A 54,314-nucleotide genomic window follows, 5' to 3' on the forward strand; every position below is an offset into this window, starting at 1 on the left:
GCTCACTGATGGCCACAAGTTCGCTGCGCAGACGCAGGTGGGACGGCACCCGCCGGACCTGAGTGCTTCTTGCCCGGCAGCGTGCCGTCCCGGGCGTCAGGTGTACATCAGCGAGCCCGGCGTGGTGAGCTTCTCGCCGGTTTCCAGCCAGGTCTTGAGGCCGGAGAGGATCATGGGCCAGCCGCCGTAAAGCTGTTCGTTGGCACCCTCGCGCAGGTCGCTGTGGGTGACGGTCAGGCGGCAGGAATCGCCCACGGGTTCGATGTCCCAGGTGATCTTGGAGGTGCCTTCGGCCTTGACGTCCTCGCCCCAGAGCGCGCGCATGGTCTGGACGAGCCGGCGGGGCGGATCCACTTCCAGGTTCTCGCCTTCACCCAAGGGTGCGCCCGCTTTGACGTTGTTCATGGTGAAGCGCCCGCCCGGGCTCCAGTCCGATTCGATGGTGTTCCCGAACTGGTACTTGCTGCGGATGTCGCTGTCCGTGATGGCTTCCCAAAGCCGCTCCGGCGTGGTTTTGATGTAGATCTCGAAGATTTTTTCCATGGGACTTTCCAATCTGGATTTGAGGTCGCTGAGGCCAGCGGCCCATGGTTCTGCGTATTTGCTCACCCAGCGGTCGTGGACGAGCCGGATGGGTACCGGGTTCAGGTAGTGCAGCTTTTCACGCCCCCGACGGCGGGCCACCACCAGTCCGGCCTCCTCCAGGATCTTGAGGTGCTTGGCGATCCCGAACCGGGTCATGGTGAAATGGGCCTCGAGGGCACCCAGGGTCTGGCCGTCCTCACGGAAGAGCTCGTCCAGTAAGTCCCTCCGGGTTGCGTCCGCCAGCGCCTTGAACACCGCATCCATAGGACCAATAATAGGTGACCGTATGGTCACCTATCAAGGGTTTCAGTTCCTCGACGCCAGCGTCTGGTCCCGGTCCTGGAACACCTCTTCACCGGGCCCGGTGAAGGCGCGCGAACGCTGCACCGCTTCAATCGAGCCGGTGAAAAGCTGCGACTCGTGGGGGTCGGCCGGGCCACGGGAGCCGTCCCGGCCGGAGGTGCCCAGCCCCCGGAGGGGTTGCTGACGGCGGGAGGAGGCGCCGCCGTCGGCCGCTGCCTCGGTCCATCGCTGCTGTGGCAGTGCCTCCGGATGGCCGTGCTGCAGGAAGGTGACCATGGCTTCGCGGATGAGGCAGCGAAGGTCGAAAAGGGCGGCGCTGTCCGCGGCACTGACCAGGATGCGGACGCGGACGAATCCGCCGGTGGCGTCGGTAATCTGCAGGACGCCCACGCGCTCGTCCCAGAGGTCGGTGCCTGCCAGGACGCTGCGCAGTTCGGCGCGCATGTCCTCCACGGGGGCGCGCCAGTCGAGGTCGAACTCCACGGTGCCCATCACTTCGGACTGCCGGCGGGTCCAGTTCTCGAACGGCGTGGTGGTGAAGTAGGTGGAGGGCAGGATCAGGCGCCGGTCGTCCCAGATGTGGACCACCACGTAGGTGAGGGTGATTTCCTCGATCCGGCCCCACTCCTTTTGGACCACCACCACATCGTCCACCCGGATGGCGTCCGTGAAGGCAAGCTGCATGCCGGCGAACACGTTCACCAGGGAGGTCTGGGCGGCGAGGCCTGCCACGATGGAGATGACACCTGCGGACGCCAGCAGTCCGGCGCCGAGGGCCTGGATGGCCGGGAAAGTCAGCATCACCGAGCCGACGGCGAGCACCACCACCAATGCCACGCCGATCCGCCGGGCCAGGATCATCTGGGTGCGCAGCCGCCGGGCGCGACGATTGTCCGCCACGTCCACGCTGTACCGGCCCAGGACCACCGATTCAACGATCAGCAGCACCGCCACTCCCAGCCAGGCCAGCGAGCCGATGAGTGCTATCAGGAGCAAATGGTCGACGGCGGGCAGCCAGCTTCTGCTCTCCGCCGTCAGTCCCAGCGCACTGCGGACGCCGATGAGGCACAGTGCCAGCCGCAGCGGCTGGCGGGCCACACGGGACGTGGCCTGCAGCTCGGGGCGCTTGCGGTTGAGGCGCAGGACGAGCTTGCGCAGCAGCCAGGACAGGACCAGTCCTGCGGCCACGGCAAGCGTGACGGAAAGGAAGGGCATGGCGGGATTAAGTACGTCTTGCATCCCTTAACCTCTACCAAGTTCCGGCGAAGGGACTGAAATCGAGGGGTGTGTGCTCCTGCCCCGTTCGTCCCCTACGAGCGGGGGCTGGAGCAGCCGGACCCTCGGATTAGCCCGGGAGGTGGCCGATGTGGCCCCGCTGCCGGTGGGGCAACCGGGCGGGAACGTACGGCCTCTGCGCGGGGCTTGCCCAAACCCCTGGTTGCGGATTGGAAACGCTGGATGAGCAGGAGATTGATGCCGCGGCCGGACTGGAACGCCCGGCGCGTTCCACGCCCGAGCCCACGGGGCACTCCAACCCACAGCGGGCTCGCTAATACTGCGGATGTGGGATGCCAACTAAGATCGCGACTATGGAATCTTCGTTTCGACGCAAGGTGGCCGCATGACCGCGCCGTTGCGTGTGGCCCTGCCCGACCAGAAACTCCTCGACGCACTGGAGCCGATCGACGGGGTGGACTTTTTCCTGTGGGACCTGGCCGGGCCCGCCCCGAAGGGTCGGATCGACCTGCTGGTGCCGCCTTACATGGGCAAGCCGGCGGCGCTCGCCGCCTTGGACGGGGCGGACGTCGGGCTGGTCCAGAGCCAGTCAATCGGGTACGACGGCGTCTCGGACGTCCTGCCCGAGGGTTGCGTTTTCGCCAACGCGGCAGGCGTCCATGAGACTTCCACGGCGGAGCTCGCCCTGGGCATGATGATCGCCAGCCAGCGCGGCATGCCGGATTTTGCCCGGAACCAGGCCACTGGAACGTGGGACAACAGCCAGCGTCCCAGCCTGGCGGACCGGCGGGTGCTGCTGGTGGGATACGGGGGAGTGGGCAAGGCCATCGAGGCCAGGCTGCTGCCGTTCGAAACAGAAGTGACCCGGATGGCCAGCCGCGAGCGCGAGGAAGCGGGCGGGAAGGTCTTCGGGATCGACTCCCTGTATGAGCAGCTTCCGTTGCACGAAATCGTGGTGGTGAGCGTTCCACTCAGCGAGCAGACCCGGCAGCTGGTGGACGCCAAGTTCCTGGCGGCGATGCCGGACGGCGCGCTGCTGGTGAACGTGGCCCGCGGTCCGGTGGCGGACACCGATGCGCTCCTTGCGGAGACGTCCTCGGGGAGGCTCCGCGCCGCCCTGGATGTAACCGACCCCGAGCCGCTGCCCGCCGGCCACCCGCTGTGGACCGCGCCCGGCGTGCTGATCACTCCGCATGTGGGCGGGGCAAGCTCGGCGATGTTCCCGCGGATGGTGCGGCTGATCAAGCAGCAGATCGGGTTGCTCCTTGAGGGCAAGGAACCGGTGAACGTGGTGCTGGGCGGAGCGTCCACCTAGGTTCGCTATCCAGGACAAGCCGTTGCTCCCTATGCTTAGGCCATGTCCTCCTATGAAGTCCGCCGCAGCGCGGTCATTCCTGCCCCCGCCGAAGACGTCTTTCCGCTGGTCAACAGCTTCCATGAGTGGACCAAATGGTCGCCGTGGGAGACGGTGGATCCCGGCATGAGCCGGCGCTACTTCGGCAGCGAATCAGGCGTGGGAGCAGGCTACGAGTGGAGCGGCAACCGCAAAGCAGGCAGCGGAACCATGGAGATCGTTGAGTCCGTGCCAAACAGCGGGATCAAGGTCCGGCTCCAGTTCACCAAGCCGTTCAAGGCCCTGAACCCCACCACCTTTACGTTCACCCCCGCACCAGGCGGCACCGAAGTCACCTGGACCATGACAGGGGAAAACAAGGGCGCTGCCAAGCTGTTCGCGCTCTTTATGAACATGGACAAACTGGTGGGGTCTGACTTCGAACGTGGACTCAAGTCGCTGTCTGAGGCCGTGGCGGCCAAGAAGAGCTGACGCGGGACCGGCGGGCTACACGGCAGGCTCGCGCCGCCTGCGGAACACGGTCCTCAGGTTGTCGCGCAGGGTCAGCTGGCTCCGCCGGCTCACCACGACGACCGCGGACAGTGCCGTCACCAGGACCACGGCACCACCGGCCGCCACTGACCAGCGTGCCCCGAACTCCGAGCCGATCCACCCCATCAGCGGTGCGCCCACCGCAGTTCCGCCCTGGAGGATCGCCAGGTAAAGGGCGAGCACCCGTCCCCGGAACTGGGGCTCCACCGAGAGCTGGATGCTGGTGTTGCAGCTGTTCAGGAACGTGATGGACGCAAGACCGACAGGAATGAGGACGGCGGCATAGAGCCAGAACGACGGCGATACGCTGCCGAGCAGCGTGAAGGCACCAAGGCCCAACGCACCACCGAGGAGGTAGCGCAGCCGGGGACCTGCCCTGCGCGCCGCGAGCAGTGCTCCGGCCAAGGTGCCCACCGCCATGATGGAGCCGAGGAGCCCGAATTCGCCGGGTCCTACGCCGAACTCGGTGGTGGTCATCAGCGCATTGGTGATGGGGAAGTTCATCCCGAAGGCGCCCAGGATGCCCACCATAAAGAGGATCAGCACCAGATCCGGCCTTTGCCGCACATACCGCACGCCTTCCGCGACCTGATGTTTCCCGCGTGCTGCCTGCATTCGTGGGGCCAGCTCGGAGGTCCGGATCCGGAACAGCGAGATGATGACGGCAGCAAAGCTGGCCGCATTGAGCAGGAACACCGGTCCCGTTCCTACCCACGCGATGAGCACGCCCGCGATGGCCGGCCCGGTGAGCCTTGCGGTATTGAACGATGCGGAGTTCAGGGCGACGGCGTTGGAGATATTGTCCTGCCCCACGAGTTCGGAAACGAACGCCTGGCGCGACGGCGCGTCTATAGCCCCGGCAATTCCAAGGCCAAGAGCGGCCAGGTAGGCGTGCCAGAGCTGGGCCGTGCCTGTGACCACCAGGAGTCCAAGCACCAGGCCGGTCAGGCCCATGGCTACCTGGGTCCACAGCAGGATGACGCGCTTGCGGTAGCGGTCCGCCAGCACTCCGCCGTACGGGCCGAGCAGCAGCATGGGAAGAAACTGCAGTCCTGTGGTGATGCCCAGGGCCGCTCCGGAATGGTTGGTGAGCACTGTCAGCACAAGCCAGTCCTGTGCCACCCGCTGCATCCACGTCCCGATGTTGGACACTATGGCCCCGCCGGCCCAGATGCGGTAATTACGATTTTCCAAGGCCCGGAACATGGCGCTCATTTGCCGCTCATCTCCTGCATGATGTGGGCGGCGCGGCTTAGGGTGCGCCGGTCCTCTTCGCTGAGTCCGGCCACGCGCTGGGCGAGCCAGGCGGTGCGCTGGTTGCGGGCTTCGGCCAGGACGGCCCTGCCGGCGTCGGTGATGTCCACCCGGACCTGGCGGCCGTCGTCGGGGTTGGCGGCCCTGGACACAAACCCCTGGTCGGCCAGGGCGTTGACGATGCGGGTCATGGACGGGGCCTGGACGTGCTCCCGGTCGGCAAGTTCGCGCAGGGTGGCGGGGCCAGCGCCGTTGAGTTGGGCCAGGACGGTGTATTGGCCGGGCGTGATGACGTCGCCGGTAGCTTCGACGCGGAGCCTGCGGGATGTGCGCATAACGGCTGTGCGGAGTTCGATGGCGAGACCGTCGGGAGTGATCGACGGCCTGGTCTTGGTGTTCTCAGTGTTGGTTGTGGTCACTGTGGGTTTGCGCCTCCGATAATGCTTAGCAATGCTAATTAGTCCCGCTAATAAGTATGCTGCTGTAATCGGAGGAGGGCAAGTGGCCAGGAGGTTGATACGCGTCACCGGTTAGGCTGGGCATGGACTACGTTCTTCGACAGGCGACGCGCGGACGTGAGGGCGCACCGTTCTACCGGGGGCACGGCTTCCAGCCGGACGGCGAGCGCGGCCTGCTTCCGCCTGAGTGGGAGGGCTTGCCCGAAATGCGCATGGTCCGGGCCGGCCGGTAATCCGGCTGGCCGCGAAGCGCGGGCTCCTACTGTCCGGCCTTGATCTTCCGCCAGCCCCCGGCGCGATTCATGGCGATGATGGCCCGGAACATTTCGACGAGGGCTTCCTCGTTGATCGGCTCGTCCTCGTGGTAGGAAATCATTCGGCCGGTCTTGTTGCCGTGCCCGCCGGTGATGATGTTGTGCGGGTCCGGGGTGAGGCCGCCGTCATACAGGAACACGTTGACATGGTCCTTCGCAGCAAGCAGTGCGCAGACATTGCCCTGCAGGACGAAGTACGGCTGGACCGTGCGTTTGATGGTTTCCTGGACCTCGGGATCTGCGGAATGGACAAGGTCCCGCACCTGCAGGCAGATGGCCTTCTGCCATGCCGGGAGGGCGTCGATGTACTGATCCACGCGGGGATCCTTCTGGTAGCTCATCGGCGATGGTACCTCATTGAGCGGCTAGGCTAAGCGCATGGGTGCCGTTGACGATTCCCTCGCCGCCATGTCTGAATCCAACCGCAGCTGCCTGGAGCGCGTCATCGAGATCGCGAGGAGCCTCGCGCCGGACGCCGTCGAGGGAGTGAGTTATGGCATGCCCGCCCTGAGGCTGGACGGCAAGCCCCTCATCGGCGTGGTGGCAGCGGCCCAGCATCTGTCCATCTTCCCGTTCTCGCCAGCCGTGGTGGACGCTGTCACCAACCATCTGGACGGCTACTCGCTGTCCAAGGGGACTGTCCGGTTTACCCTGGACCATCCTGTTCCTGATGACGTGGTGGCTGAAATGGTCCGGCTGCGGATGGCGGAGATCCGAAAGTAGGCGTTGTTGAGGCTGCTCCAGGTCTCCTGCGGCACGCCCGGGCCAGCCCGGTCTGGAACCCGTTCACTCGCCTGTGAGACCATCCGGTATGGGTGAAAACAGCGAACCGGTTGAGGACGCCGCGCCTTCCACCGGCGTGAATGACCATGCTTGGGAACGGGAGCACCGTCATCCCACAGCTGAGCAGGCAAGATCCGTTGGCTACAGGCGGAGGGACGCCGAGGCCAAACTGGAGCAGCACCTGCGCGAGGCCCGCGATAAGTCTGAAGCGGAAAGCGACGAGCAGCAGGAGCAGGACTAGCGAAGAAGTAGCATTCCCTATTTCCGTAGCCGCGAATCGGTTCCATAATTGCCACATAAGCTTCGGGGATCCTCCCGCCGATGACGGCTGGCGTGGCGTTGAAGAGTCCCAGGTGGCCGCTCAGGGCAGGCGGAATTGACGGCCACGCGGCACGGACGCAGATGTTCCGGACCGCAACAGGGGGAGAGCATCGCCATTAATGCGAAACACTGCACTAAAGGAAATCATTATGCTCAAGAATTTAGCAGTTATGGCCGTCCTTCCTGCACAGGACATCACCAGGGCGAAGGAGTTCTACAGCGACAAACTCGGACTCGAACCGGCGGAGTCCATTGAGAATGACAGCCTGGTGTACCGCTGCGGCAACGGAACATCCTTCCTGCTGTATCAGACCGGCAACGCTGGAACCGCCAAGAATACCCAGATGGGCTGGGAGACGGACAACATCGAACGCGAGATGGAGGATCTGAAGGCCCGGGGCGTCAAGTTCGAAGAATACGATATGCCGGGCTTGAAGACTGAAAATGGAATTGCGTCTGATTCATGGGGAAAGGGCGCCTGGTTCCTGGACAGCGAGGGCAACATTCTGAACCTTTCGCAAAGGGCATAGCTGGTGCACAAGCCCGCGCGTGCATTGTGCACGTGCGGGCTTCCTCTTGCGCCGGGCGGCAACATCTTTGAGTGCCCAATCTGCCGATCATTGTTACGGGCATATTCTGCTGTGCTACTCCGGCAGCTTCACAATTTTTGACAATCTTCCCCCATGAAAAAGGCCCGGCAATGAGCCGGGCCTTTTGCCCGTGGCGCCAGCCGCTGCCTGCTACGGCAGCTGCGCGGATGCCAGAAACGCAGGTGCCGCCCCGAAGGTATCCGCGGCTTTTCTTAAAATCGACGGTTTCAACACTCCTCACTTCGCGCTCATTTCACCCATCAGCCCGAGCTGCGACAAGAACTCCACCTGGTCAAAGTAGAAGTGGTGGGACGTGATCTCGCCGTTCTCCACAGTGGCCACGTCGCAGCTATGGACCCTGAGCACCTTGCCTGTTGGCTGAAGCGTTTCACCGGTGGGCATGCGCAGCAGCCCGGTGTTGGTTCCGATGACGATGCCCTCATCGATCGCCACGTTCCCCGACTCATACCGCCCGGTCTGGTCATACCGGACGTCCGGCATTGCTTCCCAAAGGTCGAAGAGGTATCTGGTGATCGCGTCCCGCCCGCGGATTTCCCCCTGGTCAGGGGTGAACGCCACGGCGTCGGCGGCGTAGCTGCGTGCCAGTGTCTCTCTGTCCTTCGATTCCATGGCCTTGTTCAAACGATCCATGACTTCGCGTGCCTGTCCCATTGTGGACCTCCAATTTTTGGGCGGCCTCACGGAAGCGGGAGGCCGCTTCGAGGGTTTGGCTTCGGCTGCTTGCCCAGCCAATTTATATTCCACGCCCGCCCCGGATGGGTGTCAACGGGCCGGTTAACCCCTTAAAACGGCAGTGCGATCAACGCAATAAGCGCCGGCACTGTGGCGCCCAGGGTGCCCGGGATGCTGTCACCTTTCCTGGGGTAGTGGCCCTGCATGTCCGCCAGGAACATGGCAGGAGCGGTAAGCACCATGTTCAGGCAGCAGTAGACCACCAGGGTGTAGCCCACAACTACGGAGCCCAGATTCACGGCTACCACCCCGGCGAGGACTCCCAGGCCGATCACCAGGTTACGGAACCCGGTGGGAATGGCCCACATCATCACGGCCGGAACATTCTGCGGCGGTGTGCTGAGAAACTTCTGCGCCCCCGGCCGGTTCATCAGGAAGCTCTCCAGCGGGAACACCGCGATGTAGATGATGGCGGCAAGGACCGCGAAGATCTGGGATACGGCGTTCATGGAGGAAGAGTACGACGGCGGCGCGCGCCCTCCCCATCCCCCTCACAGGGGTTTGGGGGTGCCGAGGGAACCCCCTTTTTGGGGGATTGCGGAGCCGCCCGTCGGGCGGATACTGGAGCTATGTGGGAGGAGCGCGCTGAGCGTGCCCGGCGGGAGATCGCCGCGCTCGCCGTCAGCGGAATGAGCCCGGCTGACCTTCATGCGTCGGCGCTCGCCGTCGTGCAGCAGGCGGTGCCGTTCGAGCAAGGGTGCTGGGCCGCTGTGGACCCCGACTCGATGGTGATGACCTCCATTACGAACTGGAAGCCGTGGCCGGTGGCCGCGCGCGAGTACGAGGAATACTCAGCCCGTTTCGCCGAAACCGAGTACAGCGGCCAAGAACCGAATAACTTCGCCGAGCTGCTGCGACGTCCGCGTCCCATCGCCCGGATGTCCGACGCCCCGCACCGGGATGTGGTTCACAGCGTGCGGATCAATGACCTGTTGAAGCCCCAAGGCCTGGAGCACGAACTCCGGGCGGCCTTCCGCGTGGACGACGCATGCTGGGGAGTGGGAAGTATCTTCCGTGATGGTGGCCGGGACTTCAGCGACCGGGAAGTCGAATTCCTGAGTGCCGTAACGGCCACGCTGGCAGCAGCCACCAGGATCGCCGCCCGGGTCAGGCAGCAAACCCGGCCCGCCGCCGTCGGGCCCGTCATCGTGATCGCCGGCCGGCACGGTGAAATGCGGGCAGCAACCCCTGCCGCCGCGGCCTGGCTTGCCGAGGTGGAGGGCACCGCTCCCGGACGCTTCAGCATGGCGCTGTACTCCGTGGTGGCACAGGCTCACAGCGCTGCGTCCGGCGCCGCCAGGGCCAGGATGCGCGATGCCGGCAACAACTGGGTGGTTTTGCAGGCCAGCCGGCTCATCAGCGGCGATGATCCCGAACAGATGGTGGTCACGGTGGAACCGGCGACCACCCATGATCTCGCCACCCTCCTGATGGCTGCCTACGGCTTCAGTGCCCGCGAACGGGAAGTCTGCCGGGAGGTGCTGTCCGGGAATACAACGGCGGACATCGCCCGGCACCTGTTCATCTCCCCGCACACAGTCCACGACCACCTGAAGTCGCTGTTCGAGAAGGTTGGCGTGGGCAGCCGCGGGGAGCTGGTGGCGGCGCTTGTCGCCTGAGGCGAGGCGACGGGCTCAGGCGGTCTTGGGGGCGGTGGCTGGCATCCGCGGCCGGCTGATGGGCAGAGTCCTCCCGGGGCGGGCTCAGCCTTCCCCTGCCGGGCGCCCGACGGGAGTGACGCGGATCCGTGCGATGCGCAGCCGGTCCATGGCCGTCACCATGAGAACGTGGCCGTCCACCTCCACCTGGTCGCCTGTCTGCGGGAGCCGGCCCAGCCGGTCGATAACGTAGCCGGCGACTGTTTCGTAGTGTCCGTCGGGCAGTCTGATGCCGGACGCCGAAGCGAACTCCTGGAGGATCAGTCCGCCGTCGACGTCCACGGAACCGTTGGCTCTGGTGACGTGGTCCTCGGGGTCCGTGCCGGCGTCGTACTCGTCATAAATCTCACCGACGAGTTCCTCCACCAGGTCCTCCAGCGTGACGATGCCGTCAGTGCCGCCGTATTCGTCCACCACCAGCGCGATGTGCTGGCCCAGCCTGCGCATGCGGGACAGGGAAGGAAGCACTCTGTTGGTTCCCGGCAGCGGGAGGATTTCGCGGACGATGTCCCGCACTAGCCCCTCGTCGTAGTCCCCGTCCCGGGGCATGAGGTCACGGATGTGGATGAAGCCCAGGACGTCGTCGGGCGTCCTGTCCATCACCGGATAGCGCGAGAAGGGGCCGTCCCGGAGCAGGCTGCGGGCAGCGGAGACGGTGAGGTTTCCGCTGATAAAGGTGACGTCGGTGCGGGGCCGCATCACCTCCTGCAGCGAGCGGTCACCGGCGCCGAAAACGTCGGAGAGGATGCTGCGGCTGTGTTCCTCCAGCGCCTCGCTCTCGGCCACCATGTCCCACAGTTCCTCCGAGGTGACGCCTTCCTGCTTGGCGTTCGGGTTGCCGCCGAAAAGTCTGACCACGGCGTCCGTGGACACGGACAGCAGCCAGACGGCCGGGCGCATGATCTCGGACAGGACGTGCAGGGGAGGGCCCAGGATTTTGGTGAAGCCGACGGCGCTCTGCATGGCGAGCCTCTTGGGCACGAGTTCGCCCAGCACCAGGGAAAGGTAGGCCACCAGCAGGGTCATGCCGATGAAGGAGGCGGGCTCGGCTGCGGCGCCGAATCCGATGCCCCGCAGGAGGGGTTCGACGTCGGGCGCGATAGTGGAGGCGCCATAGGCCGCCGAGAAGAAACCGGACAGGGTCACGCCGATCTGGACCGTGGAGAGGAACCTGTTGGGGTTCCCGGCCAGGGCTGCAATCCGGGCGCCGCGCTTTCCAGCCTTCTCCATCCGGCGGACCTGGCTTTCGCGGAGGGACACCAGCGCCATTTCGGTGCCGGAGAAGACTCCGCCCAGCAGCACAAAGAAGAGGACCAACAGAAAATTGACCAGGGTGTCGGCGTCCATGATCAGACACTACCGAATGGCTGCCGTTCTTTTGTCCCGCGCCTCCTGCCAAGCCGTAGTCCTCACCCATACGCCGCCGTCGCCGCTCCGAAGACCCTGTGAACGAGGCGCAGGCCGTGGGAGGACCTAACCGAATGAACCAGAAAAGCCGGAAGGCACTCATCAGCATCCCCATCGCCGTGGTGGCGGGCGTGCTCATTGCTCTTGCCGGCAGCCAAGCCGGCGCCACCGTTGGCGGTTTACCGGTGTTCGCGCTGGGCGTGGCTGCCGCGTTTGTGATCCAGTGGCTGATGTTCATCCCGTCGTACAGGGCGCAGACGGAAAAGTCTTACGACCTCACCGGCGCCCTGACGTTCATCACCATCACGGTATTCCTGGTGCTGGCGAGCCCGGGCGTGGATGCGCGCGGCTTGCTGCTGGCGGCCATGGTGGTGCTGTGGGCCGTCCGGCTGGGCGGTTTCCTGTTCCAGCGGGTGATGAAACACGGCAAGGACGACCGCTTCGATGAGCTCAAGCCGGATTTCACCCGCTTCCTGAACACGTGGACCCTCCAAGGTCTGTGGGTGGTTCTCACGGCGGCGCTGGCCTGGGTGGCCATCACCTCTGATCAAAAGGTGGGCCTGGACGCGTTCTTCTGGGCGGGCCTGCTGGTGTGGGCGGCGGGCATCACGGTGGAGACCGTGGCGGACCTCCAGAAGACCCGCTTCAAGGCCGACCCCGCCAACAAGGGCCGCTTCATCAATACCGGCCTGTGGTCCAAGTCCCGGCACCCGAACTACTTCGGCGAGATCACGCTCTGGGTGGGCGTCGCCGTCATCGCCCTGCCCGTGCTGCAGGGCTGGCAGTGGGCCGCCCTGGTTTCGCCGGTCTTCGTTGCCATGCTGCTGATCAAGGGCAGCGGTGTCCCGCCGCTGGAGGCGAAGGCGGACAGGAAGTGGGGCGGCCAGCCCGACTACGAGGCCTACAAAAAGGACACCCCGGTCCTGGTTCCCAAGCTGACGTAGCGGGCCGGGTAGCAGGGCGTACGACGGCGGCACCCGGGTTGGGTGCCGCCGCTGCGGTTTGGTGGGTACCGTGTCCTCATGCAGAAGATATCGATTGATGCCCTGGCCCGCCAGCAGCTCGAGGCGGCCGTTTCCGGATCCAGCGGACGTGCTTCGGACACGGTGTTCGGCGGCCACGAAAAGAAGCTGCGGCAGACGGTGATGGCCTTCCGCGCCGGCACCCAGCTCAGCGAACACCTGAACCCCGGCGAGGCCACGGTATTCGTCATCAGGGGGTCGGTGTGGCTGAAGTCCGGCGGTGAGTCGTGGCAGGGAAAGGCCGGGGACCTCCTGATCGTCCCGGACGGGATGCACAGCCTGGAGGCGGAGGAGGACTAGGCGGTGCTGTTCACCGCGGTGAAACTGGACCGCTAGAAAGGGAGAGCGCTCCGATTGGGGCAAGGGGACCACGCCGTAGTGCCCCCACCGTTCGGTAGGGGCACTACTGATGCGTGCTGACTTTCGCCGTCTCCGTCCCTAGCCGATCAGGGTGGTGATGAGCCGGATGGAGGAGGCCACGATGGCGATGAGTCCGATGGCGCCGAAGAGGTTGTGCCACCACTTGTTGCGGAGGTCGCCCATAACAGAGGACCTGTTGGCCATGATGACAATCAGGACGCCCAGCAACGGCGCGATGAGGACTGTCAGGGACTGCGCGATGACGATTAGGCCCACAGGCGAGGCCTGGAAGGAGAGAGTGATGATCAGGCCGAAGGCCAGGATGATGCCGGTGAATATGCGGGCCGTGGGGGATCCTGCCTTCGCTCCGCGGCCGAGGGCATCGGAAAGCATGGTGCCGCCTGCGGTCGCGTTGGCGATCATTGAGGAGAATGCCGCGCCTGAGAGGCCCAGGGCGAACACCATCGCGCCGATGGGGCCTGCCAGGGGTGTGAAGACGGAGGCCAGGGCGTTGATGGTGCCTGCCTCGGCGCCGGTTTTGCCGAGTACGGCGGCGGCCACCATGATGACCAGGGCGGTCATGATGCCGGGGGCCACAATGCCCGGGATGGTGTCCACGAGCGTGATGTCCCGGTAGTCATCGCGGGTACGGCGGTGTTCCTTCACGCCATAGGAGGTGTAGAAGGCAGCGTTGATGGAGAAGTTGGTGCCCACCAAGGCAACGATGAGGATTTCACTTCCCGGCGGCAGGCTGGGGACGACGCCGGCCAGGGACCGGTACCAGTCAGGCTGGGCTACCACCGTGCTGGCGATGAAAGCCAGGCCCATGAGGACGACGATCACCAGGAGGGCTTTTTCGACAATTCCGTAGACGTTACGGAACGCCAGGACAAAGCCGACGGCGATCGTGCAAACAACCGTCCAGAGGACGGGCGATCCACCGAAAATCAGGGAGAGCCCCAAGCCGGATCCCACGGCGTTGCCCACGGAGAACATCAGCGTGATGCCGAAAACGCCGAAGCCTGCCAGTACGCCGACCCATTTGCCGAGGTGGTCCTTGATCGAGGTGATCAGCGAGGTGGGGGTGGCAATGCCGAGGCGGACGCTCATGTCGGTGAAGAAGATCATGAGGACGGTTGATACCGCGATGACCCAGACCAGGCTGTAGTCGAAGCGGCTGCCCGCCTGCACGGCGGTTGTGAGGTTTCCGGGGCCGAACTGCCAGGCTCCCACCACGAAGGCAGGGCCCATGAGGGCCAGGTATCCCAGGAAAGTGCGGTGTTTCCTGGTGGTGCCGTGGGCCTGGTTTCCTTGCTGGGTTGCCATCTGTTCTTCCCTGGTTACGGGGTGGGTGATGGTCTTATTGTGCTCGCGCATCGGCGAGTCCTCCTTATGCAGCGACATTGCTGGGGGTCGTCCTTGACCGGGGTGGAGAGTCAGTGCTTGGAACGGGTGGCGGGCGGGGCCCGCCACCCGGAAGGATCCGTGGGAGCGGGGATCAGACAGTTGCGGTGACGTTGCCCAGGTTGGCCGACTTCAGGGCCAGGGCGATTTCCTGGTCGGCTCCTTCTGCCAAGGGCAGCAGCGGCGGGCGGACGGTGGCGTGCTCCAGGATGCCGCGCGCCACGAGGCCTTCCTTGAGGGCAACGGTGCCTTCCATGTGGGAACCGCGGTGGTACACGTTCTTGGTAACGGGCAAGAGCCGGTCGTGGATGGCCCGGGCCGCGGAGTAGTCCTTGGCTTTGCCGGCTGCGATCAGTTCCACCAGCGGTTCGGGGGCGAGTCCGCCGTAGCCCACCAGGGCACCGTCGACATCGAACATCGTGTGCAGCAGGTACTCGTCGTGGCAGGTGAGGATCTGCAGGTCCGGATAGGTGGCTCGGAGCACGGGGATCTCCGTGTCCCAGCGCTTCATGTTGCGGACGCCGTTCTTGGTGGCAAACACGCCTTCCATCCCGGCGATTTCCAGCTGGGTTTCGAGATCGTACGTTGCCTTGGTGGCATCGGGGTACTGGAACAGGATCAGCGGCAGGCCGGACGTTTCGTAGATTTCCTTGTAGCGCGTCTGGGGTGCGCCCTTCTGGTAGCCGAAGCGCAGCCAGCCGTGGGAGGGGTAGACCAGGCCGGCGGATGCGCCGGCTTCGACGGCCCGCTTGGCCTCAAGGGCTGCGACGGTGTTTCCTTCAGCGGTGATGCCGGCGATGATCGGGATTTCACCGTTGACGGCGTTCTTGAATTCGCGGATCACCAGGGCCTGTTCGTCCTGGGTCAGGAAGGTGCCTTCGCCTGCGTGGCCGAGGACGACGAGTCCCTTGACGCCTTCGACGCTGGCGAGCCAGCCGCCCAGCCGGTGGATGGCGTCGACGTCTACGCTGCCGTCGCGGTTGAACGGGGTGACGGGGGCGGGGACCAGCCCGCGGAGATCGATGGTCATTGCAGCTACCTCTTGTCTTCTTTGATGGTCGGCAGTCCCGGCGCGGTATCCTCGGTGTGAGAACGTTTGCGGGAACGTTTTCAGTATGGAACGTGTCCCACCTCACTGTCAAGGGAACGTTTGCAAGAAGGAGGAATAGAGTGTCTCTTACGCCCCTGCTGAAGAGGAGAACCGCCATGGACCCGGCCGCCCCCGTCACGATCGTCACGCTCAAGGACGTTGCCGCGGCCAGTGGCGTGAGCATCTCCACCGCGAGCCGGGCACTGGATGAGCGCACCACCTCCCGCTCCGCCGCAGCCGCCCATGTCCGGAAAGTAGCCGAGGACCTCGGCTACCGCCGCAATTCCTTCGCCTCAAGCCTCCGCCGCGGCGAAACACGCACCCTGGGCGTACTTGTTCCGCGGCTCAGCGACACCGTGATGGCGCTGATGTTTGAAGAACTCGAACGCGCCGCCTCGTCCCGGGGCTATTTCGCCATGGTGGCCACCAGCGGTGACGATCCCGACGACGAGAAGCGGGCGGCCGAAACCCTGCTGGACCGCAACGTGGACGGGCTGATCCTGGCAACCGCGCGCCTGGACGACGAACTTCCCCGCCTCCTGCGCCAGCGCAATGTGGCACACGCACTGGTGCTCCGCACCGACGGCGTCAGCCCCTCCGCCCTCGGCGACGACGAAGTGGGCGGCTACCTCGCCGTCCGGCACCTCATCGACCTGGGCCACCGCGAGATCGCCGTGGTTACCGGGCCGTCCTTCACCTCCACTGGCATCGCCCGCCTCGCCGGCGCCCGCAAGGCCTTGGACGAAGCAGGCATTGCCCCGCGTGAGCAGTGGCTGGTGGCGGCAGGCTACGGTATCGAAAATGGGTTCACTGCGGGCGAGGCACTGCTGGCTGATGACGAAAACCGGCCGACAGCAATTTTCGCAGCCAATGACAACATCGCCATGGGAATCATGGCGGCAGCACACCGGCAGAGCCTGAAAATCGGCTCCGACCTGGCACTCGTGGGCTACAACGACACGCCCCTGTCCTCCAGGCTTCCCACACCCTTGACCTCCGTCCACGTCCATTTGGACCAAATCGCCAGGACAGCCATCGACCTCATCATGGAGCCCGGCAAGGAACCCCGGGTCCGGAAGTCCATCCCCACCCTCATCCCGCGTGAATCGAGCGGGCCGCCGCGGCAAAACCGCTGAACTGAAGACAGGGCCCCGGGCTAGCATGGGTCCACACCGCACAGGAAGGGCACCTGATGAAATCGAATGAAGTCCTGCTGGACACGTTTGGCCGGATCCGGGAGACCGTGGAAGCTGTCCTGGATGGGGTGGATGACGAAACACTGGTCCGCCGCCCGGCCGGCACCGGGAATTCAATCGCTTGGCTGATCTGGCACCTCGGCCGGGTGGAGGACGCGCAGGTGGCCTCCGCCGCCGGCTTGGAACAGGTGTGGATTGACCAGGATTTTGTGGGGCGCTTCGGCCTGCACCTGTCCAAGCGCGACACCGGCTACGGCCACTCCAGCCAGCAGGTGGACGAGGTGAGGGCGAGCCCCGGCCTGTTGCTCGAGTACTACGACGCCGTCCACCGGCAGACTGTCGGGGTGCTGGAGACGCTCAGCGAAGGGGATCTGGACCGGGTGGTGGACACGGGCTGGGACCCGCCGGTGACGTTCGGTGTGCGGCTCGTCAGCACGGTGGCCGACTGCCTGCAGCACGTGGGTCAGGCGGCGTACGCCAAGGGCCTCAGGTCCTGACCCTGCCTCAGGCCGTCGTCCTGGGAACGCAGGAAAGAAGAAGTGCTGCCCGGGTCAGTGCGTGCTCTCGCGCTCGCCGAGGGGCCGCGGCCGCTTCCAGATGGACTCCCGGGGGCCCGGCGGGTACGCGGTTGTCTTTCCGGCGTACGCGATGACCAGTGCGGCGATGACCGGGAGCGCTGCGGCGGCCGGCACCAGCAGGGGACCCGCGAGCACCAGCGCGGCGGAGCCGTAGAGGGCGCCGATGGTGATGCCCAGCTGGATGGTGAGGACAGTGAGCCCGTTCGCCGCGTCCTTGTTCTCGCGGCCCGCCCGGAGGATGGCGGACTGGTTGTAGATGCCGATCGCCCCCAGTCCCGCACCCCACACCGTCATCAGGGCCAGCGCGGCGAAGAGGCTGCCACCCACAAAAGGCAACGCCAGCATCGACACCGCAATTGCCGCCGTCGTGATCAACAGCGAACGGCGCGGGTGGGAATCAACGGTGAGGCCGGCGATCCAGATGCCCACCAGGCCGGAGACGCCCAGGACGGTGAGGGAGAGGCTGATGGCGTAGTCGGGCAGGCCGGCTTCGCGGATGTACGGAGCGATGTAGGTGAAGAGCGCGAAGTGGGCCAAGACCAGCAGTGGCCAGGCGATGGCTACGGACTTCACGCCGGGCTGGGCGATGGCTGCGCGCATGGACGGGCGGACCTCGCCGGCTCCGCGCCGTGCGGACGGCAGGAAAAAGAAGGCAAGGCCGGCCAGGAGCACGCCGAATGCTGCCAAGGCGAGGAAACCGGCACGCCAGCCCAGGACCGTCCCCAGCGCGGTGCCCGCCGGTGCGCCGATGGCCAGGCCCAGGCTGTTGCCGCTGAAAACGATCGCGAGGGCCTTGCCCACTTTGTCGGCCGGAACCACGCGGGCCACGTACGGAGCCATGGTGGTCCAGAGCAGCCCGTGCGCCAGGCCGCCCACCAGCCGGGCTCCCATGGCGAACGTGAAGTTCGGGGACATGCCCACCAGGGCGTTGCTGAGCGCGAAGGTCAGGACCAGCGCCACCAGCAAAGGCCGCTTCGGGATGTTGGCCAGCAGCCGCGCGGCCGGCACCACCGTCACCACTATGACGGCGGCATACGCGGCGGCGAGGTAGCCGGCCACCGGTTCGGAGACGTCCAGGCCGGTGCTGATCTGGGGGAGAAGGCCGGACGGGAGCAGTTCAGTGGTAATGGCGGTGAAGGCGATGGTGGCCAGGACCATCATGGCGGCAAGCGGGAAACGCTTGGGCGCCGGCGCGGAAATCGCGGAGGACATGGGAAAGGGTTCCATTCAAGGGGGAGGGGCTGGAACCGGGCGCTGCTCGCCTAACAATTCCTCCAACAAGTTTACCCTGTGAACTAACAGCGTCCCACCAACGGGAACGGCGCTGCTGGGGCCGAAAAGGCCCGCTTCCGGTACCGGAGGCGGGTACCCCCAATGCTTCGATTGTCCTGCCGCGGCCGGCCCCGCCTCCACCGCGCTGGCAGGCATCGCCGGGATCACCCCGGGAGCCGGCAGTACGCCGTCCTTCCGCTCCTCACGTCCCCGGGCGGTGATGTGGATCGGCAAGACACCGCGGATCCTGCCACCGAATCAGCGGGTGTTGATGACGCAGGCGCCATCTGGTGCACCCGCAGCGCAATGTGCGTCAGACTGGAATCCGGCCCACAACGAAAGCAGACCCCCGTGATTACTCTCCAGCAGGACGCAGAAGGCTTCATCCGGATGGACCGGCACTACCCGGCCAGCGTCCGGATCAGGATCAACTTCGCTGACGGCAGCACCGGCGAGTTCTCCGGCCTGGCCCTCAATAAGGCCTACGACGCAGCGCTCGCTGAATTCCGGGCCAAAAACGGCCTCGATGCGCGGGGTTTTTCCAGGACGCCCGCGGGCCGCGCGAACTCCGGCAACAAGATCGACTTTGTCCCCGTGCACCCCGGCATGGGGGAGTAGCCGACGCCCGCGCCTCAACGGATTACGTCTTCAGCTCGGCCGCGGCGAAGGACACAGCGAACCGGGCGCACCAGATGCTGACCGAGCTGTAGTCTCCCAGCGCCGTGCCGGCCGGGATTTCATAGTTTTGATCGCCCTTGTTGGCTTTGAGCGTGCCCAGGTCGAGGTAGGCGCCGTCGTCGAAGACGTACCAGCCTGCTGTTCCCTCGACTACCGGCGCGTCAGTAAGCCATACATGGAGGTCGGGGCCGTCGGAGGTATCGAGGCCCTCAAGCCGGAGTATCCGGCTGCCGTTGGGGAGTTCGAGAATCTTCACTGTTCCCGAGCTGGCGTGCTCGTGGCTGATGAACTGACCTGTTGCCAGTTCACGCGGAACGGCGACGGCGGAGGGCACCACCGAAGGCCCCTGCGACTGTGAGGCAGGGGCGGGAGCGGCCGGGAGGTCCTCGATCACCGTGGAGCTCGTGAAGATCCGCCAGGGCTGGAAAAGGTACAGTCCCACAGCCACTGCGATGGCGGCCACGAGCAGCACAGCCGGGATAACAGCGCGCTTTCTCATTTCACCCCAACGTCCGGATAGAGGGCGACATCCCCACTTGCTCACCATTCTGGCACTGCCGCGGATGGGAGGCCACAGACTCCGACGCATGTCAGCTCGTGGGGGAATGCCGGCTCGGCTCGGGGGATCCCTGTTCACTGCGGCCATTCTGGTGATTGCCGAGGACTTCGCAGAGTGGTCAGCGCAGCAGCTCCAGCCTCCGGGCGAGCTCCACGAGTTCGCGTTCGGGCTGGACCTGGTGCTTGATGCACTGGAGCGGGCCAGGGATTCAGAGGCAGACGGGGCGGCCTAAGCGGGCTGTTGCTCGCGAGAATATGCAGGGGATGTGTATCGGGTATCCGAGGCGTATTGACTGCCCGTACCCAGAGGAATAGTTTCTGCGGTGACGGGGTCTGCCACTCCGTTTCCACGCAATGAGGCGCCGGCTCTGGACCACTTCTGCATATCGCCGGGCACTGATGATGGCATTCGTTGCCCTCGGGTCATAACCGCCTCGTCGAATGAAGTTGCAGGGAAGGAACGACGATGACGAAGTATCTGTTTGAAGGAACGTACGTTGGCCAGGGCATCAAGGGGCTCATGCAGGAAGGCGGCACCAAACGGCGGGATGCCCTGGCGGAGGCCCTGAAATCTGTAGGCGGATCGCTGGAAAGCTTCTATTACGCTTTTGGCTACTACGACGTCCTGGGCGTTTTTGAGGCGCCGGACGATGCAAGTGCGGCGGCACTGTCCCTGCTGATCAATTCCACGGGGAACGTCAACGTACGGCTGAAGCCGCTCCTCACGGTGGAGGACCTCGACGAAGCCGTCAAGAAGACGCCGTCCTACCGGGCGCCGGGGCAATAGCGGAGGAGGCTGAGGCGGCGGCGAACGGGCCAAGACGGTGAGCGGGCCAGGACGGTGAGCGGGCCATGACAGAGCACAACCGGCAGCAGCGGCGGCTGCGGGTCACGGACGTCAACGTGGTCAACCACCGCACGCTGCGGAAGGCACTGGGCGGGACCATAGTGGGCAACACGATGGAGTGGTACGACGTCGGTGTGTTCGGCTACCTCATCACCACCATGGGCCCGGTGTTCCTGCCCGAAGCGGACAGGGCCGTACAGAACCTGTTCCTGCTGGGAACGTTCGCCGCCACGTTCATCGCCCGGCCCCTGGGCGGTATCTTCTTTGGCTGGCTGGGGGACAAGATCGGCCGCCAGAAAGTCCTGGCCATGACGCTGATGCTCATGGCCGCCGCCACGTTCGCCGTCGGCCTGCTTCCCGGGTACGCGGTGCTGGGCCTCTGGGCCGCGGTGCTGCTGGTGGCCACCAAACTGGTGCAGGGCTTTTCCACCGGCGGCGAGTACTCGGGCGCCACCACATTTGTATGCGAGCACGCACCGGACCGGCGCCGGGGCTTCTACGTCAGCTTCCTGGACATGGGCAGCTACCTGGGTTTTGCGGCGGGCGGGCTGGTGGTTTCGGTCCTTCAGCTGACCCTGGGCCAGGAGCAGATGGAGGCGTGGGGCTGGCGCATACCGTTCCTGGTGGCCGGCCCGCTGGGGATCGTGGCTGTCTACTTCCGCATGAAGATCGAGGAGTCGTCCGCCTTCAAAGCCACGCAGGAAGCCGAAGCTGTGGCGGCGAAGCATCCGGCAACCGGTGAGGAGCTACGCCCAGTGGGCCCAGTGGGCATTGTGCAGGCGCACTGGCAGCCGCTCGTGCTGGCCATGGTCCTGGCGGCGGCTGCCAACACGGTGGCCTACGCCCTCACCTCCTACATGCCCACGTACCTGACCACCAACAAGGGGTACGACGAAGTCCAAGGCACATTGCTGACCCTCCCGGTCCTGGTGGCCATGGCGTTGTGCATCCCCTTCACCGGGCTGCTCTCGGACCGGATCGGCCGCCGTCGCGTGCTGTGGATTGGGGCCTTTAGCACCGTGGTCTTCGCGGTACCCGCGTTCCTGGCGATAGCGGTGGGAACCGTCCCGGCGACGCTCCTGGGACTCGCCCTTGTGGCCTTCCCGGTGGCGTTTTCGGTACCGAATCTCGCCTCGGCGCTGCCGGCACTGTTTCCCACGGAGCACCGCTATTCGGCCATGGGCATTGCCTACAACCTGGCGGTGGCCATCTTCGGCGGGACTGCTCCGTTCATCATTGCGGCCCTCATCGGGGTGACCGGGAACGACATGATGCCGGCGTTCTACCTCATGGCTGTGGCGCTGGTGGCCGCCGTGGCCATTTACTTCCTGCCGGAATCAGTGGGCCGCCACCTGCCCGGGTCGATGCCAAGCGTGGACTCGGAGGAAGCCGCCCGGAAACTGGTGGAGACGCAGGACCACAACCCGCTGCTGGACCTGGAATCGCTGCCGTTCGAGAACAGCTTCGAGATTGCCCGTTCGTCGCATAAGGGGCGGCCGGGGAAGCCGACGGTGATGTAGTCAGGGACGTACGACGGCGGCACTTGAGTGAGTGCCGCAGCCGGGTCAGGTCACATCTGTGGCCTCCTCGCCAACATACCTCCGCACGCTGCACAGGTATTCCCCGGCCAAAGCCGCCGTCAGTGCAGGAAGTTCAGCTACCGGGAGGTCAGCAGTGAGAGTCCGAGGCGGGGTGCGTCAATCGGGATCAGGTGCTTGTTGTCTGGGATGGTGCGCAGTCTCTCGCCGACCAGGTGGGCTCCGGAGTTGCCTACCACGACGCTTCGGTTCTCGTTGAGGAGGGCCGCATCTCCCGGAATGGCGCGGAGTGCAGGCATGAAGATTTCTTCAAGTTTGCGGATTTGTATGTCGTAGCCGGCTACGCCTATGAAGTTCCCGTCGAGCTGTATGGGTGCCGTGTGGGTGAGGATGTATTCGTCCAAGCCCAGGTAGTCCAGATAGGGGCCCCAGATGGATTGCTCTCCACTGTTCTTGGCTGAGGCGAAGAACGGCATGCTTTGGTAGTCATAGAACCGTTCCCCGCCAGGGGTGAGGTCGAATTCCAGTTTCTCAATGCCTTGTGCACGGGTAGTCCACCACTCAAGGATGCCGGCCCGGTTCTCGATAGCATCTACGGAGAAGATGACACCGGCACCGACGGCCATGGTGTGTTTTCCGAGGAATTCTGTGGACAGGCTTTCCAGCTCCGCAATGTCCTGCGGGGCAACTTTTAGGGGGCTGCTGCGGTTTGACCACAGCTCCGCGACGCTGGCCGCGAAGTGGTAAACGTCTTGGCTCACGCCATTCATCCATGCGGCGATCTCTGTAGCGGCCTTGGCGGCAGGGGTGAAGGTCATGAGCGCTCCTGCTGATACATCGGGTATCCGAGGGACAATTTTGCGTCCACGAGATGATGGACGTCGTGCCGGATGTGCTCCAGCACTAGCTGTTGAGCGTGCTCGGGCGCGTCGTTGGCAATAGCGCGAGCCAAAGCCAGGTGCTCAGCAGCAACCTGCTCCGGATCGCGGGTCAGGGACACGGTTGACCACAACGCCTGAACTATCTCAGCCTGCATTCTTATCTCTGCGTTTGTAAGCCTGGGGGACTGGGCGAGGACCGCCAGTTCGATGTGGAATCTGCTGTCGGCGCGTGCCCGCAGTTCCGGCTTGTCGGTCATGGCAACGCCTCTGGCGAGGTCCATGAGCCTGACAAACTCGTGAGGTTCCGCCCGTTCGCATGCAAGCCGAACAGTGGCCGCGGCGATGGCAGCATGCTCGTCACCGACATCCCGGATCTCGGCAATGGACCTCTCTTGGAACCAGGTTCTGATGACGTCATCAGAGGTGCATGGCTGCTTGACAATGAACGTTCCGCCGCTGCGGCCCCTCCGCGTTGCCACAATCCCTTGATCCCTGAGGTCGGACAGCGCCTCCCTCAACGTTGACGGGGCAACACCAAACATTTCCGACAGAACTGTTTCGCGGGGGAGTCGTTCGCCGACCTTCAAGAGGCCGAGGGAGATCGATTTTGAGATGCGATTGACGATGGCTTCAGAGCGCTCCGTCTCCGGCAGCGACTGGTAGACCTGGGCTTGGAAGGTGGTGTTAGACGTCAAGGACCACTCCACAGCGTGTGACCAGCAGCAACGCCGGCCCAGGCAGGGCGCTGACCCTGCCGGGCCGCACCAGCACTGTGCTGCCCATTCCACTACCCATCGCGTCCCCCTGCCACTGCCAGCTTCTTCTGACCTCGCTTTAGTGTACTTCAGGTCTGATTAAAAAGTCCCACATCGTATCTTTTGATCACAAATAGCAGCTTCTGGCCTAACTACCACCCTTATTACGACCGGTTTAGAACAGGTTCTTGCGCAATCAAAGATATGAAACTATGGTTTTTATTCACGTGGTCCCGCTCACAGCAGGCGATGTGACCTATTAGGAGGATCCCATGCGTGTAGAAGCACCTAAACCGGTGGCGGAGGTTGACGTCGACGACGACGCTCAGCACCTTGCCAGCCTCGGTTACTCGTACAACACCGAATTCAAGCGGGAAATGACATTCTGGGGGAACGTCTCGCTGGGGTTCACCTACCTGTCGCCGGTAGTAGCCGTCTATTCCTTGTTCGCCGCATCCCTTGGCGTTGCCGGGCCACCGATGTTCTGGTCCCTGGTCATCGTTGGGGTCGGGCAACTGCTCGTCGCGACCGTTTTCGGCGAGGTCGTAGCGGCCTATCCCGTAGCAGGCGGTGTCTATCCTTGGTCACGCAGGCTTTGGGGCCGCAAGTGGGGCTGGATGAACGGCTGGGTTTACCTCGTCGCTCTCCTGACCACCATCGCCAGCGTCGCGTATGGCGCGGGCCCGTTCCTGAGCACCCTCGCCGGCATGGAAAGCAGCGTTGACTCGACCATCCTGGCCGGCCTTGCGGTCATAGCACTGGCCACGGTCCTCAACCTCTGCGGAACCAAGGTGCTGAACGCCGTCGCCATGATCGGCCTTCTGGCGGAACTCGGAGGCGCGCTGGCAGTCGGTACCTGGCTGCTCCTGACCTCCCGCCACCACGACCTGAGCGTCCTGTTCCAGTCTTTTGGTGCAGGCGAAGGCAGCAACTACTTCGTGGCGTTTGCGGCTGCCGGCTTGATCGGTATCTTCCAGTACTACGGCTTCGAAGCCTGCGGTGACGTCGCCGAGGAGGTTCCCAGCCCTGGCCGGACCATCCCCAAGGCCATGAGGATGACCATTTACATCGGCGGCTTTGCGGCGATGTTCGTATGCCTCTCCCTCATCCTCGCCGTTCCCGACTTCGCTGCCGTGATCTCGGGCGCCGACACCGACCCTGTAGGCAACATCCTGGTCTCCGGCTTTGGCCCCATCGGCTTCAAGGTGGTCCTCGCCGTCGTCATGATCTCCTTCATTTCGTGCGTGTTGAGCCTGCAGGCGGCCACCTCCCGCCTTGCCTACTCCATGGCCCGCGACGGGATCCTTCCGGGCAGCAAGCTCCTGAGTAAGTTCAGCGAAACCCGCCACGTTCCCCCCTACGCACTGCTGATGGCAGGGCTGGTGCCGGCCCTCATCGTCATCGCATCGAAAGTCTCCAGCGATGCCCTGACAGTGATCATTTCGTTCGCCGCCATGGGCATGTACATGGGCTTCCAGATGGTGGTCCTCGCTTCGCTTCGTGCCCGGCTTCTGGGCTGGAAGCCCAACGGAGCCTTCCAGCTGGGTAAGTGGGGTGTTCCGGTGAACATCGCAGCACTGGTCTGGGGCGTGCTCGGCATGTTGAACATGGCCTGGCCGCGGACACCGGAAGACGGCTGGTTCGCGAACTATGTTGTCCTGATCTCTGCCGTGACCGTCGTCGCGGTCGGCGCCCTGTACATGGTGTGGAAGAAGCCGCACCTCAAGGGCGATGCTCCCGCAGCCGATGCCGTGCCGGCCCTTGCAACCCGTCGACCGCTCTGACCGGCGAAAGGTAACAAAATCCCATGTTGATCACCGGCATTAAGAGCCGCCCTGTCTACGACGAGCTGACTCCCATGGCGAGCGGCCTGAACCACCTCGCAGCCGCCCAAGGCAGCGGCGGGAAACCGCTGGTACGCCTGCTTCAGGCAATGACCCCTGACCAGCTCGCAGCAACCGACGTCCTGTACTCAACGGAGTCGTTCACCGGCCAGAACTACCTTGCTGAACTTCAGCAATTCGCGGTCCGCGGCCTGGCCGTGTTCACCACCAACGCCGACTCCGTCCGCGGACTCGACGCGTCCCTTGCCACAGCCAAGATGGGCACCCGGCTGTACCTGTCCGGATCCGAAGGCTTCATCGGCACCTCGATGCAGGTAGCCACCTCCTACGGCATGAACCGGGACGAGGTGCTGCGCGAGCACGCAGGCTCCCTGGTCAGGCGGGTGTGGTGCGCCCACTGCGGCCACTACTCCGAAAACGTCACCCACCGAGTCTTCACGTGCCCAGGCTGTGAACTCAACCTGATCGTCCGCGATCACTACTCCGGAAGGCTAGCCGCCTTCCAGGGAGTCAAAGCAGACAGCGAAGTCCCCGGCGAAATGCCGGACAACGAGGAGTTGGACACATGAGTGAATCCCAGCATGGAGCCCTGAAGCTCCGGGTGGAACGCATCGAAGCGGTCACGCCGGAAATCAGCCGGTACACGTTCGTGCCCGCAGACGAATCCTGGCTCCCCCCGTTTTCCGGCGGCAGCCACTTGACGGTCCTGATTCCTTCCGAAGGGGGCACCAAACGCAACGCCTACTCACTGATGAGTTCGCCCTACGACACCAGCAAGTACCAGATAGCTGTCCGCAGGGTCGAGGACGGCAAGGGCGGATCCCTGGCCATGCACAGCAACGTCCGGGAGGGCGATGTTCTCCTCGCCGGCATCCCAGCCAATCTCTTCCCGGTCTCCAAGCATGCACGCCACCACCTCTTCATCGCAGGCGGCGTGGGCATCACCCCGGTCTTTGCCCAGGTCGAAGAACTGAGCCTGAAGGGAAGCTCGTTCGAACTGCACCTGGCAGTCCGCGGACCCGAGCATGCCGCCCTGGGCTACGAACTGAAAGAGCGCTTCGGCGAGCGGGTTACCCTGTACGGCCACGACGGCCAGTCCCGGATGAACACGATGGACATCCTGGCGGAACGGCCGCTTGGTACCCACGCTTACGTCTGCGGACCCACCCGCATGATCGACGACGTGGTCCAATCCGCCCACACCCTGGGCTGGTCCGACTCGAACATCCACTTCGAACGGTTCGAGGACCTGGGATCCACCGGCGATCCCTTCACTGTGACGCTGGCACGATCCGGGGCAGTCATCAATGTATCTCCAGAGCAGTCGCTGCTAGAAGCAGTCGAAGAAGCAGGCCACAAGCTGCCCTACCTTTGCCGGGGAGGGGCCTGCGGGGAATGCGAGACGGAAGTCCTGGAACTCGACGGAACCATCGACCACCGCGACGATTGGCTGTCCGAATCGGACCGCGAAACCTGCAAGCTCATCATGCCCTGTGTCTCGCGGGCCACCTGCACCAAGCTCGTCATCAACGCCTAAGGAAACCTCCCGTGACAACCACATCTGAAACCACCGCATTCAAGGCCAACGAAACCTACACCCCTGAGGGTGATTACCGGTTCCGCAACTCTCCCGAGGGCGTCCGGCGGCTGCCCTTCCCGTTCCCGGATGACGACTACATGTACTCGATGAACCTGGAACCGCACGTTCCCGCCGGCAACGGTGCCCTCAGGGCAGCGTTCGACATCGATGAACACTACGTGTCCGAGTGTGCCCACCGCGACCAGATGCTGCGGGACATGCCGGATACCCACTACCTGGCCCTGCCGCACATGATGGAAGCGCAGTGGGATCTGCTGGAACTCATCTTCGAGTCCTATGCCCGGGACTTCCCGGAACACTTCACGCTCACCAAAAACGGCAATGAGTGGCGCTGGCAGAACCGGCTCCTTGGCATTGACGATTCGTTCACCTTCGGTGATCCCACCACCCTGCCGATGGACCCGATGGAGTACGCCACCCGCCAGGCGCAGGGCGAGTTCGTGGTCCTCGAGGAGAAGGACAACACGCTGGTCATCGGTGCCGGGATGACCACCCAGCGGGCCGACTACTCCCTGAAATTCAACCTCGGCATGAGCTTCTTCGAATTCCACGGCCCGGTCCCGAAGCTGCATGACATGGGCATCCTGGACAGGGCGCTCAAGTTCCTGCTCCGCATGAAGCCAGGCCACCCGGTCCGGCGCGTCAACTGGTCCCTGACGGTCAACCCGCGGCTTGAGACCTCTGTGGAGACGCTTCCGGAGTGGGCTCCGGACCGGGCAACCGTGGACAGCGAAAACGCCGGAGAAAAAGTGTACCTGCGCATCGAACTGCAGCCACTGCACCGCCTGCCCCGCTCCAACGCCATAGTCTTCCCCGTCCGTACCTACCTCGTCAGCCTCGCTGAACTGGTGGAGTACGCCCCCGACTGGGCCAAGCGCATCCACCGCGCACTGGCTTCCCTGGACCACGAGCTGGTCGATTACAAGGGTTTCCACCGCTACCACGCCGCAGCAGTCGAGTGGCTTTCCAAGTACGACGACGGCGCGCCGCTGGCCACCGGCTACCCCTGGGCCCCGGACGGGATCCAGCCCAACGGCCAGTAAATGAACCTCGAGCCCACCACGCGCGCTGACTGGGCCCGCGTGGAACTTGGCACGCAGGTCTTACTTTCCAGGGACGGCCGGCTGCTGCATCACGGGACGGTGGTGGCCAAGACCACGAGCGGTTCCGCGCTGTGGATCGTCGCCCCCGACCGGGAGCGCCGGATGTACCGCAACAGCAGCGGCCACCACCTGACGGTGGACAAAGCACCAGGCCCGGGCACCCGCCTGCCGCGATAGGACAACAAGGAGCAACATGTCACGCTACCGAACCCAAAACCCGGCCACCGGCGAAGTCACCAGGACCTTCGAGGCGGCCACCGAGGAACACATCCAGCAGGCTATAGCCACTGCTGACACCACCTACCGTCAATGGTCCGAACGCAGCATCCAGGACCGCGCAGCCATTGTCCGCCGGGTTGCTGAGCTGTTCAGGGAGCGCAAGGACGAGCTGGCCCGGATCATTGCCGAGGAGATGGGCAAGCCCTTGTCCGAGGGCATCGAGGAGGTCGAGTTCGCCGCGTCCATCATCGACTACTACGGCGTTCACGGCCCCAGCCTCGTCGTTGACCAGGAAATCCCCAGCACGATTCCGGGGAAGGCGATCATCGAGAACCGCCCGGTAGGGGTCCTGCTCGGGGTTATGCCGTGGAACTTCCCCTACTACCAGGTGGCCCGGTTCGCCGCCCCCAACCTGGTCCTGGGCAACACGATCCTGCTCAAGCACGCGGACATCTGCGCCGCTTCGGCCCTGGCCATCGAGCAGATAATGCTCGACGCCGGCGTTCCGGCCGGTGGCTACACCAACGTCTTTGCCTCACATGACCAGGTCGCCGCGATGATCGCAGATCCCCGCGTTCAGGGTGTCTCGGTCACCGGCTCTGAATACGCCGGCTCGGTCATCGGTGAGCAGGCGGGCCGGCACCTCAAGAAGGCCGTGCTCGAACTCGGCGGAACCGACCCGATGATCGTCCTGGACTCCGACAACCTGGCCGCCGTTGCCGCCGACGCCTGGAACTTCCGCGTCTACAACGCTGGCCAGGCCTGCAACGCCAACAAGCGGATGATCGTCATGGAGGACATCTACGATGAGTTCGTTGCACAGCTGAAAAAGCACGCGGACGGCCTCGTACCGGGTGATCCGCTGAACATGCCCGAGAACGGCTATGGCCCGCTCTCAAGCCGTGCCGCTGCCGAGCAGGTCAACGGGCAGGTACAAAAGGCGGTCACCGAAGGCGCCACCCTGGAAGTTGGCGGGGTGCTGTCGCAGGGAGAGGGAGCCTACTTCTCGCCTGCCGTCCTCACGGGCATCAGCCGGGAGTCGGCCTCGTTCAACGAAGAGATTTTTGGCCCCGTTGCCATCGTGTACAAGGTCTCCAGCGACGAAGAGGCCCTTGAACTAGCGAACGCCTCCAGCTTCGGACTCGGCGGCTCGGTCTTCTCGACCGATACGGCACGGGCCGCAAAAATCGCATCCCGCCTGGACGTTGGCATGGCCCACGTCAACATCATCGCCGCGGAGTCGGCAGAGTTGCCCTTTGGCGGCGTAAAACGCTCAGGTTTCGGCCGTGAAATGGGTCCCTTGGGCATGGGCGAATTTGTCAATAAGCGGCTGTACTTCGTCGCAGCGTAAGCGGGCTTAGGAATCACCATGTCCGTCACCACTGCTGTTGAATCAACGGTTGCCTCAACTCCTGCCGTTCCCCAATGGTCCACCCGCGCCCCAACCCGGCCATCAGCACCGAAACTCCTGATGATCAGCCTTGCCAGTATCATCGCCCTTGGCAGTCTCGCACTCCTCGGCGAGGTGTCGGGCCACCTCCTCCTGATTCCACCGATGGCTGCCTCAATGGCACTTGTGGCCTCGGCGCCCCAGTCTCCGCTGTCCCAACCCAGAAGCGTCATCGGAGGCCACTCGGTTGCGGCTGTCGTTGGCGTCTGCGCAGGGCTCGTCAGCCATTCGGTCTGGGCCGCGGCCATCGCCGGTGGCCTCACAATCGGAATCACGCTCTGGATGAGGATGCCGCATTCACCGGCTGCTGCCACGGCAGTCATCGGCACCCTGGCCACAACGGGACAGGTTTTCTTCGTCGCCTGCTCAATAACCGCTGCCTGTGTGCTGGTGGCCTTTGAAATCCTCAGAAGCAAACTCAGCAGAGGCATCTACCCGGCCTACTGGTTTTGAACCGGAAACTCTACTGACCCACAAGATCTATGTGGGCGTGCCAGTACCGCTCGTTGTCTCTCGCGGACGCCAATACCACCAGGCCGGTCTGGCCGTTGACGTTTTGTTTGGTTGATGTCGGGTCGTTGATGTCCGTGTCGGTGCTGCTGCTGATGATGGGTGTGCCGGCGCCGGGGGCGAAGGAAACCTTGTCAATCGGTGACTTCTTGTAGTAGATGGTGCCGCCTTCCTCAGGCGCGACCGCGAACATCCACACGTGGCCGTGCTGCTCATCGATCATGACCATGGGCCGCGTATGGAGGTCCTGCACCTCACCGAACTCTGCGCTCCAGTCGCCCTTACCGTCGCGCACAAGGAGCGCCACCAGCGTCTGGCCGACGTTTCGGTTGGCCGTCTTGATCGCTGCGTAGAGGCGGCCGCTGCCGTCGCTTGTCAGTTGCCTGAGGTTGAGATGGTCGTTCGCGCATCCGCCGGTGCAGTTCTTGCCGCCGCCGTAGGCCACCTCTGTCTGCCACGATTTGTCAGGGTCGCCGTCCTGATGGATGGCAAAATAGAACTTTCTTCTGGCCCGGCTTTTGGTTGCTCCACATGATGCCGATCTTGTCGCCCTGGAACGACGTGACCGCTGAGATGTCGTCGTAGTGCACCTGGGCGTTGGTGGTCGGCAGGACGAAAGGCGTGCCCCACTGCGTGTCGCTGGTGGTCGAGTGGTTGACGTAGACACGGTTGCTCTTGTCGGACGAGATGGTGGTATAGGTGACCCACAGCTTGCCGAGGGAGTCCTTGGCCACCGTGATCGATTCCGTGCTCCCACGGTGAAGGAGGACGGGGAAAGCGGCATCTTCGGAGTAGGTCTTCGTCGAGGCGTTATAGCTGAAGCGGTGAAGCGCTGCTGAGCCAGAGGTCACCGCATCCTCGGCTGGTGGCGAGTTCCACTCCGACCGGACGGTGGTACCGGACACGACGTAGAGCTTGCCGTCCGTTGCATCCCAGAGCGCGTCGCCGCGTGCATTCGGCCGCGGATCAACAACCGTTCCGGTCTCCTGCCACGCCTGCGTTGCGGCGTCGAGCCGGTGGATCGTGGTGGCATGTGCGGACGTGCTCCACAACAGCCCCCACCAGCTCCCATCCTGGAACCAGAGCTTGCTCTGGGCCTTGTCCGCAGTCGGGGTTTTAACACCGTCGCCTGCATAGGATGGCCCGGGAACTCCGACGTCGGCCGCCTGGGCCGAGACGGGGAGCGCGGCAGTGCCGGCCGCCGCGAGTAAAAGAGCGATGAAAAGGCGCAGCGGACGCATAACGGTCCCCTCAGAGTTATGTCGGTGGACGGGAGGCCGTTTCATCACTTCCCGGCGGGATCACCATACGCCCGCACCCTGCACCGTGAGCCCCAGCCGTGCCAAGTAGGGGAGCCGAAAGGGGAGGCATTAGGTAGACCCGCTTGCGAACATCCCAGAATGCAGCCCACCGGCCTCCTTTTCGTGTCCGCCCTGGCCGCCGGGTCAGGAATCCTGATCCACGGCAACCACGATCTTGCCGCGGGTATGGCCCTCCATGTTGGACCGGAAGGCATCAGCGGCTTTTTCCAGCGGGAAGACCTCGGCAACTTCCACGCGCATTTTTCGGCTGTCCACCAGATAGGCGAGTTCCTGCAGGTCGGACCCCACCGGATTGACCCACATCCACTCGCCGCCGTGCTCTTCCACTTCACTGTCGGCGATCGAGGCGTGCCGGCCTCCTTCGGCCAGTACGGCCAGTGTTGCCTTGAGGTTTCCGCCCACGAAGTCGGCAACGACGTCCACACCGTCAGGACGCAGCGAACGAACGCGCTCCGCGAGCCCGTCCCCGTAAGCAACCGGCTCGGCTCCCAGGGAGCGGAGGAACCCGTGATTCTTTTCCGAGGCAGTGGCAATGACCCTGGCGCCCAGGGCCACAGCAATCTGGATGCCGAGGGAGCCCACTCCGCCGGAACCACCGTGGATCAGGACACTTTCGCCGGCCTTCAGATCCAGCCGGTTGAGAACCTGGTAAGCGGTCAGGCCCGCCAGCGGCAGCCCCGCCGATTCGTTCCAGCCAAGCGAGGCAGGCTTCCGGGCCAGGACCCGCTCCGGCAGCGCGATGTACTCCGCAAAGCTGCCGCCGTGGACGTAGTCCTTGCGCCCATAGGCGATGACCTCGTCGCCGGGCTGGAACTGCCGGGCATCGATCCCTACCGACTCCACAACCCCTGCTACATCCCAGCCGGGGATCGCAGGAAACTCCAGGTCCATGACCGCGTCCAGGTACCCCGCCATGATCTTCCAGTCCACCGGATTCACGGCCGCCGCCTTGACCTTGACCAAGACCATCCCGGGCCCGACCTTTGGCATGGGCTGATCGCCGAATTTGAGGACGTCCGGGTTTCCGTATGTGCTGTAAGTGATTGCCTTCATGCCTTCCACAACGGCATGCCCGGGCGGCGCTATTCCGACTCCCCGCGCAAAGTGGCGAACCGCACGGGCAGGCGCATCGGATATCGAAGCCGTTCAGGCTTATGGCTCGCTAGAAGCCTCAGCGTTGCTGTTGGACTAGCCGGATTTGGGTGCGAGGAGGATCTGAACCGCCTCGATCCGTTTGCCCAAACCCGACGTGCCTGCCGTACCGCCGTCGGCAACCCATGGCTGCCAGCCCACATCTTGGACGTGGGCACGATAGTAGATCCTGTAATGGCTCGCCATCTCACCGGTCAGCCTGATTTCGAACGCTTCCAAACGCAGCCCTTGCCCGGTGGTGCCGATGGTATTGGCTGAAGTTGTCCACGGCTGCCAGCCAATGTTTTGCACGTGCCCGCGCCACTCGATGTCCCCGCCATAGGCTGTGCTGGACACTTTGAGGCGCAACGCCTCGATCCGAAGGGCCAGTCCCGTGGTTCCCGCGACGGTCCCATCCGAAACGTTGGCCATCCAGCCGAGGTTCTGGACGTGGGCGGCATACACGGCAGTGAACGCCGGTGCGACCTTCGGAACCAACTCGATTGCAACTGCCTCTATCCGCAGGCCTTGCCCAACCGTGCCGGCAGTGGCTCCGTCCATGCCGTACGGCTGCCACCCGACGTTCTGCACGTGGGCGCGGTACCTGATGCTGTACCGCGAGGCCAGATCCCCCGTCAACCGAAGCTCGAAAGCCTCCAGGCGCAGACCGAGCCCGGTCGTCCCAATCGGGGACGCCGACGTCGTCCATGGCTGCCAGCCGATGTTCTGCACATGCCCTCGCCAAAGAATGTCGCCCGACAAGCGGTCTCCTGCCACTGACAGGCGCAAAGCCTCCATCGGCAGTGACCGGCCGGTCGTTCCCGCGGTGCCGCCGTCCGAGACGCTCGGCTGCCAGCCGATCGTGGCGACATGGGCTTGGTAGACCCCGATGCACGTCATGTCGTAGTCGTAGGTGCCGTCGGTCCATTGTGCGATGTGGACGGTGCCACTGGAGAAGCTGGGATTCACGCAAAGGTCGGATGCTTCACTGGCGAAGTCCAGACGCCCCGCCGGAGACCAGACGGGCACGTCGGGGAGCTGCCACGATCCGGTGATGGCCTCCCAAGCGCTTGCATAGGAGTAAAAGCCGTGCGGGAACCCGGCGTCCGCCAGTGCAGCCAGGAGCCCGGAGATGACGTACCGGTTCTCCTGCCGCTCGGCTGCTGTGGAGCTGGGCCACGGCTGTTGCGGGCGTGGCTCGACGTCGACCCAGATTCTTTCCGGTCGCCATCCCACCCTATTGAGAGACGCGAGAGCCGCGCGGCCCTCAGCGTACCCGACGTTGCGCAGCCGGTCAGGCCTGGTGCTTGCCGGGAACGGGCCGTCGTCGCCGTAGGTGTCGTATTGCGCGGCGGTGGGGAACGTAGCCATGGTGTAGGCCTGAGCCCGGACGCCGCGGTCGAGCACCCACTGGTACTGCTGCGCCAGGCAGGGGTTGTCCGTGAAGGCCAGTCCGTGCGTCAGCCCCACCACCAGAAACTCCGTGTTCTCCGGCGGCATCGGCAGGCCGCCGGGACACTGTGGCCACGATACGTCGTGTCCATAGTCGACTGCCCGGGCGGGTGAAGCAAACAGCACGCCGAGCGCGAGCACCAGCAAAACCGCCAGGAGCCGGGGCGCGGATGCCCGGGAGCGGCGGCCAAGTCGAAGAGCACCAAGGCCGGCCATGATGGCCCCCCTTTTCAAAGGATGACCCAATTATCCCACTCGGCCTTTACCGCTGCCAGCGCAGCTGGGGGAGCAGCGGGGCTCTTTCGATGTGGACATTCATCGGAAGTCTTGAAGCCGTGTTTAGAGGTCGTGGGGACAAATTTCGGTGCCCGCCAGCCCGGGCGTTCCCTGGGCGCGGAGTGCCCTTTCAACGTCCTTCATGAAGGACACCCCGCGCCGTCCGGCTACTGCTGGTTCAGCCATTCTTCGAAGCGGGTGTTGTAAATGGTCGCTTCGCTTCCCGGGAGCAGTTCGCCATCCTGGAGCATGGCGTTGAAGTAGCGCGCGGAAGGGTCAGTGACAACCTCGCGGGGGTCGTCTCGGAAGCTGAGGCCTTTGCGGATGAGCTCATCCAGGCCGAACTGTTCGGGACCGGCCACCTCAACGGTGGCGTTTTGTGGACTTCCGACGGCGGTGCGCGCAACAGCGGTTGCCACGTCCTCAGCGGCCATGGGCTGGATCAGGGCGGGGGACAGCCGAACAGTGTTTCCCTCGGTCGCGGCCTGGGCGATGCTCTTGACGAACTCGAAAAACTGCGTTGCATGAACGATCGAATACGGGACTCCCGATTCCTTGATGAGCTTCTCCTGGGCAATTTTCGCCCGGAAGTAGCCACTCTCGGCCAGGCGCTCGGTCCCCACGACCGACAGGGCGACGTGGTGCCCGACACCGGCCTCCTTCTCCGCGGCGAGCTGGTTGCGCGTGGAGGTGGTAAAGAAGTCCAGCACCGCCGCATCTTCGAACGAGGGCGAGTTGGACACATCGACTACAGTGTCGGCTCCCTGCAGCACTTCCGCGAGGCCCTCGCCGGTGAGCGTGTTCACCCCCGAGTCTGGGGAAGCGGCCACTGCCTGGTGTCCGTGTTCGCCGAGCTTGCTGACCAGTTTCGAGCCGATCAGGCCAGTACCGCCGATAACTACGATCTTCATGATCTTCCTTTCAATAACTTCTTGTAACGGGCTAGAGGCCGGGCTGGGAGGTCGAATTCAGCCACTCCTTGAGGGTGATGTCGCCGATGCGGGATTCACCCACGGGAACGATGCTGGTCTCTTCGATCGGTATGCCGAAGTAGCCGGCTTGGGGATCAGTGACCACTGGGCGGGAATCGTTGCGGGCAGCGAGAACACGACTCACGAATTCATTAAGTCCTGCGCGCTCAGGGCCCGCCATTTCAAGGACGCCGTCAATCGCCGGCGAGAGGGCCGTCTCCGCCACAATGCGGGCAACATCGGCAGCAGCCATCGGCTGCATCAGGTGACTTGTCACATAAACCGACCCGTCCCGTGTTCCGGCATCGGCGATCATCGGGAGGAACTCGAAGAATTGAGTAGCCCGCAGAATGGTGTACGGGACTCCGCCTTCCCTGACTGCCTTCTCCTGGGCAGTTTTTCCGGCAAAGTAGCCGACGCCGATGCGGTCGGTTCCAACGACCGACAGGGCCACGTGATGCCGTACGCCCGCCCTTTTCCCGGCAGCGAGAAGGTTGCGTGATGACGTGGAGAAGAAGGGAACCACTACCTCCTCATCGAAATCGGCGGTGTTCGTTAAGTCGACAACGACGTCCGCCCCCACCATCGCCTCATCCAGTCCCTGGCCCGTCACGGAATTGACCCCGGTGGAAGGAGACGCCGCTTTCGCTTCATGGCCCTGACTGCTGAGGATCTCCACAACCTGCTTGCCGATCAGCCCAGTGCCGCCGATTACAACGATCTTCATGATGATCTTCCCTCCGATAAAGGCTTAGCGGGATGCAGTGGCATTCCGTCCACAAGCTATGACCGGAGATCACACCAATCTGTGACAGGCTTTGGAATATTGCGTCAGCCGCCTACCCTCGTGACGCCGGAGAGTTTGTCGGGGTTCATCGTCCACAACAGCCGATCGATACCTTCGGCAGACGCAGTGAGAGTCACCACCGCAAACACAACCCCGTCCTGGGCCAGCAGTGCGGCAGGCCGGCCGTTGGCCATGAACGGCTGGGTGTCCACGCCCAGCCAGAAACGCGACGCGAACGCCTGGTAGTACTTCGCCACCCGTTCCCGCCCGACAACAGGGAACTTGGAAGCCCGGACCTTGCCGCCGCCGTCGGAGTAACTGACGACGTCGGCGGCGAACAGTGCCTCCAGCGCGGCCAGGTTCCCGGTCCGGGCCGCAGCAAGGAATGCCTCCAGCAGTTGCCGCTGTTCGCTCACGCTCACCTCGGCGCGTTTCTCCTCGGCAAGGCGCTTGCGCGCCCGGCTGACCAGCTGGCGGGCATTCCCTTCTGTCTGTTGGATGATTTCAGCGATCTGCTCATACGGATAGTCGAACGCTTGCCGCAGCACGTACGCCGCCCGTTCGGTCGGCGACAGCTTTTCCAGTATCAGCAACACCGCAACCTCGAGCGCTTCACCGTGCAAGGCGCCCAGTTCGGGGTCGGCGCTTGTGTCCACAGGCTCGGGCAGCCAAGGACCCACATACGTCTCACGACGGACACGTGCCGACTGCCCGAGATTGATGGCAAGACGGGTGGCAGCGGTCGCCAGGAACGCCGGCGCATTCCGGACCTGGCTGCGATCGCAGGTCTGCCAGCGGACCCACGTCTCTTGGACGATGTCCTCCGCTTCGCTGACACTGCCGAGCATGCGGTAGGCGATCCCGAACAAGCGAGGACGTAATTCAGCGAATATTGCCGATGCCGTTTCCAATTCGGCCGGTGACCCGGTGTGGGCATCCATGCGGCCAATGTTACTGCTCCGAGCGTTGGACGACGCAGCCGGTTCTACCCCGTCACCGCCGCGTTCGCTGCCTGCGACGCCTCCATCCATTCGCTCAGCCACGGCGCCCGGACGCTGGACGTGATCCGGCAGTCCGCCACGAAGGTCCCCTTGGCACCGGCGTCGATCCAGTCCGTCAGCGCGGCAAGGTCCGACAGAGAGCGGATGACCGCCGACTCAGCTCCCAAAGCCCGCGCAATTCCACTGAAGTCCACCTCAGGAATCAGCATCGGCTTCTCGGTCAGGCCCCGGGAACCGTACTGATGGATCTCGGCTCCGTAGGCGGCGTCGTTGTAGATCACCACAATCGCGCTGCTCGCCGCACCGATGAGCGATTCGAGGTCGGACAGGCCCATTAGGAAGCCGCCGTCGCCGGAGGCCAGCACCAGGGTGCGGCCGTCCTCCACTGCACGGGCAGCCCCGACGGCGCTCGCAAGGCCCAGCCCTATCGACTGGAAAGCCGTCCCCACCATCACCAGGTCCTGCGGCCGCGGAATGTTCCAGTACATGGGCGCCCACCCGATGAAGTGGCCGCCGTCCTGGACCACCGTGCGGCGCTCTGGCAGCACGGCATCCAGCGCGGTGGCCAGGGAGCGCGGGTCCAGCCGGCCGTCCGGCGTCTCAGAGGATCCTGCATCGTGCCCCGGTCCTTCGGCCAAGCGCTTGCGGGCTTCCGCTCGCCAAGCTGCTGAAGAAGTTTCGGAATCGAGCAACGACAGGAGGCGTCCCGCAGCAGCCTTCGCGTCCGCGCTGACGAACACGTCTACTCGGGGGTGCGTCGGCTGCAGGGCGGTGTCGATCTGGATGACCGTGCTGTCCGGGCCGAGCAGGTGCCCGAACCGCATGGTGAACGGGCTCAGGCTCGCCCCGGCCACCAGGACCACGTCGGCCTCACCCATAAGGCCCGCCGCGGTGTCGGTGCCGAAACCGCCTGCCACGCCCAGGTACCCCTCGCCATTGAGGAGGTTGAGCGCCAGGGCGGTTCCGGCGGTCAGTGCGCCGAGCCGCTCGGCGAGTTCGCGCAGCTCCGGCCCGGCTCCGGCGAGGTGCGCACCCCGGCCGGCCAGGATCAGCGGCCGCTTGGCCCCTGCGAGAAGGCGGGCAACCTGCCCAAGGCCGCCGTCGACGTCGTCCGTCACCTTTGGTGCCGTCGGCTCGGGAAGCTCCTCGTCCGCAGCCTCGAGGGAGGCGAGGTCGTAGGGAATCGCAAGCACGACGGCGGTGCGCCGGGTGAGTGCGTACTCCACCGCCTGCTGCGTGATGGCGCCGGCGGCGTCGCGGCTAACGGTGAAGGTGGCCGCGCCGAGGCCGGCGGCGATGGCGGCCTGGTCCACGTCCTGCGGCCGGGCGCCGCTGGTGGGTGCGTCCCCGGTAACGAGCACCACGGGGATCTGTGCCTGGACCGCCTCGGCGAGGGCGGTAAGTGCGTTGGTGTAGCCGGGGCCGTAAGTGGTGGTGCCAGCGGCGAGGCGCCCCGAGGCCCGGTAATAGGCGTCGGCGGCGGCGATGGCGGCACCTTCATGGCGGACGGGGGAGAAGCGGAGGCCCTGCTTCTCGGCGGCGTCCAGGAAGTAGACGTTCCCGTTGCCCATGACGCCGAAAACATCGCTGACATAGCTGCTGAGGACCTGCGCCACGCGGCCGGAGACGGTAAGTGAAGTCATGCAGGAAGCATGTGACCTGCGTCTGAGATGAGCAAGAGAGTTGAGTTTATTTGGGAGAATTGGCAGTGGCGATGGAGCAGGAATGAAAATATGCCCACTAGTGGCGTGCGTCACTCGCCTTAGTCGACGAGGGCGGATTCCTGCTTCGACAACCGGTTCAGGAGGCCGTCGTAGCGGGGCGGCATGAGTTCGAGCACGGAGATTGCGGTGCTGGTCCGCTGGATCCCGTCGATTTCCAGGATCTGGTTGGTGATGCGGTAGAGGTCGGCCGTGCCGCGTGCCACCACTTTGGCCATGAGGTCGGCGTCGCCGGTGGTGGCGTGCACCTCGATGACCTCCGGGATCGCCTCGAGTCCGTCTTCCACCGCGCCGGTCCTGGTCTGGCTGATCGAGAGCGAGAGGAAGGCCATGAGGCCGTATCCGAGTGCGGCGGGGTCTAGCCTTCGGCTGAAGGAGCGGAGTGCTCCGCTGCGCTCGAGCCGCGACAGCCGGGCGTGGACGGTGTTCCGCGCGACGCCGAGCGTCCGCGAGAGTGCCAGGGCGCTGGCTTCCGGGTCCTTGTCCAGGGCAAGGATGATCCGGCCGTCGAGGGAATCGAGGGCGCGGGAGTTGGGGATGGTCATATTTTCACCACAGACAGTAGATGTTGAGCAGAAGTCCCAATGCCACAAGCGTATATTGCAATGTGGGCCGCGTCACTTCCATGATCAAGTCCTATGACCAGTGATCAACTCCTGACTGCAGCGGTAACCTCGCTGCCTACCCTTCGCGGCGCGGTGGCCGGACTTCCGCCTTACGTCCCCGGCCGGCGCAGCGCCGCCCTGGACATCGCAGCCCTCGCCAGCAACGAAAGCCACTACGAGCCGCTGCCCGCCGCCACGGCTGCGGTGACCGCAGCGGCCGACACCATGAACCGCTACCCGGACAGCGCCGCCGTCGAACTCCGCGAATGCCTTGCCCGGCACCTTGGCGTCACGGCTGCGGAGGTGGCCGTGGGACCCGGCAGCGTGGGCGTCCTCCAGCAGATCATCACCGGACTGTGCGACGCCGGGGATGAAGTGGTCTTCGCGTGGCGTTCCTTCGAGGCGTATCCCATCCTGGTGGAGCTGGCAGGTGCCCGGCCGGTCCGGATCCCGCTGGACCACCTTGAGGGCCACGACCTCGATGCCATGGCTGCGGCCGTCACCGAGCGCACCAAGGTGATCCTGCTGTGCACCCCCAACAATCCCACCGGCGTCCCGATCAGCCACGAGCGCATCGAGGCCTTCCTGCAGTCCGTCCGCTCCGACATCTTGGTGGTGATCGACGAGGCCTACGTGGAATACGCCGAAGCCGGCAGCGGCTCCGATTCCTTGGCGCTTTACCGCGAGTACCCGAACGTCTGCATCCTGCGCACCTTCTCCAAGGCCTACGGGCTCGCCGGGCTGCGCGTGGGATACGCCGTTGCGGCGCCGGCCATCGCTGAGGGACTGCGCCGCACCGCCCTGCCGTTCGCCGTGAGCGCGCTGGCCCAGAAGGCCGCCATCGCGTCCCTGGACGCGGGGGCGGACATGGAAGCCCGGGTTTCTTCTGTAAAGCAGGAGCGTTCGCGGATGGCCGTCCAGCTGGAAGCCCAAGGCTGGAAACTGCAGCCGAGCCAGGGCAACTTCCTGTGGATCCGCGCCGATGCCCAGCTCCTGGCGACGCTGGTGGACGCCTTCGATGCCGCGGGCATCATGGTGCGCGCGTACCCGGGCGACGGCGTGCGGATCACCGTTGCCGACCCCGACTCCAACAACCGCGTGCTCCGGCTCCTCGCAGCCCACGCGGCCTGACAACTCTCTGACCTTCCCCAATCCGTTCCACCTACAACCAGAGGAATCCCCATGGAACAACAGACAACGACGTCTGCGCGCCCCCTCGGCGCAGCCCTCCAACCGCGCCAGCTCACCATGATGGGCCTGGGAAGCGCCATCGGCGCGGGGCTGTTCATCGGCTCCGGCGCCGGCATCCAGGCCGCCGGCCCGGCCGTGCTGATCTCCTACCTCGTGGCCGGCACCCTCATCATCCTGGTGATGTGGGCGCTCGGCGAGATGGCCGCCGCCAACCCAGACAGCGGCGCCTTCTCCGTCTACACTGCCAAGGCCTACGGGCCCGTGGCCGGTGCCACGGTGGGCTGGCTCTGGTGGCTGCAGCTCGTGGTGGTGATCGCGGCTGAAGCGCTCGGGGCGGCGGGACTGCTCGCCACCATCTTCCCCGCGCTGCCGGTGTGGCTGATGGCCTTTGTGTTCATCGTGGTGCTCACCGCCGTGAACCTGACCAGCGTGAAGAACTTCGGCGAGTTCGAGTTCTGGTTCGCCCTGCTGAAGGTGGCGGCCATCGTCGGGTTCCTGCTGGTGGGCGCTGCGCTGCTCTTCGGCTGGCTGCCGGGCGTGCAGTCGCCGGGCCTGAGCAACTTCACGGGGGCAGGCTTCGCGCCCAGCGGGTTTGCCGGCATTGCCACGGCGCTCTTTGTAGTGGCGTTCGCGTTCGGCGGCACGGAGATCGTGTCCGTGGCCGCAGCCGAGACGGCGGAACCGGCGCGCAGCGTGAAGAAGGCAGTTAGGACTGTGCTGTGGCGGATCCTGGTGTTTTACATCGGTGCCATCTTCGTGATCGCCGCGGTGGTTCCCGTGGGTTCGGCGGGGCTGAAGAGCCCGTTCGCCGCAGTGTTGGACGCCGCCGGCATGCCCGGCGCAGCCACCGCCATCACGCTCGTGGCCGTTGCAGCACTGCTCTCGGCCCTCAACGCCAACCTCTACGGTGCCTCCCGGATGGCGTTCTCCCTCGCTGAGCGGGGCGAAGCGCCGCGTTGGCTCGCTTCCGTCTCCAAGGCGCGGGTTCCGGTGGTTGCGGTGCTGGCCAGCGTCACCTTTGGCGTTGTCACGGTTGTGCTGGAATTGGTTTTCCCCGAGATGGTCCTGCCCATCCTGCTCAACATCGTGGGCTCGACGTGCCTGCTGGTGTGGACGTCCGCGCTCCTGGCCCAGCTCGCGCTGCGCCTCCGCGCCGACCGCGAGGGAACGGAGCTGCCTCTGCGGATGCCCGGCTTCCCGTGGCTCACTTCCCTTGGCCTGCTCATCCTGGCAGCGATCTTCACGGTGGGCTTCATCGGCGAGGATTCGCGCCCACAGCTCCTGAGCACTTTCGGACTCGTGGCCCTGCTGGCGGTGGCAAACTGGCTAAATCACCGGCGCGGGAAGGGTCAGTCCGGTGTTAGCTCCTCAGAGCAGGCCAAGGCGTCGGTGCTCGTCGACTGAATGAGGCGCTGCGAATCCAGTTCGCGTTCCTTGCACAAAAGGCGCGTCCGGTTTGGCCGGGCGCGCCTTTCGGGGTTCATTCCTGCTGCCCCAGACGACTCGCTTTCTGGGGCAGCAGGCTTTCGAGTGATTGACGGCGCGCTTTCGGGATTTATAACTCCCGCTTCAAGGCGCGATGCGACGGGAGCCGCCGTTGTACCCCTACAGCATCGAGCGGATGAGTGAGGCCAGAGCGGGGACCTGGACGGTATGCGGAGCATCGCCCTGGACCATGAAGGCACGGACCTCGTTGACGAGTTCCAGTGGAGTGACCAGCCTGACGGGGGCCCTGCCGGGAAGCGGAAACATGCCAGCACGCTCTATTGATGGCATCGTGAGGCTCCCCGATGGCGAATGCAGCACGACCCAGCCGTCAACGACGAATCCGGGATAGGCTGCACGAATTGCCTCAACACCTGCTCCCAACCCGAAGGCTTTAAGCTCGCGGCCGTTGCGGAAGAGCTGCTTGTTGTCCCACCAGTAGGTGCCGTCCGCCCACATTTTCGAGTCGATCAGGGCGATCCTGTTTCCCGCAATGACGGCATGATCGAGGTCGGCGTGTTCCGACCCGGGCCAGCGGAGGCCGTTGATCAGCCGTGCGGACGGTATTCCAGGAAGGACGGAATCAGTAATGAGTCGCGCGGTGCGACGTTCGCCTTCTGCGCCGATTTCTGCTTTATCGCCGAACCGCCCTACGGAAAGACCGCGACCTGGAATGCCATGAACGGGGCGGCTGATGATTTCCTGAACCAAATAAGCACTGGCAAGGACGGTGGGCGGTGCAGGGCGTTTCCTGGTTGTCCACCACTTTGGGAGCCTGGCGATTGCGAACCAGAATCCGGCAGTTAGGACGGTGATAAGAAGACAGGTCAGCCCCATGACCAACCAGTTGGGGTTCGACTGAGTAGTGCTGAAGTACCAGATGGTACTGAACAAGGGCGGGACGGTGCAGACGCTGCCAAGGACGAAGAAGGCGGTACGCCAAGTGCGTGTCCAGGCAGGTGCGGGTCGTCGGATCTTCTGCGGTTCACCAGACGGACGGACAAGCGGTGGTCGGTACTCCACGGCCGGTCCAGTCCACGGCGGCGGGGCGGGTGGTTGCGCCATATCAGCGAAGGCCGGTTTCGGCTTCTGCTTAGAGGAATCCGGTTGGGGCTCGGACCGTTCCTGTTGCGGCCGCTGGCCCGTGGCACCTGCGGTGTTCCCAGAACTCTTGTTCCTTGGAGAGCGGTCGTAGGCGGCCCTGCGGTCCGGGTCCGAGAGGACCTCGTAGGCTTCCTGCACGAGTCGGAACAACCCCGTGCTTCCGCCCGTGTCCGGGTGTGAAGTCCTGAGCCTACGCTGGTATGCCTTTTTGATCTCGGCGATGCCTGCCGTCGTTGGTACTCCAAGCACCTCATAATGTGTGACGGTTGCTTGTGTCATCCGGATTGTTCCTCTCGATTCCCCCTCAGGCAGCCTACTTCGTTACGTGAACGACCACTGCTTTGTCGACGGATTGTTCGGCTCCAGCATTGTCGATTCCAGTAACTGTCCAGTTGCTGAGCAGGAGCACGGTCTTGCCAGTGTCAGAGTTGTAAACGATCTTTTTGAAACCCAACGCCGAGAGGTCATCGTCTAGTGCCTCCGCATTCATGCCCGCCACGTTCGCTGGGACTACGGCAGTGGCAGCTGGAGCAGCAGGTGCCGGCACTGGCGCCGCAACTGCGGCAGGAGCAACGGGTTCGGCAGTGACTGTGGCAGTAGCCGTCACGGTCACTGTTGCGGTCGCCGTCTCGGTCACGGTGTGCGTGACCGTGGGTACGGCTTGCGGCGACCCCGCACAGCTCGAAAGGGCCAAGCATAGGATCGCGCCGGTGGCCAAATGAGTGATGAGTTTCAAACGATTCCCCTTGGATGTATTGGCAAGAATGGTGTCATGTTGTGGCGCCCTTCCAGTTGGGGCGCCCTGGGAGCCTCGGTGATCCGCCGCGATAGGAGGGGCTGTCGCCGAGATAGAAACTACTGGTCCAATTGCGGTCCTCCTGGACAACGGCCAAGCGGACCGCAGGCTCAGATGTCAGAGGATGTTTGGTTGCCCAAGACCTCCAAGGGCGCCAGTTGCATTGGCTGCTCTGAGCTTTGGAACCGGTCCTGACTGCTAAAGACCGGTGGTGCTCACTCCGTACTCGGCCTGCTCAGGGGTAAAACCCTCATAAAGCAGTTGCTCGACCAGGCCGCTGCGCGAGAAGGAAGTGTACTCGAGGTAGTCCTTGGCCTTCTTGGCTGCCTGCTCGTTCCAGTTAACCGTTACCCGGTCCACTGCCCACGTAGAATCCTCGGCCGAGTACTTTTCGTATTCCAGTTGCTCAATCAGGCCGGTCCGCGAAAAAGCGGTGTAGTCGAGATAGTCAGCGGCTTTCCGCAGAGCATTTTGCTGGCTGAGCGTGCCCCTCTTGGCGGCGGCTTCGGCCTCGGCCTGAGCCTTTGCGGCCGCGTCTGCTTCTGCTTTTGCTTTCGCCGCGGCGTCGGCTTCAGCCTTAGCGGCCGCGTCAGCTTCTGCTTTTGCCTTAGCCGCAGCGTCTTTATCAGCTTTCGCCTTTGCGGAGGCTTCCGCTTCTGCAGCAGCGACCGCCGGGTCCTTGGTGGGCGTTGGGGTGGCAGACGCGGTCTTAGCTGCAGTAGCGACCTTGGGAGTGGAAGCAGCAGGCGCTGACGAAGACGTAGAGCCAGCTCGGGCCGAGTTGACGACGATGCTCAGGAGAATAACGACGCCGGTGATAATCAGGGCGATCTTCCGGTGCCGGTCGTAGCCATCCAGCGGCAGGCCCTGCTTGTCCCGCATCTTGTTTGTGAGAATCAGAATCAGGTCAATCAGTGCCCAGATACCGAAGCCGCCGAGCGTGATCAACTTCAGGATTCCAGTTCCCACCTTGCCAAGGTAGAAGCGGTCAACACCTAAAACGCCAAGCAGAAGCGAGAGCAGCCACGTGGCCAGGAACGACTTGTTGCTTACCGCCGGTTGACCATAGCCGTAGTTCGGGGGAAAGGGGGCAGTGTAGGGTTGCTGGCTCATGAGAGTCCTTCCATAGGACACCTGACCGACGTGCGATTGCGAAGCGTGCGGGGTGGGTGCAGTGATGGACGCACATAGAGGAAATCCAGGGTGGAACAGGCCGCAGAACGGTACACCAATCCAGCCGACAGACACAGCATCTTCGCTTCCCCCAATAGCGTCAAAGTCATTCCATTACATCCGAGAAAACATCGTCATTCTGGTTACTGGGAGAAAACTGCGCGAATCCTGATTAGCAATCGCTAATCTTGATTCTTTGTTGATGCTTTCTGCGCTCAATCGAGCTTTTGCTGAAATTCGAGTTGCGTATTTTGCCGAAAGGTGGTGGTAGCGAGAGCACTGTCAGTCCGGCATGGCGGCTGAGGGTGCGCCCTGCGCCAGCCCCATGAACATCGTCCGGTGAAGGATGTCCACGTGCTTCCGGGCCACCTCCACGGCTTCCTCAACACTTCCGGCCCGGAGGGCTGCCACGAGCGCGATGTGGTCGTGGTTGGACTTGTGCAGCTTCTCGATGGGGTAGGGGATGAAGTAGTCGTAGAGCTCGGTGAGTGTCTCGTGATAAACGTCGACGGCGGTGCCCATCCCTGACGCCGTCCCCACCAGTTGATGGAACCGTTCGTCGGCCTGATGGTAGACGGACCAGTCCGTGGCCTCGGCCATGTCCCGGGTTAGCCGCTCCAGCTCATCCAGCTGCGAAGCAGTGGCGTTGACCGCTGCGTAATGCGTCACCGCGCACTCAAACAGCAGCCTCCGGTCCACCAGCCGGTTCACGGCCTGGGACTCCGCAGGGGACGCCGAAAGTGACGCCAAAACATCAGTAGGCGGCGAATCCGCCACAAACGTTCCTCCAGCTCTGCCGCGCCGGCGCACCACCACGCCCTGCTCCGCCAGGCTCGCCAGCGCACGCCGGGCCGTGATCGGGCTGACCGAAAGACCCAGCGCAACGTCCTCCTGGTCCGGGAGCCGCTCGCCAGGCTTCAGCAGCCCCAGCGAAATCGCCATCCCGATCCGCATCCGCACCGCGTCCATCGCGCTGCGCCGTTCCATCCCGGACATCCTGCCGGCGCCAAGGCGCGGGGGCTCGATGGTGTCCTCCAGCTGATGGGTCATATCCGCTACTTTACGGCTCACGCCGACCCCCTTCCCTTTATTGGATCATTCTGATCTAATATAACCCGGATCACACCCCCACAGCGGAGAAAAACCCATGCAACGCAGCCTTCCCCTCGTCGCGGCCCAGGCAAGGCCCAGGCTCATCGGCGAACCCGTCTCGGCCTTCGCGGACGAGGTCAAAGAAGCCCTCGAAGCCCAGCCAGACACCAAGCTGGTCGTCTTCCCCGAGCTGCATCTCTTCGGCGACGAAAACCCGGACCTCCAAAGAACCGAAATGCTCCAGGCCAGCGCCGAACCCCTGGACGGGCCACGGGTCAATGAGCTCAAACAGCTCGCCAAGGACCTCAACATCTGGCTGGTTCCCGGCAGCGTCTGCGAACGCGGCCCGGAAGGCCAGCTTTTCAACACCCAGCTGGTCTTGTCCCCGGAAGGGGAACTCGCAGGCTACTACCGGAAAATCTTCCCCTGGCGCCCGTTCGAGCCCTACGATCCCGGAGACCGGTTCACCACCGTGGACCTGCCCGGCATCGGCAGGGTGGGCCTGAACATCTGCTACGACGCCTGGTACCCGGAGGTGTCCCGCCAGCTCGCCTGGATGGGCGCCGAGGTCATCCTCAACGTCGTCAAAACCACCACCCCGGACCGCAAACAGGAACTGATCCTCGCCAAGGCCAACGCCATCGTGAACCAGGTCTTTATGGTCAGCGTCAACTGCGCCGGCCCCACCGGGCAGGGCAAGAGCATCATCGTGGACCCGGAGGGCAACACCCTCGCAGAAGCAACAGACGAGAAACCGCAGCTGCTCACCGCGGAACTGGACCTGGCCGCCGTCGACCGCGTCCGCACGCACGGCACGGAGAACCTCAACCGCCCCTGGTCGCAGTTCCGCGAGGGGGAGCCCGCCGTCGAACTTTCCGTCTACCAAGGCCGCATCAATCCGGCCACCTGGACACCGCCGTCCTACAAGCCCTAAGGAAATACCGTGACAACAACCCTCACCCGCACGCTGAAACTGCCCTCGCTGGTCCTGTTTGGGCTGGCGTACCTGACCCCGATCATCGTCCTGGGGATCTTCGGCATCATCGCGGAAACCACCGGCGGCGCCGCGCCCGCCGCGTACCTGGTGGCGCTCGTGGCCATGCTGTTCACCGCGCACAGCTACGGCCGGATGGCCGTCGCCCACCCCGTGGCCGGCTCCGCCTACACCTACGTCCGCCGCTCCATTGACCCCCGCGTCGGGTTCCTGGTGGGCTGGGCCGTGCTGCTCGACTACCTCTTCCTGCCCATGGTCATCTGGCTCATCGGCGGCTCCTACCTGACCGCCCAGTTCCCGGGCATCCCCATAGGCGTCTGGGTGGTGGGCTTCATCGTGATCACCACGCTGCTGAACATCCTGGGCATCAAGGTGGCGGACAAAGCCAACTACGTGCTGATGGCATTCCAGCTGCTGGTCCTCGTGTTCTTCGTGGCGCTGGCCATCGGCAACGTGGTGTCCGCCAACGGCGCCGGGGGACTGGCCAGCGGGCAGCCGTTCTTCAACGACACCGCCAGCTTCACCACCATCTCCGCCGGCGCCGCCGTCGCCGCGTACTCGTTCCTGGGGTTCGACGCCGTCACCACCCTCACCGAGGAAACCATCAACCCGCGCCGCACAGTGCCGCGCGCCATCATGCTCGTGGCCCTGATCGGCGGCGGCATCTTCGTGGCGGTGTCCTACGTGACCCAGCTGGTCCACCCCGGCGGCGTGTTCGAGGACTCGGCCTCCGCGGCCAGCTCCATCGCCCTGCAGATCGGCGGGCAGCTGTTCGGCGCCGTGTTCCTGGCCGGCCTGGTGATGGCGCAGTTCGCCTCCGGCCTCGCCGCGCAGGCCAGCGCCTCCCGGCTGCTGTACGCGATGGGCCGCGACTCCGTGCTGCCCAAGGCGGTCTTCGGCCGGCTCAGCGAGAAGTTCCACACCCCGGTGGCGAACCTGGTGATCACCGGCATCGTGGGCCTGATCGCGATCTTCCTGGACGTGGCCACGTCCACGTCGTTCATCAACTTCGGTGCCTTCACCGCCTTCACGCTGGTGAACGCCTCGGTGGTGTTCCACTATGTGCGCCAGCGCCGGGCCGGGCAGCAGCTGAACCCGGTGTCCTACGTGGTGGTCCCGGTGATCGGCGCGTTCATCTGCGCCTACCTGCTCTCCCAGCTGGACAGCAACGCCATTACGCTGGGACTGTCCTGGCTGGTGCTGGGCGTGGTCGTGCTGGCCCTGATTACCCGCGGCTTCAAGGCCGCGCCGCCGGAGATGGCGGCGACGGAGAAGGCGACGGTCGAGGCGACCGCCTGAGTCTGACAGTTTGTGGTGTGGCCGGCGGGCCAAGGGAAGGAGCAGCCGTGAGGCTAGCGCTGGGGCAGCTGGAGTCGGGCGCCGATATCCCGGCCAACCTCGTAGTGATCGACCGGTTCGCCGCCGAGGCAGCGCGCGACGGCGCCGAGCTGGTCGCCTTCCCGGAGTACGCCACCTACGAGAAGAAGAAGGTGGACGTAACGTTCCTCGAGGTGGCCGAGCCACTGGACGGCCCCGTCTGCCGGGAGCTCGCCGGCATTGCCCGCCGCCACCGCATCGCGCTGGTGGCGGGCGTGGTGGAAACCTCGGAGGAGCCGGGCAGGGCGTACAACACGCTGGTGGCTCTCGGGCCCGACGGCGGCCGGCTGGCTTCCTACCGAAAGATCCACCTTTTCGACGCGCAGGGCTTCGGGGAGTCCGAGTTCGTCAAGCCCGGCCCGTCCACGGATCCGGTGGTGTTCGAGCACGGGGGAGTGCGGTTCGGGCTGATGACCTGCTACGACCTGCGGTTCCCGGAGCTGGCGAGGTCACTGGCCGACGCTGGCGCGCAGGTCCTGCTCGTTTGCTCGTCCTGGGTGCCGGGCGAGCACAAGACGGAGCAGTGGCTGGCGCTGAACGCCGCCCGTGCTATCGAGAACAGCGTGTACGTGGCCGGTGTGTGCCAGGCACCGCCCGTCTCGGTGGGGCGGAGCGTGCTGGTGGACCCGATGGGGGTCGTGGAGGCCGACCTCGGTCTTGCCGCTGGTGTCCGGGCGGTGGAGGTGTCGCTGGAGACGGTAAAGCGAGTGCGGGAGTCGTTCCCGATGTTCAGGCAACGGCGGCTATAAGCGGGGTAGCCGACCAATCGCGGTTCCTCACGTCTTGCTCTACTCGAGGTTAGTAGTCCTGTCGTAGGGGAGGGCGTTGGCTCAGCCGAAGTTGAGGCTAGTCCGGAGCCGTGTGTCCGAATTCCTTCCGGGCTTCACCTGCCAGCCAATCAAAGTCATCCCAGTATCTCCGGGCAAGGGCGTCAGGCATATTAGCGCGGAAGCCTTCAATCATGGGAGTGCAGATGTCGTGACAACGGATAATACTCGGCCCGTAGTTCTGGATTATTGGGTCCTTATCTACAACGCCGCTTCTAAGAAGGGTGCCGACAAGGTCGTACGAGGCTGATGCATTGGAAGCAGTTGCGCGCTGCGTTTCCGTCCACGAGGACGCGGGAAGGGAGTTCAACACCGTTAGAACCTCCCGCCTCGAATCGCGTATGTCCGACCTCTGGAGGTAGTCCAAGACAGCTAGGAGAGATTGAGCACGCGAGGCTGAATGAGCAACACGCACCTGCTGTCGCGCGTAGAGGGCGCTCATAGCGGCGGCCAGAAAAGCAGAAATTGAAACCACTAGTGCTGCGACGTCCATGACGTTAGATTAGTGGCTGGTCGTCTGCCGACAGCTGTATCTCCGTTGCGTGGTTCCTGAGTCTCTCGTGACGGACTTCCATGTGCAATTAATTCCGGCCGTGTTCGCACCTGTGAGATCCGACTTCGGAATGAACTTCAACCCCACCATGGATGCCGCGGTGATTCCTCCTTTTGTGGCTTAAGCGCCAGTTCGTCATATCTGTTCTGTGGGCAGGTTGGTGAATATATGGTTTTTGGAAGGCGCACTGGGTGAGTGGCTTCTCGGATATGGGGCTTCCGGCGTTGGTACCCCGTATTTGTCGCCTAGGACTAGGAGGTGCTAGGCCTGTAGGCCCGCCCTGGCCTGGAGCCACTGTGCGGTGGCAGCCTTGGAAACGCGTCTACGCCCATAGCGTTGCCTTGCGAATAGTGGCAGGGGAGCGGCCCGCATAGGCTTCTCATATGCAAAACAGACAACAAGAGCAGCACATCGCAGTGTTTGGTGAGAGCGGCAGTGGCAAGACCGTAATGGTCTCCTCGTTTTACGGAGCCACGCAGGAGCAGCAGTATCTGCAAAAGAGCCTGTTTGACGTCGTGGCAGATAGCGCTGACCAACACCGTCAGCTGCATCAAACCTACCTCGGCATGAAAAATTCCGCGCAAGTACCTGATGCCACTCGTTTCTCCTCTAAGTCATATTCTTTCTCGGTCAAGCTAAAGGAAAAGGCCGATTCCAAGGCGAGGAAGGCTAAGCCATTCGACGCCCTGCGCCTCGTGTGGCACGACTACCCGGGGGAGTGGTTCGAACAGGACGTACCGGGGGCAACGGAATCCCAGGACAGAATCAACACATTCAAGAATTTGCTTGGTTCTGATGTGGCTCTTTTGTTGGTGGACGGTCAACGTTTGTTGGAGCACTCTGGTGAGGAAGGGAAATACCTTAAGTCTTTGCTAACCAGTTTCCGCCGGGGACTGCTGTCACTAGAGGGGGAGCTGCTGGAAAATGGTAATCCACTTCGTAAATTTCCACGAATCTGGATAATAGCCCTCTCCAAGTCTGATCTGCTGCCACACATGAACGTGTTCGGTTTTAGGGACCTACTCATCGAGAAAGCCCGCGATGAGCTTGACCAACTCCATAGGGTCTTAGCTGGGTTCATTGAAGCAAGCGAGGCGCTGTCGTTTGGTGAGGACTTTGTGCTCCTTTCGTCAGCCAAGTTCGACGCAGACAAAATTGAGGTAACCGAGCGGATCGGTTTGGAGTTGATTCTGCCTCTGGCTGCCATTCTCCCTCTCCAGCGCCACGCACGGTGGGCTCAGCTGAAGCTAATCCCCGGGAAGGTGGGTGAACAGCTGCTGGCGAGGGCCAAAGCTCTAGCCATGGCAGCCGCGTTGTTGAGTGACAAGGGTAAGCTCCCGGGCCGAATAGGCAGATGGATGAGCCGCCTTGATCCCGATCTTGTGGACCACGTGGCCAAGCTTGCCGGAGACAAACTCAGGGAGGTCAATTCCGAGGCGGTTGCCAGGCGAGACTATTTGGCTGCCACAATGACCGGTTTCCAGATGGATTTGGAAGAGGGCGAAGAGAAGCAGATCCTTTTCAGGAGCCGTCGATGACGCTCGTCTGGGCTACTCGTGGGCGGACTTGGGGTTTCCGCTTCCTACGAAATGGTGGTTTCGCCGATCCGCTTCCGACTTACGAGGATGTGTTCTCGGGCATTGAGGGTGGGCCGGAAATCTACCGCCGAGTCGGCGAGAGGCTGGCGCTGCGTTTCCCAGATCCTTCGGGCCGGAAGGACAGATCTGGGAGAGTCATTCCACACGACTTTGTCGTTTTCGCGCCTTTGGCCGATCGCATTGCGTCGGTGGAAGAGGGTCGCCAACTAGTCTGGCCCTTGGTGGAAGATGAATTCGCTCGGGTCTGGCAGCTGCCCAAACCGCCCTCGCATAACTAGGCCAAAAGCACTTCCGACCGCTTTCCCGGTACTTATAAAACCCCGCAATCGCGAAAGCGCCGGCTCGCGGTTTGGTGCGCACCGCCCCCAAGGTCAGTTCATTTGCGCTAAGCGGCACAGCCGGCTGGAAGGGCAGAGTTCCAACAACGACCTGCTCGACGAGCCGATCGGTGACAAGCCTATCCAGTTGCCGTTACCGTTCATCTTCGCCAGATCCGGCCGGAGAATTCCGCCGCGCCTCCCGAGTCTGGGAGCTAGCCAGCCACCGCCGCCTTCGCCGCCCGGGACGCGTTCATCCATTCGGTCAACCAGGGCGCGCGGACGGAGGACGTGATCCGGCAGTCGGCTACGAAAGTCCCACGAGCTCCTGCATGGATCCACTTCCGCAGCGCGGACAGGTCAGACAGGGAACGGATAACAGCCGACTCCGCCCCCAAAGCTCTGGCGACGCCGCTGAAGTCCACCTCGGGAATCAGCATCGGCTTCTCGGTCAGGCCCTGCGAGCCGTACTGGTGGATCTCGGCACCGTAGGCGGCATCGTTGTAGATCACGACGATTGCGCTGCTCGCGGCGTTGATGAGCGATTCGAGGTCGGACAGGCCCATCAGGAAGCCGCCGTCGCCGGAGGCCAGCACCAGGGTGCGGCCGTCCTCCACCGCACGGGCGGCCCCGACGGCGCTGGCAAGGCCCAGCCCGATGGACTGGAAGGCGGTCCCCACCATCACCAGATCCTGCGGCCGCGGGATGTTCCAGTACATGGGTGCCCACCCGATGAAGTGCCCGCCGTCCTGGATCACGGTGCGGCGCTCCGGCAGTATCGCATCCAAAGCGGTTGCCAGGGCGCGCGGATCCAGCCGTGAACTGCATCACCCGCTTTTGGTTCTATTCTCAACATTCCTGATCGTCACCGGGCCAGTGGCATCCGTGCCCGATCTCCGACCGTTACTGTTCTCTTCCTGCCTGCGCTGGCCAGCCGGTGCTGAGGGACTCTCGTGCATCCAGATTGCTCGATCCAAGTCTCTCGGTTCTACGGCAAGGTCTTCGGCGGCGAGCCGGAGGAGCTGCCGCGTCCGTGCTGGTGTTAGATTCTGGTCTTCGCCGAGAGCCCTCGCGAGATAGCGCTGGACCATAACGTCCGGCTTGGTTTCGGTGCCGACGCCAGCGTTCATGAGCAGGTACGACCAAGAGAGTGGGCCGAGGCCAATGACAGAGCACCACGCTTTCTCTGCAGATGTGTTGCCCTTCGCCGCGGCGGCCCGAAGGTCTTGTGCAGTTGTCACCGTGCCTTCCAATGCCGCCAGCCTGGTCAGGCCCTCATAAATGCCCTCAGTACGCAAGCGCATGGTGCCCGGGAGTTTGCTGTCGTTGCAAAGGATTTCGCGAGCGAAATTAGCAGGACCGCCCACATCGTCCATGGCATGGAGCAGATCGGGCCCGCTATCGGAATCTGCGGCTGGACGCACCGCCCGGTATCGGGCGAGGACGTTTTTGGCAGAAGCAGAGGTTGCGCGCAGAGAGTAGGCCGAGTTCAGGGCGCAAAGCGCAAGAGAGTCGGGGAATTCGACGGGAGCACTCCAGGTGGCTGGGTCTCCCAAATCCTGGGCGATGGCTGTTAGGAGTAGTTGAAGGTCAGTCATGTTCGGATGATATCTGCGCGGGGCGAGTGGCGGCCGGAAACCCACTTCGTGTCCTCGGTGAGAGGTCCGGGTAAGGCAGGTGAAAGCCGTGGACATTGGTTCGCGGAGTTGGCCCGGACCAAAAAGCCCCAGGAGCTGCAATTATTGCCCTATGGGAGACCGCGCTGAATCCGACGAATATTACGTGCTTGATCTCTGCGACGAGGTCGTTGGGGTAAGCGGCCATCGCCAGATGACGTTCGACTGGCTCCGCGGAGACCCGTCCCCGTCGCGGCCACTGGGAACGACGCTTCCTGTCGACAGCTTCTGGCCCTCCTTCAATCTCGTCGTCGAATTTCAGGAAGAGCAGCATACGAAACCATCTCCGTTCTTCGACAGGCGTCAGACCGTATCCGGCGTCAATCGCGGCGAGCAGCGTCGTCGCTATGACGAACGCAAGCGTCTGCTCATCCGCGAGCAGGGGTTGCGTCTTGTGGTGATCGAGAAGTCCG

Annotated in this window: 59 protein-coding genes and 2 pseudogenes (2 of these 61 cut by a window edge); 30 read left to right on the forward strand and 31 right to left on the reverse strand. The window is 64.0% G+C overall.

The window, feature by feature from the left end; genetic code table 11:
• On the forward strand, window positions 1-62 hold the 3' end of the coding sequence (locus AC5RVY_RS15010; RefSeq protein WP_493955498.1) for a hypothetical protein. The gene continues 145 nt to the left of window position 1, outside the view; 62 of the gene's 207 nt are visible here — the last part of the coding sequence; its start codon lies beyond the left edge, outside the window; its stop codon occupies window positions 60-62.
• Between the two features lie 34 nt (window positions 63-96).
• On the opposite strand, the gene AC5RVY_RS15015 is transcribed toward AC5RVY_RS15010, so the two are convergent.
• Both AC5RVY_RS15015 and AC5RVY_RS15020 read right to left on the reverse strand, forming a co-directional pair.
• Window positions 97-849, reverse strand: coding sequence for an ArsR/SmtB family transcription factor (locus tag AC5RVY_RS15015; RefSeq protein ID WP_493955499.1), 753 nt, complete (start codon window positions 847-849; stop codon window positions 97-99).
• Window positions 850-891: 42 nt separating this feature from the next.
• The gene (locus AC5RVY_RS15020; protein ID WP_493955500.1) at window positions 892-2,127 is read right to left on the reverse strand and encodes a mechanosensitive ion channel family protein; all 1,236 of its coding nucleotides are present in this window, start codon (window positions 2,125-2,127) and stop codon (window positions 892-894) included.
• 382 nt (window positions 2,128-2,509) lie between these two features.
• Between AC5RVY_RS15020 and AC5RVY_RS15025 the strand changes: the two genes are divergently transcribed.
• A complete protein-coding gene (locus AC5RVY_RS15025; protein ID WP_493955501.1) occupies window positions 2,510-3,439 on the forward strand; it encodes a 2-hydroxyacid dehydrogenase in 930 nt (309 codons plus the stop codon).
• A gap of 42 nt (window positions 3,440-3,481) precedes the next feature.
• The gene (locus tag AC5RVY_RS15030) at window positions 3,482-3,949 is read left to right on the forward strand and encodes an SRPBCC family protein (RefSeq protein WP_493955502.1); all 468 of its coding nucleotides are present in this window, start codon (window positions 3,482-3,484) and stop codon (window positions 3,947-3,949) included.
• Between the two features lie 15 nt (window positions 3,950-3,964).
• Here AC5RVY_RS15030 and AC5RVY_RS15035 read toward each other — a convergent pair whose 3' ends face one another.
• The gene (locus AC5RVY_RS15035; protein ID WP_493955503.1) at window positions 3,965-5,224 is read right to left on the reverse strand and encodes an MFS transporter; all 1,260 of its coding nucleotides are present in this window, start codon (window positions 5,222-5,224) and stop codon (window positions 3,965-3,967) included.
• The gene (locus AC5RVY_RS15040; protein WP_493955504.1) at window positions 5,221-5,682 is read right to left on the reverse strand and encodes a MarR family winged helix-turn-helix transcriptional regulator; all 462 of its coding nucleotides are present in this window, start codon (window positions 5,680-5,682) and stop codon (window positions 5,221-5,223) included. The genes AC5RVY_RS15035 and AC5RVY_RS15040 overlap by 4 nt, the downstream gene beginning before the upstream one ends.
• Window positions 5,683-5,804: 122 nt before the next feature.
• Here AC5RVY_RS15040 and AC5RVY_RS15045 point away from each other — a divergent pair, with 122 nt between their 5' ends.
• Complete coding sequence (locus tag AC5RVY_RS15045; protein ID WP_493955505.1) at window positions 5,805-5,954, forward strand: hypothetical protein; 150 nt, start codon at window positions 5,805-5,807, stop codon at window positions 5,952-5,954.
• Between the two features lie 26 nt (window positions 5,955-5,980).
• Here the strand turns inward: AC5RVY_RS15045 and AC5RVY_RS15050 are convergent, their stop codons facing one another.
• Window positions 5,981-6,376: a DUF1801 domain-containing protein gene (locus tag AC5RVY_RS15050; RefSeq protein ID WP_493955506.1), complete on the reverse strand. Its 396-nt coding sequence runs from the start codon at window positions 6,374-6,376 to the stop codon at window positions 5,981-5,983.
• Between the two features lie 37 nt (window positions 6,377-6,413).
• On the opposite strand from AC5RVY_RS15050, the gene AC5RVY_RS15055 reads away from it, so the two are divergent.
• The 3 genes from AC5RVY_RS15055 to AC5RVY_RS15065 all read left to right on the forward strand — a co-directional run bounded on the left by AC5RVY_RS15055 (window position 6,414) and on the right by AC5RVY_RS15065 (window position 7,669).
• Window positions 6,414-6,758, forward strand: coding sequence for an iron chaperone (locus AC5RVY_RS15055; RefSeq protein WP_493955507.1), 345 nt, complete (start codon window positions 6,414-6,416; stop codon window positions 6,756-6,758).
• Window positions 6,759-6,846: 88 nt separating this feature from the next.
• Entirely contained in the window at window positions 6,847-7,059 is a 213-nt protein-coding gene (locus AC5RVY_RS15060; RefSeq protein ID WP_493955508.1) for a hypothetical protein, read from the forward strand.
• Between the two features lie 229 nt (window positions 7,060-7,288).
• Window positions 7,289-7,669 carry a VOC family protein gene (locus AC5RVY_RS15065; protein ID WP_493955509.1) on the forward strand — a complete coding sequence of 127 codons (381 nt, stop codon included), beginning with the start codon at window positions 7,289-7,291 and terminating at the stop codon, window positions 7,667-7,669.
• Between the two features lie 297 nt (window positions 7,670-7,966).
• Here AC5RVY_RS15065 and AC5RVY_RS15070 read toward each other — a convergent pair whose 3' ends face one another.
• Together AC5RVY_RS15070 and AC5RVY_RS15075 are read right to left on the reverse strand one after the other, a co-directional pair.
• Window positions 7,967-8,401, reverse strand: coding sequence for a nuclear transport factor 2 family protein (locus tag AC5RVY_RS15070; protein WP_493955510.1), 435 nt, complete (start codon window positions 8,399-8,401; stop codon window positions 7,967-7,969).
• 131 nt (window positions 8,402-8,532) lie between these two features.
• Window positions 8,533-8,931, reverse strand: coding sequence for a DUF1304 domain-containing protein (locus AC5RVY_RS15075; RefSeq protein WP_493955511.1), 399 nt, complete (start codon window positions 8,929-8,931; stop codon window positions 8,533-8,535).
• 120 nt (window positions 8,932-9,051) lie between these two features.
• On the opposite strand from AC5RVY_RS15075, the gene AC5RVY_RS15080 reads away from it, so the two are divergent.
• A complete protein-coding gene (locus AC5RVY_RS15080) occupies window positions 9,052-10,101 on the forward strand; it encodes a helix-turn-helix transcriptional regulator (protein ID WP_493955512.1) in 1,050 nt (349 codons plus the stop codon).
• 84 nt (window positions 10,102-10,185) lie between these two features.
• On the opposite strand, the gene AC5RVY_RS15085 is transcribed toward AC5RVY_RS15080, so the two are convergent.
• The gene (locus AC5RVY_RS15085; protein WP_493955513.1) at window positions 10,186-11,487 is read right to left on the reverse strand and encodes a hemolysin family protein; all 1,302 of its coding nucleotides are present in this window, start codon (window positions 11,485-11,487) and stop codon (window positions 10,186-10,188) included.
• A gap of 134 nt (window positions 11,488-11,621) precedes the next feature.
• Between AC5RVY_RS15085 and AC5RVY_RS15090 the strand changes: the two genes are divergently transcribed.
• Window positions 11,622-12,491, forward strand: coding sequence for a DUF1295 domain-containing protein (locus tag AC5RVY_RS15090; RefSeq protein ID WP_493955514.1), 870 nt, complete (start codon window positions 11,622-11,624; stop codon window positions 12,489-12,491).
• A gap of 78 nt (window positions 12,492-12,569) precedes the next feature.
• Window positions 12,570-12,869, forward strand: coding sequence for a cupin domain-containing protein (locus AC5RVY_RS15095; RefSeq protein WP_493955515.1), 300 nt, complete (start codon window positions 12,570-12,572; stop codon window positions 12,867-12,869).
• A gap of 138 nt (window positions 12,870-13,007) precedes the next feature.
• Here AC5RVY_RS15095 and AC5RVY_RS15100 read toward each other — a convergent pair whose 3' ends face one another.
• A complete protein-coding gene (locus AC5RVY_RS15100; protein WP_493955516.1) occupies window positions 13,008-14,306 on the reverse strand; it encodes an Nramp family divalent metal transporter in 1,299 nt (432 codons plus the stop codon).
• Between the two features lie 121 nt (window positions 14,307-14,427).
• Window positions 14,428-15,363 (reverse strand): dihydrodipicolinate synthase family protein, encoded by a 936-nt coding sequence (locus AC5RVY_RS15105; protein WP_493955517.1) that lies wholly within the window; start codon window positions 15,361-15,363, stop codon window positions 14,428-14,430.
• Between the two features lie 176 nt (window positions 15,364-15,539).
• Here AC5RVY_RS15105 and AC5RVY_RS15110 point away from each other — a divergent pair, with 176 nt between their 5' ends.
• Together AC5RVY_RS15110 and AC5RVY_RS15115 are read left to right on the forward strand one after the other, a co-directional pair.
• Entirely contained in the window at window positions 15,540-16,559 is a 1,020-nt protein-coding gene (locus AC5RVY_RS15110) for a LacI family DNA-binding transcriptional regulator (RefSeq protein WP_493955641.1), read from the forward strand.
• Window positions 16,560-16,615: 56 nt separating this feature from the next.
• Window positions 16,616-17,116, forward strand: coding sequence for a mycothiol transferase (locus tag AC5RVY_RS15115; RefSeq protein ID WP_493955518.1), 501 nt, complete (start codon window positions 16,616-16,618; stop codon window positions 17,114-17,116).
• Between the two features lie 54 nt (window positions 17,117-17,170).
• Here the strand turns inward: AC5RVY_RS15115 and AC5RVY_RS15120 are convergent, their stop codons facing one another.
• Window positions 17,171-18,409 carry an MFS transporter gene (locus AC5RVY_RS15120; RefSeq protein ID WP_493955519.1) on the reverse strand — a complete coding sequence of 413 codons (1,239 nt, stop codon included), beginning with the start codon at window positions 18,407-18,409 and terminating at the stop codon, window positions 17,171-17,173.
• A 411-nt stretch (window positions 18,410-18,820) separates the two neighbouring features.
• Between AC5RVY_RS15120 and AC5RVY_RS15125 the strand changes: the two genes are divergently transcribed.
• On the forward strand, window positions 18,821-19,087 hold the full coding sequence (locus AC5RVY_RS15125; RefSeq protein ID WP_493955520.1) for a hypothetical protein: 267 nt from the start codon (window positions 18,821-18,823) through the stop codon (window positions 19,085-19,087).
• A 22-nt stretch (window positions 19,088-19,109) separates the two neighbouring features.
• On the opposite strand, the gene AC5RVY_RS15130 is transcribed toward AC5RVY_RS15125, so the two are convergent.
• Window positions 19,110-19,646, reverse strand: a complete 537-nt coding sequence (locus AC5RVY_RS15130; protein WP_493955521.1) for a DM13 domain-containing protein — start codon at window positions 19,644-19,646, stop codon at window positions 19,110-19,112.
• Window positions 19,647-19,734: 88 nt separating this feature from the next.
• Here AC5RVY_RS15130 and AC5RVY_RS15135 point away from each other — a divergent pair, with 88 nt between their 5' ends.
• From AC5RVY_RS15135 to AC5RVY_RS15145, 3 genes are all read left to right on the forward strand, one after another.
• Window positions 19,735-19,938 (forward strand): hypothetical protein, encoded by a 204-nt coding sequence (locus AC5RVY_RS15135; RefSeq protein ID WP_493955522.1) that lies wholly within the window; start codon window positions 19,735-19,737, stop codon window positions 19,936-19,938.
• A gap of 233 nt (window positions 19,939-20,171) precedes the next feature.
• Window positions 20,172-20,492 (forward strand): GYD domain-containing protein, encoded by a 321-nt coding sequence (locus AC5RVY_RS15140; protein ID WP_493955523.1) that lies wholly within the window; start codon window positions 20,172-20,174, stop codon window positions 20,490-20,492.
• Window positions 20,493-20,557: 65 nt separating this feature from the next.
• Window positions 20,558-22,072: an MFS transporter gene (locus tag AC5RVY_RS15145; RefSeq protein ID WP_493955524.1), complete on the forward strand. Its 1,515-nt coding sequence runs from the start codon at window positions 20,558-20,560 to the stop codon at window positions 22,070-22,072.
• A 137-nt stretch (window positions 22,073-22,209) separates the two neighbouring features.
• On the opposite strand, the gene AC5RVY_RS15150 is transcribed toward AC5RVY_RS15145, so the two are convergent.
• Both AC5RVY_RS15150 and AC5RVY_RS15155 read right to left on the reverse strand, forming a co-directional pair.
• Window positions 22,210-22,908, reverse strand: coding sequence for a cache domain-containing protein (locus tag AC5RVY_RS15150; RefSeq protein ID WP_493955525.1), 699 nt, complete (start codon window positions 22,906-22,908; stop codon window positions 22,210-22,212).
• A complete protein-coding gene (locus AC5RVY_RS15155) occupies window positions 22,905-23,666 on the reverse strand; it encodes a FadR/GntR family transcriptional regulator (protein WP_493955526.1) in 762 nt (253 codons plus the stop codon). The genes AC5RVY_RS15150 and AC5RVY_RS15155 overlap by 4 nt, the downstream gene beginning before the upstream one ends.
• Before the next feature lie 332 nt (window positions 23,667-23,998).
• Here AC5RVY_RS15155 and AC5RVY_RS15160 point away from each other — a divergent pair, with 332 nt between their 5' ends.
• Genes AC5RVY_RS15160 through AC5RVY_RS15190 form a run of 7 tightly spaced genes read left to right on the forward strand, consistent with a single transcriptional unit; the run spans window position 23,999 to window position 30,395 of the window.
• Window positions 23,999-25,510, forward strand: coding sequence for an APC family permease (locus tag AC5RVY_RS15160; protein WP_493955527.1), 1,512 nt, complete (start codon window positions 23,999-24,001; stop codon window positions 25,508-25,510).
• A gap of 23 nt (window positions 25,511-25,533) precedes the next feature.
• Window positions 25,534-26,139: a dimethylamine monooxygenase subunit DmmA family protein gene (locus AC5RVY_RS15165; protein WP_493955528.1), complete on the forward strand. Its 606-nt coding sequence runs from the start codon at window positions 25,534-25,536 to the stop codon at window positions 26,137-26,139.
• Window positions 26,136-27,107 (forward strand): PDR/VanB family oxidoreductase, encoded by a 972-nt coding sequence (locus tag AC5RVY_RS15170; RefSeq protein WP_493955529.1) that lies wholly within the window; start codon window positions 26,136-26,138, stop codon window positions 27,105-27,107. Before AC5RVY_RS15165 ends, AC5RVY_RS15170 begins: the two co-directional genes overlap by 4 nt.
• A gap of 11 nt (window positions 27,108-27,118) precedes the next feature.
• Window positions 27,119-28,213, forward strand: a complete 1,095-nt coding sequence (locus AC5RVY_RS15175) for a heme-dependent oxidative N-demethylase family protein (RefSeq protein ID WP_493955530.1) — start codon at window positions 27,119-27,121, stop codon at window positions 28,211-28,213.
• Window positions 28,214-28,450: a hypothetical protein gene (locus AC5RVY_RS15180; RefSeq protein WP_493955531.1), complete on the forward strand. Its 237-nt coding sequence runs from the start codon at window positions 28,214-28,216 to the stop codon at window positions 28,448-28,450.
• Between the two features lie 16 nt (window positions 28,451-28,466).
• A complete protein-coding gene (locus AC5RVY_RS15185) occupies window positions 28,467-29,843 on the forward strand; it encodes an NAD-dependent succinate-semialdehyde dehydrogenase (RefSeq protein ID WP_493955532.1) in 1,377 nt (458 codons plus the stop codon).
• A gap of 18 nt (window positions 29,844-29,861) precedes the next feature.
• Window positions 29,862-30,395 (forward strand): HPP family protein, encoded by a 534-nt coding sequence (locus AC5RVY_RS15190; protein ID WP_493955533.1) that lies wholly within the window; start codon window positions 29,862-29,864, stop codon window positions 30,393-30,395.
• A 10-nt stretch (window positions 30,396-30,405) separates the two neighbouring features.
• Here the strand turns inward: AC5RVY_RS15190 and AC5RVY_RS15195 are convergent, their stop codons facing one another.
• From AC5RVY_RS15195 to AC5RVY_RS15235, 9 genes are all read right to left on the reverse strand, one after another.
• Window positions 30,406-30,897, reverse strand: coding sequence for a hypothetical protein (locus AC5RVY_RS15195; protein ID WP_493955534.1), 492 nt, complete (start codon window positions 30,895-30,897; stop codon window positions 30,406-30,408).
• Window positions 30,898-30,916: 19 nt separating this feature from the next.
• Window positions 30,917-31,693: a hypothetical protein gene (locus AC5RVY_RS15200; protein ID WP_493955535.1), complete on the reverse strand. Its 777-nt coding sequence runs from the start codon at window positions 31,691-31,693 to the stop codon at window positions 30,917-30,919.
• A gap of 204 nt (window positions 31,694-31,897) precedes the next feature.
• Window positions 31,898-32,827 (reverse strand): NADP-dependent oxidoreductase, encoded by a 930-nt coding sequence (locus tag AC5RVY_RS15205; protein ID WP_493955536.1) that lies wholly within the window; start codon window positions 32,825-32,827, stop codon window positions 31,898-31,900.
• Window positions 32,828-32,962: 135 nt separating this feature from the next.
• Window positions 32,963-34,573, reverse strand: coding sequence for a hypothetical protein (locus AC5RVY_RS15210; protein ID WP_493955537.1), 1,611 nt, complete (start codon window positions 34,571-34,573; stop codon window positions 32,963-32,965).
• A 227-nt stretch (window positions 34,574-34,800) separates the two neighbouring features.
• Complete coding sequence (locus tag AC5RVY_RS15215; RefSeq protein ID WP_493955538.1) at window positions 34,801-35,544, reverse strand: SDR family oxidoreductase; 744 nt, start codon at window positions 35,542-35,544, stop codon at window positions 34,801-34,803.
• Between the two features lie 31 nt (window positions 35,545-35,575).
• The gene (locus AC5RVY_RS15220; RefSeq protein ID WP_493955539.1) at window positions 35,576-36,331 is read right to left on the reverse strand and encodes an SDR family oxidoreductase; all 756 of its coding nucleotides are present in this window, start codon (window positions 36,329-36,331) and stop codon (window positions 35,576-35,578) included.
• A gap of 104 nt (window positions 36,332-36,435) precedes the next feature.
• Window positions 36,436-37,332, reverse strand: a complete 897-nt coding sequence (locus tag AC5RVY_RS15225; RefSeq protein WP_493955540.1) for an RNA polymerase sigma-70 factor — start codon at window positions 37,330-37,332, stop codon at window positions 36,436-36,438.
• A 44-nt stretch (window positions 37,333-37,376) separates the two neighbouring features.
• Window positions 37,377-39,035, reverse strand: coding sequence for a thiamine pyrophosphate-binding protein (locus AC5RVY_RS15230; protein WP_493955541.1), 1,659 nt, complete (start codon window positions 39,033-39,035; stop codon window positions 37,377-37,379).
• A gap of 119 nt (window positions 39,036-39,154) precedes the next feature.
• Window positions 39,155-39,658, reverse strand: a complete 504-nt coding sequence (locus tag AC5RVY_RS15235; protein ID WP_493955542.1) for an Lrp/AsnC family transcriptional regulator — start codon at window positions 39,656-39,658, stop codon at window positions 39,155-39,157.
• 93 nt (window positions 39,659-39,751) lie between these two features.
• Here AC5RVY_RS15235 and hisC point away from each other — a divergent pair, with 93 nt between their 5' ends.
• A complete protein-coding gene (gene hisC, locus AC5RVY_RS15240; protein ID WP_493955543.1) occupies window positions 39,752-40,849 on the forward strand; it encodes a histidinol-phosphate transaminase in 1,098 nt (365 codons plus the stop codon).
• 51 nt (window positions 40,850-40,900) lie between these two features.
• Window positions 40,901-42,313, forward strand: a complete 1,413-nt coding sequence (locus AC5RVY_RS15245; RefSeq protein WP_493955544.1) for an amino acid permease — start codon at window positions 40,901-40,903, stop codon at window positions 42,311-42,313.
• Window positions 42,314-42,514: 201 nt separating this feature from the next.
• Here the strand turns inward: AC5RVY_RS15245 and AC5RVY_RS15250 are convergent, their stop codons facing one another.
• The 5 genes and pseudogenes from AC5RVY_RS15250 to AC5RVY_RS15270 all read right to left on the reverse strand — a co-directional run bounded on the left by AC5RVY_RS15250 (window position 42,515) and on the right by AC5RVY_RS15270 (window position 46,517).
• Window positions 42,515-43,288: a nuclease-related domain-containing protein gene (locus AC5RVY_RS15250; protein ID WP_493955642.1), complete on the reverse strand. Its 774-nt coding sequence runs from the start codon at window positions 43,286-43,288 to the stop codon at window positions 42,515-42,517.
• Window positions 43,289-43,594: 306 nt separating this feature from the next.
• A pseudogene (locus AC5RVY_RS15255) lies at window positions 43,595-43,777 on the reverse strand (J domain-containing protein); the annotation flags it as partial.
• A 34-nt stretch (window positions 43,778-43,811) separates the two neighbouring features.
• The gene (locus AC5RVY_RS15260; protein ID WP_493955545.1) at window positions 43,812-44,135 is read right to left on the reverse strand and encodes a hypothetical protein; all 324 of its coding nucleotides are present in this window, start codon (window positions 44,133-44,135) and stop codon (window positions 43,812-43,814) included.
• 357 nt (window positions 44,136-44,492) lie between these two features.
• Window positions 44,493-45,407 (reverse strand): Ltp family lipoprotein, encoded by a 915-nt coding sequence (locus tag AC5RVY_RS15265; protein WP_493955546.1) that lies wholly within the window; start codon window positions 45,405-45,407, stop codon window positions 44,493-44,495.
• Between the two features lie 342 nt (window positions 45,408-45,749).
• Window positions 45,750-46,517, reverse strand: a complete 768-nt coding sequence (locus AC5RVY_RS15270; protein ID WP_493955547.1) for a FadR/GntR family transcriptional regulator — start codon at window positions 46,515-46,517, stop codon at window positions 45,750-45,752.
• Between the two features lie 97 nt (window positions 46,518-46,614).
• Between AC5RVY_RS15270 and AC5RVY_RS15275 the strand changes: the two genes are divergently transcribed.
• From AC5RVY_RS15275 to AC5RVY_RS15285, 3 genes are read left to right on the forward strand one after another with little or no spacing between them, the layout of a single operon-like run.
• A complete protein-coding gene (locus AC5RVY_RS15275; protein WP_493955548.1) occupies window positions 46,615-47,493 on the forward strand; it encodes a carbon-nitrogen hydrolase family protein in 879 nt (292 codons plus the stop codon).
• Window positions 47,494-47,502: 9 nt separating this feature from the next.
• A complete protein-coding gene (locus AC5RVY_RS15280; protein WP_493955549.1) occupies window positions 47,503-48,852 on the forward strand; it encodes an APC family permease in 1,350 nt (449 codons plus the stop codon).
• A 47-nt stretch (window positions 48,853-48,899) separates the two neighbouring features.
• Complete coding sequence (locus tag AC5RVY_RS15285) at window positions 48,900-49,679, forward strand: carbon-nitrogen hydrolase family protein (RefSeq protein WP_493955550.1); 780 nt, start codon at window positions 48,900-48,902, stop codon at window positions 49,677-49,679.
• Between the two features lie 97 nt (window positions 49,680-49,776).
• On the opposite strand, the gene AC5RVY_RS15290 is transcribed toward AC5RVY_RS15285, so the two are convergent.
• Window positions 49,777-50,250 (reverse strand): DUF4760 domain-containing protein, encoded by a 474-nt coding sequence (locus AC5RVY_RS15290; RefSeq protein WP_493955551.1) that lies wholly within the window; start codon window positions 50,248-50,250, stop codon window positions 49,777-49,779.
• Between the two features lie 443 nt (window positions 50,251-50,693).
• Between AC5RVY_RS15290 and AC5RVY_RS15295 the strand changes: the two genes are divergently transcribed.
• Window positions 50,694-51,848: a TRAFAC clade GTPase domain-containing protein gene (locus tag AC5RVY_RS15295; RefSeq protein ID WP_493955552.1), complete on the forward strand. Its 1,155-nt coding sequence runs from the start codon at window positions 50,694-50,696 to the stop codon at window positions 51,846-51,848.
• A gap of 592 nt (window positions 51,849-52,440) precedes the next feature.
• Here the strand turns inward: AC5RVY_RS15295 and AC5RVY_RS15300 are convergent.
• Window positions 52,441-53,043: pseudogene (locus AC5RVY_RS15300) on the reverse strand (thiamine pyrophosphate-dependent enzyme); the annotation flags it as partial.
• Between the two features lie 9 nt (window positions 53,044-53,052).
• The gene (locus tag AC5RVY_RS15305) at window positions 53,053-53,823 is read right to left on the reverse strand and encodes a DUF8548 family protein (protein ID WP_493955553.1); all 771 of its coding nucleotides are present in this window, start codon (window positions 53,821-53,823) and stop codon (window positions 53,053-53,055) included.
• A 151-nt stretch (window positions 53,824-53,974) separates the two neighbouring features.
• Here AC5RVY_RS15305 and AC5RVY_RS15310 point away from each other — a divergent pair, with 151 nt between their 5' ends.
• Window positions 53,975-54,314: the 5' portion of a hypothetical protein gene (locus AC5RVY_RS15310; protein WP_493955554.1), read on the forward strand. It continues 101 nt past the right edge of the window; 340 of the gene's 441 nt are visible here — the first part of the coding sequence; its start codon is at window positions 53,975-53,977; its stop codon lies beyond the right edge, outside the window.

Source organism: Arthrobacter sp. Ha26, from assembly GCF_059091705.1.

Bases quoted from the DNA above. Each gene is read 5' to 3' on its own strand.
- AC5RVY_RS15015 (WP_493955499.1), bottom strand. From the start codon at position 849: ATGGATGCGGTGTTCAAGGCGCTGGCGGACGCAACCCGGAGGGACTTA.
- AC5RVY_RS15020 (WP_493955500.1), bottom strand. From the start codon at position 2,127: ATGCAAGACGTACTTAATCCCGCCATGCCCTTCCTTTCCGTCACGCTT.
- AC5RVY_RS15025 (WP_493955501.1), top strand. From the start codon at position 2,510: ATGACCGCGCCGTTGCGTGTGGCCCTGCCCGACCAGAAACTCCTCGAC.
- AC5RVY_RS15030 (WP_493955502.1), top strand. From the start codon at position 3,482: ATGTCCTCCTATGAAGTCCGCCGCAGCGCGGTCATTCCTGCCCCCGCC.
- AC5RVY_RS15035 (WP_493955503.1), bottom strand. From the start codon at position 5,224: ATGAGCGCCATGTTCCGGGCCTTGGAAAATCGTAATTACCGCATCTGG.
- AC5RVY_RS15045 (WP_493955505.1), top strand. From the start codon at position 5,805: ATGGACTACGTTCTTCGACAGGCGACGCGCGGACGTGAGGGCGCACCG.
- AC5RVY_RS15050 (WP_493955506.1), bottom strand. From the start codon at position 6,376: ATGAGCTACCAGAAGGATCCCCGCGTGGATCAGTACATCGACGCCCTC.
- AC5RVY_RS15055 (WP_493955507.1), top strand. From the start codon at position 6,414: ATGGGTGCCGTTGACGATTCCCTCGCCGCCATGTCTGAATCCAACCGC.
- AC5RVY_RS15060 (WP_493955508.1), top strand. From the start codon at position 6,847: ATGGGTGAAAACAGCGAACCGGTTGAGGACGCCGCGCCTTCCACCGGC.
- AC5RVY_RS15065 (WP_493955509.1), top strand. From the start codon at position 7,289: ATGCTCAAGAATTTAGCAGTTATGGCCGTCCTTCCTGCACAGGACATC.
- AC5RVY_RS15070 (WP_493955510.1), bottom strand. From the start codon at position 8,401: ATGGGACAGGCACGCGAAGTCATGGATCGTTTGAACAAGGCCATGGAA.
- AC5RVY_RS15075 (WP_493955511.1), bottom strand. From the start codon at position 8,931: ATGAACGCCGTATCCCAGATCTTCGCGGTCCTTGCCGCCATCATCTAC.
- AC5RVY_RS15080 (WP_493955512.1), top strand. From the start codon at position 9,052: ATGTGGGAGGAGCGCGCTGAGCGTGCCCGGCGGGAGATCGCCGCGCTC.
- AC5RVY_RS15085 (WP_493955513.1), bottom strand. From the start codon at position 11,487: ATGGACGCCGACACCCTGGTCAATTTTCTGTTGGTCCTCTTCTTTGTG.
- AC5RVY_RS15090 (WP_493955514.1), top strand. From the start codon at position 11,622: ATGAACCAGAAAAGCCGGAAGGCACTCATCAGCATCCCCATCGCCGTG.
- AC5RVY_RS15095 (WP_493955515.1), top strand. From the start codon at position 12,570: ATGCAGAAGATATCGATTGATGCCCTGGCCCGCCAGCAGCTCGAGGCG.
- AC5RVY_RS15100 (WP_493955516.1), bottom strand. From the start codon at position 14,306: ATGCGCGAGCACAATAAGACCATCACCCACCCCGTAACCAGGGAAGAA.
- AC5RVY_RS15105 (WP_493955517.1), bottom strand. From the start codon at position 15,363: ATGACCATCGATCTCCGCGGGCTGGTCCCCGCCCCCGTCACCCCGTTC.
- AC5RVY_RS15110 (WP_493955641.1), top strand. From the start codon at position 15,540: ATGGACCCGGCCGCCCCCGTCACGATCGTCACGCTCAAGGACGTTGCC.
- AC5RVY_RS15115 (WP_493955518.1), top strand. From the start codon at position 16,616: ATGAAATCGAATGAAGTCCTGCTGGACACGTTTGGCCGGATCCGGGAG.
- AC5RVY_RS15120 (WP_493955519.1), bottom strand. From the start codon at position 18,409: ATGTCCTCCGCGATTTCCGCGCCGGCGCCCAAGCGTTTCCCGCTTGCC.
- AC5RVY_RS15130 (WP_493955521.1), bottom strand. From the start codon at position 19,646: ATGAGAAAGCGCGCTGTTATCCCGGCTGTGCTGCTCGTGGCCGCCATC.
- AC5RVY_RS15135 (WP_493955522.1), top strand. From the start codon at position 19,735: ATGTCAGCTCGTGGGGGAATGCCGGCTCGGCTCGGGGGATCCCTGTTC.
- AC5RVY_RS15140 (WP_493955523.1), top strand. From the start codon at position 20,172: ATGACGAAGTATCTGTTTGAAGGAACGTACGTTGGCCAGGGCATCAAG.
- AC5RVY_RS15145 (WP_493955524.1), top strand. From the start codon at position 20,558: ATGACAGAGCACAACCGGCAGCAGCGGCGGCTGCGGGTCACGGACGTC.
- AC5RVY_RS15150 (WP_493955525.1), bottom strand. From the start codon at position 22,908: ATGACCTTCACCCCTGCCGCCAAGGCCGCTACAGAGATCGCCGCATGG.
- AC5RVY_RS15160 (WP_493955527.1), top strand. From the start codon at position 23,999: ATGCGTGTAGAAGCACCTAAACCGGTGGCGGAGGTTGACGTCGACGAC.
- AC5RVY_RS15165 (WP_493955528.1), top strand. From the start codon at position 25,534: ATGTTGATCACCGGCATTAAGAGCCGCCCTGTCTACGACGAGCTGACT.
- AC5RVY_RS15170 (WP_493955529.1), top strand. From the start codon at position 26,136: ATGAGTGAATCCCAGCATGGAGCCCTGAAGCTCCGGGTGGAACGCATC.
- AC5RVY_RS15180 (WP_493955531.1), top strand. From the start codon at position 28,214: ATGAACCTCGAGCCCACCACGCGCGCTGACTGGGCCCGCGTGGAACTT.
- AC5RVY_RS15185 (WP_493955532.1), top strand. From the start codon at position 28,467: ATGTCACGCTACCGAACCCAAAACCCGGCCACCGGCGAAGTCACCAGG.
- AC5RVY_RS15190 (WP_493955533.1), top strand. From the start codon at position 29,862: ATGTCCGTCACCACTGCTGTTGAATCAACGGTTGCCTCAACTCCTGCC.
- AC5RVY_RS15200 (WP_493955535.1), bottom strand. From the start codon at position 31,693: ATGCGTCCGCTGCGCCTTTTCATCGCTCTTTTACTCGCGGCGGCCGGC.
- AC5RVY_RS15205 (WP_493955536.1), bottom strand. From the start codon at position 32,827: ATGAAGGCAATCACTTACAGCACATACGGAAACCCGGACGTCCTCAAA.
- AC5RVY_RS15210 (WP_493955537.1), bottom strand. From the start codon at position 34,573: ATGGCCGGCCTTGGTGCTCTTCGACTTGGCCGCCGCTCCCGGGCATCC.
- AC5RVY_RS15215 (WP_493955538.1), bottom strand. From the start codon at position 35,544: ATGAAGATCGTAGTTATCGGCGGTACTGGCCTGATCGGCTCGAAACTG.
- AC5RVY_RS15220 (WP_493955539.1), bottom strand. From the start codon at position 36,331: ATGAAGATCGTTGTAATCGGCGGCACTGGGCTGATCGGCAAGCAGGTT.
- AC5RVY_RS15225 (WP_493955540.1), bottom strand. From the start codon at position 37,332: ATGGATGCCCACACCGGGTCACCGGCCGAATTGGAAACGGCATCGGCA.
- AC5RVY_RS15230 (WP_493955541.1), bottom strand. From the start codon at position 39,035: ATGACTTCACTTACCGTCTCCGGCCGCGTGGCGCAGGTCCTCAGCAGC.
- AC5RVY_RS15235 (WP_493955542.1), bottom strand. From the start codon at position 39,658: ATGACCATCCCCAACTCCCGCGCCCTCGATTCCCTCGACGGCCGGATC.
- hisC (WP_493955543.1), top strand. From the start codon at position 39,752: ATGACCAGTGATCAACTCCTGACTGCAGCGGTAACCTCGCTGCCTACC.
- AC5RVY_RS15245 (WP_493955544.1), top strand. From the start codon at position 40,901: ATGGAACAACAGACAACGACGTCTGCGCGCCCCCTCGGCGCAGCCCTC.
- AC5RVY_RS15265 (WP_493955546.1), bottom strand. From the start codon at position 45,407: ATGAGCCAGCAACCCTACACTGCCCCCTTTCCCCCGAACTACGGCTAT.
- AC5RVY_RS15270 (WP_493955547.1), bottom strand. From the start codon at position 46,517: ATGACCCATCAGCTGGAGGACACCATCGAGCCCCCGCGCCTTGGCGCC.
- AC5RVY_RS15275 (WP_493955548.1), top strand. From the start codon at position 46,615: ATGCAACGCAGCCTTCCCCTCGTCGCGGCCCAGGCAAGGCCCAGGCTC.
- AC5RVY_RS15290 (WP_493955551.1), bottom strand. From the start codon at position 50,250: ATGGACGTCGCAGCACTAGTGGTTTCAATTTCTGCTTTTCTGGCCGCC.
- AC5RVY_RS15295 (WP_493955552.1), top strand. From the start codon at position 50,694: ATGCAAAACAGACAACAAGAGCAGCACATCGCAGTGTTTGGTGAGAGC.
- AC5RVY_RS15305 (WP_493955553.1), bottom strand. From the start codon at position 53,823: ATGACTGACCTTCAACTACTCCTAACAGCCATCGCCCAGGATTTGGGA.